At 70.5% G+C, this 54,107-nt stretch carries 50 protein-coding genes and 1 riboswitch (1 of these 51 only partly in view); of the genes, 31 read left to right on the forward strand and 19 right to left on the reverse strand.

Features of this window, described 5'->3' with window-relative positions; translation table 11 throughout:
* The 7 genes from ACFWBT_RS00440 to ACFWBT_RS00470 form a co-directional block, all read right to left on the reverse strand.
* Positions 1-127, reverse strand: the start of a protein-coding gene (locus ACFWBT_RS00440; protein ID WP_385693959.1) for an NtaA/DmoA family FMN-dependent monooxygenase. The gene continues 1,250 nt to the left of window position 1, outside the view; only the first 127 of its 1,377 coding nucleotides appear in the window; its start codon is at positions 125-127; the stop codon falls past the left edge of the window.
* Positions 128-146: 19 nt separating this feature from the next.
* Positions 147-1,388 carry an LLM class flavin-dependent oxidoreductase gene (locus ACFWBT_RS00445; RefSeq protein WP_385693962.1) on the reverse strand — a complete coding sequence of 414 codons (1,242 nt, stop codon included), beginning with the start codon at positions 1,386-1,388 and terminating at the stop codon, positions 147-149.
* Positions 1,389-1,460: 72 nt separating this feature from the next.
* Positions 1,461-1,577: a putative leader peptide gene (locus tag ACFWBT_RS00450; RefSeq protein ID WP_323180603.1), complete on the reverse strand. Its 117-nt coding sequence runs from the start codon at positions 1,575-1,577 to the stop codon at positions 1,461-1,463.
* A gap of 110 nt (positions 1,578-1,687) precedes the next feature.
* Complete coding sequence (locus ACFWBT_RS00455; RefSeq protein WP_385693965.1) at positions 1,688-2,461, reverse strand: GNAT family N-acetyltransferase; 774 nt, start codon at positions 2,459-2,461, stop codon at positions 1,688-1,690.
* An 89-nt stretch (positions 2,462-2,550) separates the two neighbouring features.
* Complete coding sequence (locus ACFWBT_RS00460) at positions 2,551-3,576, reverse strand: ABC transporter substrate-binding protein (RefSeq protein ID WP_385693968.1); 1,026 nt, start codon at positions 3,574-3,576, stop codon at positions 2,551-2,553.
* Positions 3,577-3,778: 202 nt separating this feature from the next.
* On the reverse strand, positions 3,779-4,645 hold the full coding sequence (locus ACFWBT_RS00465) for an amino acid ABC transporter ATP-binding protein (protein ID WP_385693971.1): 867 nt from the start codon (positions 4,643-4,645) through the stop codon (positions 3,779-3,781).
* Positions 4,642-5,646 carry an amino acid ABC transporter permease gene (locus ACFWBT_RS00470; RefSeq protein WP_385693974.1) on the reverse strand — a complete coding sequence of 335 codons (1,005 nt, stop codon included), beginning with the start codon at positions 5,644-5,646 and terminating at the stop codon, positions 4,642-4,644. The genes ACFWBT_RS00465 and ACFWBT_RS00470 overlap by 4 nt, the downstream gene beginning before the upstream one ends.
* A gap of 461 nt (positions 5,647-6,107) precedes the next feature.
* A riboswitch (SAM riboswitch) is annotated at positions 6,108-6,253 on the forward strand.
* Between the two features lie 299 nt (positions 6,254-6,552).
* On the opposite strand from ACFWBT_RS00470, the gene ACFWBT_RS00475 reads away from it, so the two are divergent.
* From ACFWBT_RS00475 to ACFWBT_RS00500, 6 genes are all read left to right on the forward strand, one after another.
* Entirely contained in the window at positions 6,553-7,242 is a 690-nt protein-coding gene (locus tag ACFWBT_RS00475) for a cell envelope biogenesis protein OmpA (RefSeq protein ID WP_385693977.1), read from the forward strand.
* Between the two features lie 338 nt (positions 7,243-7,580).
* Positions 7,581-8,987 carry an MFS transporter gene (locus tag ACFWBT_RS00480; protein WP_385693980.1) on the forward strand — a complete coding sequence of 469 codons (1,407 nt, stop codon included), beginning with the start codon at positions 7,581-7,583 and terminating at the stop codon, positions 8,985-8,987.
* An 88-nt stretch (positions 8,988-9,075) separates the two neighbouring features.
* Positions 9,076-9,738, forward strand: a complete 663-nt coding sequence (locus ACFWBT_RS00485; RefSeq protein ID WP_385693982.1) for an RNA polymerase sigma factor — start codon at positions 9,076-9,078, stop codon at positions 9,736-9,738.
* Between the two features lie 175 nt (positions 9,739-9,913).
* Positions 9,914-10,390, forward strand: coding sequence for a hypothetical protein (locus ACFWBT_RS00490; protein ID WP_385693985.1), 477 nt, complete (start codon positions 9,914-9,916; stop codon positions 10,388-10,390).
* A gap of 523 nt (positions 10,391-10,913) precedes the next feature.
* On the forward strand, positions 10,914-12,074 hold the full coding sequence (locus tag ACFWBT_RS00495) for an acyltransferase family protein (RefSeq protein WP_385694082.1): 1,161 nt from the start codon (positions 10,914-10,916) through the stop codon (positions 12,072-12,074).
* A 186-nt stretch (positions 12,075-12,260) separates the two neighbouring features.
* Complete coding sequence (locus tag ACFWBT_RS00500) at positions 12,261-13,217, forward strand: expansin EXLX1 family cellulose-binding protein (RefSeq protein ID WP_385693987.1); 957 nt, start codon at positions 12,261-12,263, stop codon at positions 13,215-13,217.
* Between the two features lie 15 nt (positions 13,218-13,232).
* Here ACFWBT_RS00500 and ACFWBT_RS00505 read toward each other — a convergent pair whose 3' ends face one another.
* The 5 genes from ACFWBT_RS00505 to ACFWBT_RS00525 form a co-directional block, all read right to left on the reverse strand.
* Positions 13,233-14,480: a PP2C family protein-serine/threonine phosphatase gene (locus ACFWBT_RS00505; protein ID WP_385693990.1), complete on the reverse strand. Its 1,248-nt coding sequence runs from the start codon at positions 14,478-14,480 to the stop codon at positions 13,233-13,235.
* Between the two features lie 91 nt (positions 14,481-14,571).
* Positions 14,572-15,330: an IclR family transcriptional regulator gene (locus tag ACFWBT_RS00510; protein ID WP_385693993.1), complete on the reverse strand. Its 759-nt coding sequence runs from the start codon at positions 15,328-15,330 to the stop codon at positions 14,572-14,574.
* 118 nt (positions 15,331-15,448) lie between these two features.
* Complete coding sequence (locus tag ACFWBT_RS00515) at positions 15,449-15,907, reverse strand: MarR family winged helix-turn-helix transcriptional regulator (protein WP_385693996.1); 459 nt, start codon at positions 15,905-15,907, stop codon at positions 15,449-15,451.
* 61 nt (positions 15,908-15,968) lie between these two features.
* Positions 15,969-16,337: a DUF6204 family protein gene (locus ACFWBT_RS00520; RefSeq protein WP_385693999.1), complete on the reverse strand. Its 369-nt coding sequence runs from the start codon at positions 16,335-16,337 to the stop codon at positions 15,969-15,971.
* Between the two features lie 135 nt (positions 16,338-16,472).
* Complete coding sequence (locus ACFWBT_RS00525; RefSeq protein ID WP_385694001.1) at positions 16,473-16,823, reverse strand: hypothetical protein; 351 nt, start codon at positions 16,821-16,823, stop codon at positions 16,473-16,475.
* Between the two features lie 464 nt (positions 16,824-17,287).
* Here ACFWBT_RS00525 and sigK point away from each other — a divergent pair, with 464 nt between their 5' ends.
* The 6 genes from sigK to ACFWBT_RS00555 all read left to right on the forward strand — a co-directional run bounded on the left by sigK (position 17,288) and on the right by ACFWBT_RS00555 (position 23,224).
* Complete coding sequence (gene sigK, locus ACFWBT_RS00530; protein WP_385694004.1) at positions 17,288-17,884, forward strand: ECF RNA polymerase sigma factor SigK; 597 nt, start codon at positions 17,288-17,290, stop codon at positions 17,882-17,884.
* The gene (locus ACFWBT_RS00535) at positions 17,881-18,615 is read left to right on the forward strand and encodes an anti-sigma factor domain-containing protein (protein WP_385694006.1); all 735 of its coding nucleotides are present in this window, start codon (positions 17,881-17,883) and stop codon (positions 18,613-18,615) included. The genes sigK and ACFWBT_RS00535 overlap by 4 nt, the downstream gene beginning before the upstream one ends.
* A 178-nt stretch (positions 18,616-18,793) precedes the next feature.
* Positions 18,794-19,636: an MIP/aquaporin family protein gene (locus ACFWBT_RS00540; RefSeq protein WP_385694009.1), complete on the forward strand. Its 843-nt coding sequence runs from the start codon at positions 18,794-18,796 to the stop codon at positions 19,634-19,636.
* Positions 19,637-19,669: 33 nt separating this feature from the next.
* Positions 19,670-21,187, forward strand: coding sequence for a glycerol kinase GlpK (glpK, locus tag ACFWBT_RS00545; RefSeq protein WP_385694012.1), 1,518 nt, complete (start codon positions 19,670-19,672; stop codon positions 21,185-21,187).
* Positions 21,188-21,581: 394 nt separating this feature from the next.
* Complete coding sequence (locus ACFWBT_RS00550) at positions 21,582-22,073, forward strand: peptidylprolyl isomerase (protein ID WP_385694015.1); 492 nt, start codon at positions 21,582-21,584, stop codon at positions 22,071-22,073.
* Positions 22,074-22,576: 503 nt separating this feature from the next.
* Entirely contained in the window at positions 22,577-23,224 is a 648-nt protein-coding gene (locus ACFWBT_RS00555) for a hypothetical protein (protein ID WP_385694016.1), read from the forward strand.
* A 186-nt stretch (positions 23,225-23,410) separates the two neighbouring features.
* On the opposite strand, the gene ACFWBT_RS00560 is transcribed toward ACFWBT_RS00555, so the two are convergent.
* Positions 23,411-24,805 (reverse strand): hypothetical protein, encoded by a 1,395-nt coding sequence (locus tag ACFWBT_RS00560; RefSeq protein ID WP_385694019.1) that lies wholly within the window; start codon positions 24,803-24,805, stop codon positions 23,411-23,413.
* A 362-nt stretch (positions 24,806-25,167) separates the two neighbouring features.
* Between ACFWBT_RS00560 and ACFWBT_RS00565 the strand changes: the two genes are divergently transcribed.
* Both ACFWBT_RS00565 and ACFWBT_RS00570 read left to right on the forward strand, forming a co-directional pair.
* Positions 25,168-25,599, forward strand: a complete 432-nt coding sequence (locus ACFWBT_RS00565; RefSeq protein WP_385694022.1) for a DUF485 domain-containing protein — start codon at positions 25,168-25,170, stop codon at positions 25,597-25,599.
* A complete protein-coding gene (locus tag ACFWBT_RS00570; protein WP_385694023.1) occupies positions 25,596-27,206 on the forward strand; it encodes a cation acetate symporter in 1,611 nt (536 codons plus the stop codon). Before ACFWBT_RS00565 ends, ACFWBT_RS00570 begins: the two co-directional genes overlap by 4 nt.
* A 41-nt stretch (positions 27,207-27,247) precedes the next feature.
* Here ACFWBT_RS00570 and ACFWBT_RS00575 read toward each other — a convergent pair whose 3' ends face one another.
* The gene (locus tag ACFWBT_RS00575; RefSeq protein ID WP_385694024.1) at positions 27,248-28,741 is read right to left on the reverse strand and encodes a long-chain fatty acid--CoA ligase; all 1,494 of its coding nucleotides are present in this window, start codon (positions 28,739-28,741) and stop codon (positions 27,248-27,250) included.
* The gene (locus ACFWBT_RS00580; protein ID WP_385694025.1) at positions 28,738-29,811 is read right to left on the reverse strand and encodes a TauD/TfdA family dioxygenase; all 1,074 of its coding nucleotides are present in this window, start codon (positions 29,809-29,811) and stop codon (positions 28,738-28,740) included. Before ACFWBT_RS00580 ends, ACFWBT_RS00575 begins: the two co-directional genes overlap by 4 nt.
* Positions 29,812-29,969: 158 nt before the next feature.
* On the opposite strand from ACFWBT_RS00580, the gene ACFWBT_RS00585 reads away from it, so the two are divergent.
* The 9 genes from ACFWBT_RS00585 to ACFWBT_RS00625 all read left to right on the forward strand — a co-directional run bounded on the left by ACFWBT_RS00585 (position 29,970) and on the right by ACFWBT_RS00625 (position 39,692).
* Positions 29,970-30,971, forward strand: a complete 1,002-nt coding sequence (locus ACFWBT_RS00585) for an AraC family transcriptional regulator (protein WP_385694028.1) — start codon at positions 29,970-29,972, stop codon at positions 30,969-30,971.
* A gap of 352 nt (positions 30,972-31,323) precedes the next feature.
* Positions 31,324-32,376: a 3-keto-5-aminohexanoate cleavage protein gene (locus ACFWBT_RS00590; protein ID WP_385694030.1), complete on the forward strand. Its 1,053-nt coding sequence runs from the start codon at positions 31,324-31,326 to the stop codon at positions 32,374-32,376.
* Positions 32,377-32,529: 153 nt separating this feature from the next.
* Positions 32,530-33,504: a quinone oxidoreductase family protein gene (locus ACFWBT_RS00595; protein ID WP_385694031.1), complete on the forward strand. Its 975-nt coding sequence runs from the start codon at positions 32,530-32,532 to the stop codon at positions 33,502-33,504.
* Positions 33,505-33,569: 65 nt separating this feature from the next.
* Entirely contained in the window at positions 33,570-34,478 is a 909-nt protein-coding gene (locus ACFWBT_RS00600; protein ID WP_385694034.1) for a TauD/TfdA dioxygenase family protein, read from the forward strand.
* A 100-nt stretch (positions 34,479-34,578) separates the two neighbouring features.
* A complete protein-coding gene (locus ACFWBT_RS00605) occupies positions 34,579-35,865 on the forward strand; it encodes an MFS transporter (protein ID WP_385694036.1) in 1,287 nt (428 codons plus the stop codon).
* Positions 35,862-36,440 (forward strand): RBBP9/YdeN family alpha/beta hydrolase, encoded by a 579-nt coding sequence (locus tag ACFWBT_RS00610; RefSeq protein ID WP_385694039.1) that lies wholly within the window; start codon positions 35,862-35,864, stop codon positions 36,438-36,440. Before ACFWBT_RS00605 ends, ACFWBT_RS00610 begins: the two co-directional genes overlap by 4 nt.
* Before the next feature lie 29 nt (positions 36,441-36,469).
* A complete protein-coding gene (locus ACFWBT_RS00615) occupies positions 36,470-38,473 on the forward strand; it encodes an acetoacetate--CoA ligase (RefSeq protein ID WP_385694041.1) in 2,004 nt (667 codons plus the stop codon).
* A gap of 221 nt (positions 38,474-38,694) precedes the next feature.
* Complete coding sequence (locus tag ACFWBT_RS00620; protein WP_385694043.1) at positions 38,695-39,069, forward strand: hypothetical protein; 375 nt, start codon at positions 38,695-38,697, stop codon at positions 39,067-39,069.
* 248 nt (positions 39,070-39,317) lie between these two features.
* The gene (locus ACFWBT_RS00625; protein WP_385694084.1) at positions 39,318-39,692 is read left to right on the forward strand and encodes an ArsR/SmtB family transcription factor; all 375 of its coding nucleotides are present in this window, start codon (positions 39,318-39,320) and stop codon (positions 39,690-39,692) included.
* 83 nt (positions 39,693-39,775) lie between these two features.
* Here the strand turns inward: ACFWBT_RS00625 and ACFWBT_RS00630 are convergent, their stop codons facing one another.
* On the reverse strand, positions 39,776-40,348 hold the full coding sequence (locus ACFWBT_RS00630; protein ID WP_385694046.1) for a helix-turn-helix domain-containing protein: 573 nt from the start codon (positions 40,346-40,348) through the stop codon (positions 39,776-39,778).
* Positions 40,348-40,551: a helix-turn-helix domain-containing protein gene (locus ACFWBT_RS00635; RefSeq protein WP_385694049.1), complete on the reverse strand. Its 204-nt coding sequence runs from the start codon at positions 40,549-40,551 to the stop codon at positions 40,348-40,350. Before ACFWBT_RS00635 ends, ACFWBT_RS00630 begins: the two co-directional genes overlap by 1 nt.
* 286 nt (positions 40,552-40,837) lie before the next feature.
* Here ACFWBT_RS00635 and ligA point away from each other — a divergent pair, with 286 nt between their 5' ends.
* Positions 40,838-42,922 (forward strand): NAD-dependent DNA ligase LigA, encoded by a 2,085-nt coding sequence (gene ligA / locus ACFWBT_RS00640; protein WP_385694051.1) that lies wholly within the window; start codon positions 40,838-40,840, stop codon positions 42,920-42,922.
* Between the two features lie 127 nt (positions 42,923-43,049).
* Here the strand turns inward: ligA and ACFWBT_RS00645 are convergent, their stop codons facing one another.
* Positions 43,050-43,592, reverse strand: a complete 543-nt coding sequence (locus ACFWBT_RS00645) for a GNAT family N-acetyltransferase (protein ID WP_385694054.1) — start codon at positions 43,590-43,592, stop codon at positions 43,050-43,052.
* Between the two features lie 112 nt (positions 43,593-43,704).
* The gene (locus ACFWBT_RS00650; RefSeq protein WP_266754880.1) at positions 43,705-44,115 is read right to left on the reverse strand and encodes a Fur family transcriptional regulator; all 411 of its coding nucleotides are present in this window, start codon (positions 44,113-44,115) and stop codon (positions 43,705-43,707) included.
* A gap of 591 nt (positions 44,116-44,706) precedes the next feature.
* On the opposite strand from ACFWBT_RS00650, the gene katG reads away from it, so the two are divergent.
* From katG to ACFWBT_RS00685, 7 genes are all read left to right on the forward strand, one after another.
* Positions 44,707-46,929, forward strand: a complete 2,223-nt coding sequence (gene katG, locus ACFWBT_RS00655) for a catalase/peroxidase HPI (RefSeq protein ID WP_385694057.1) — start codon at positions 44,707-44,709, stop codon at positions 46,927-46,929.
* Positions 46,930-47,073: 144 nt separating this feature from the next.
* Positions 47,074-48,474 carry a dihydrolipoyl dehydrogenase gene (gene lpdA / locus ACFWBT_RS00660; protein ID WP_385694059.1) on the forward strand — a complete coding sequence of 467 codons (1,401 nt, stop codon included), beginning with the start codon at positions 47,074-47,076 and terminating at the stop codon, positions 48,472-48,474.
* Positions 48,475-48,813: 339 nt separating this feature from the next.
* Positions 48,814-50,517, forward strand: a complete 1,704-nt coding sequence (locus ACFWBT_RS00665; RefSeq protein ID WP_385694061.1) for a TROVE domain-containing protein — start codon at positions 48,814-48,816, stop codon at positions 50,515-50,517.
* Positions 50,518-50,725: 208 nt separating this feature from the next.
* Positions 50,726-51,178: a hypothetical protein gene (locus ACFWBT_RS00670; protein ID WP_385694064.1), complete on the forward strand. Its 453-nt coding sequence runs from the start codon at positions 50,726-50,728 to the stop codon at positions 51,176-51,178.
* Positions 51,179-51,352: 174 nt separating this feature from the next.
* Complete coding sequence (locus ACFWBT_RS00675; RefSeq protein WP_385694066.1) at positions 51,353-52,078, forward strand: hypothetical protein; 726 nt, start codon at positions 51,353-51,355, stop codon at positions 52,076-52,078.
* 159 nt (positions 52,079-52,237) lie between these two features.
* A complete protein-coding gene (locus tag ACFWBT_RS00680; RefSeq protein ID WP_385694069.1) occupies positions 52,238-53,071 on the forward strand; it encodes an ABC transporter ATP-binding protein in 834 nt (277 codons plus the stop codon).
* Positions 53,072-53,357: 286 nt separating this feature from the next.
* Positions 53,358-54,080, forward strand: coding sequence for an FAD binding domain-containing protein (locus tag ACFWBT_RS00685; RefSeq protein ID WP_385694086.1), 723 nt, complete (start codon positions 53,358-53,360; stop codon positions 54,078-54,080).
* Positions 54,081-54,107: the final 27 nt, after the last annotated feature.

Here is a 54,107-nt window from a genome sequence, read left to right on the forward strand (position 1 = left end):
TCCGCGCGAAGTGCGCGAAGGAGCTGAACTCGATGTGGCTGCCGGCGTCGGGGTCGCTCCACACGGTGGTGTTGTTGACACCGGGGAAGTGCGCCGCGAGGTGGATCTGCTTGAGCGGTTTGCTCATGGTCGGGGGTCCTTCCGGCTCAGGCGGTCGTGGCAGAGGGTGCCCCCTGCTCGGAGAGCTTGGGGGAGTAGCGGTTCGCGGGGCGGGCGAGCCCGAGCAGCCCGCGCAGGGTGTCGGCCTCGTAGGCGTGCCGGAAGACGCCCCGGCGCTGAAGTTCGGGCACGAGGCCGCGGGTGATCGCGGGGAGGTCGTGTCCCACGACGGCGGGTCGCAGGCGGAAGCCGGAGAGCCCCTCGGCTGCCAGCTCCTGGAGGAGGTCGGCGAGCTGGGAGGGTGTCCCGGCGAAGATGCGGGCGTCGCTGGTGTACGGCTCGCCCGCCAGTGCGTCCAGTCGCTCCCGGCGGGCCTCGGCGGCTCCGGGCTCGTCGTCCAGGAAGACCACGAGGTCGCCGAAGACATGCACGGTGTCGTCCGCCCGGCCGGCCCCGCTCTGCTCGGCGCGGATCTCGTCGACGATGGCACGGGCCTGGCGTGCGTCGTGCGGAGTGACGTAGCCGATGTCGGCGGACCTGGCCACCAGCCGGTACGGGACCGTCGCGTGAGCCAGGGCGGTGACGACCGGCTGGCCCTGGGGCGGCCGGGGGGTGATCGAGGGGCCCTTGACGCTGAAGTGCCTGCCCTCGAAGTCGATGTAGTGCAGCTTCTCGCGGTCGACGAAGCGGCCGGTGGCGATGTCCCGGATCTCCGCGTCGTCCTCCCAGCTGTCCCAGAGCCGGCGCACGACCTCGACGTAGTCGGCGGCTTCGTCGAAGACGTCGGTCACGACTTCTTGTACCGCGGGAGTGTCGTAGTCCTCGAAGCGGAACGGCGGGAACGTGCGGCGTCCGAAGTGCGCGGCCTCGTTCTGGCGTGCCGTGATCTGTACGCGCAGGCCCGCGCGGCCGGTGCTCACATAGTCGAGGGTGGCGATCGCCTTGGACAGGTGGAACGGCTCCGTGTGTGTGGCCACCACGGTCGGTACCACGCCTATGTGACGGGTCCGTGGCGCGATGCGCGCGGCGATGAGGACGGCGTCGAGGCGGCCGCGGACCTGGTCGGTACGGCCGTCCGGTTCGGTGGGCGACGAGGACTGGAGGCCGAGCGCGTCCTCGATGGTGACGAAGTCGAGCAGTCCGTGCTCGGCCTCGGTGACCAGGTCGGTCCAGTAGGCCGCGGTCAGCAGTTCGCGGGGGCGGGACACCGGCTCGCGCCAGGCGGCCGGGTGCCATCCGGCGCCGTCCAGGGCGACGGCGAGGTGCAGAGGTGTGGGTGACGAGGACACGGAGGTGCCTTCCTGATCGACCGTACGAGAAAGCCCGCCCCGGCGAGCGGGCGCGGCTGCGAGGGCAACAGGTCAGGAGCGACAGAGCGCGCCGGCGACCCGCAGCAGATCGATGTGCGGCCGGGTGTACAGGTAAAGGCGGCGGGGCGAGGCGGGCTTCGGCACGCGGCGGCGGGACACGCGACGCATGCGCCTCACCTCCGCTCCTTCGGTCCGGCGCTCCGGGGTCCGTCGTCCGCCCGGCCTTCGTGGCTCCCCGACGGGGCGCCACGCGGTCCTGAACAGAGACAACCGCACGGCTATGCCTTTTCTTCCTGCGGCCCGGCTCCTTCTTGCCCGGCTCGCGCGGCCTGTTGTCCGCCAGGGGTGCGGACGAGCACGAACCTCGTGCGGCGGCGCAGGGTGAATCCGATCGACTCGTAGAGCCGGATCGCGTTCGTGTTGTCGGCGGCGGCGTGGAGGAAGGGGATGTCCCCGCGTTCCCTTATGCCCGCCGCGACCGCGCGGACCAGGCGTGTGGCCAGGCCTCGGCCTCGGTGGTCGGGGTGGGTGCACACCGCGCTGATCTCGGTCCAGCCCGGCGGGCGGAGCCGTTCACCGGCCAGCGCGATCAGCCGGCCGCCCTCCCGGATGCCCAGGTAGGTACCGAGTTCGACGGTGCGGGGCAGGAAGGGGCCCGGCCGGGTGAGGGCGATCAGGTCGAGGATCTCGGGCACGTCGGCGAGACCGAGCCGCACCGCTTCGGGCGCGGGCTCGGTGTCCAGCGCGGTGGCGATCAACTGGACGCCGTAGCCGCTCTGTTCGGTCGTCCAGCCGTCGGGGATGGTCTGGACCGCGGTGACCGGTGTGACCGCGCCCGGACCGACGAGTTCGGCCAGGTCGTCCCATGAACGGGGGTCGGCGGGGTCGTCGAGAGCCGCGAACGGGGACACGTCCACGGGATAGCGGGCGGCCCGGCCGACGCGCTCGGCGAGGTGGGCGTGCGGACCGGTCAGCGCGGCCCAGGCCGCGTTGTCCAGGATGTGGGGTGCGGTCGGGATCGGAGAGGGGGCGGGGTGGACGCTGGTGGACATGGCAGTGCGGTTCTCCGTATCTGGAACGCGGCCGGCCGCGCCCGGGGCTCCGCCGCGGCGCGGCGGAGCCCCTTGAGGTGGACGGTGGTTCAGGAGTTGTCGAGCGGCAGGCCGGGCGGGTTGACCTGGGAGGTGTCGACGGCCTCGTTGGAGAGGTTCCAGGCGGCCAGCCACTTGCCGTACTGACCGTTCTTGATCAGGTAGTTGATCGCGTCGGCGAGCGGCTCGGCGAGCCTGCTGTCCTTCTTCGCGGTGGCCGCGATCAGACCCTGGAGCGTCTCACCCGCCCCGGAGAACGTGCCCGCGTTGCGCGTCGGGTTCGGGGTCTTGGCGGTCTGGGTGACGTGATAGGCGATACCGGGGTTCGGGCCGAAGGAGACGTCGATCTTTCCACTGGACAGCGCCAGGGCGGTGGCGTTGTTGTCCTGGTAGTACTTGACGTTGAGCTTCTCGCCCTCCTTGGCGAGCTTGGACTTCCACTCCAGGAGGATCTTCTCCTGGTTGGTGCCGGCGCTCACCGCGACGGTCTTGCCGGCCAGGTTCCGGTAGTCGTCGTCGAAGTTCCAGGTGCTCTTCTTGCGCACCTCGAAGCCGAGGTTGTCCTGGCGGTAGGACGCGAACTCGTACTTCTTCTTGCGCTCCTCGGTGTCGGTGACGTTGGAGAAGGCGACGTCGACCTTGCCGCTGTCGATGCCGACGAACAGGTTCTCCCAGGTCGAGTTCTTCACCTCCGGCTTCAGCCCGAGGACCGCGGCCACCAGCCGGCCGAGGTCGGGTTCGGCGCCGGTGAGTGTCTTCTGGTCCCCGCCCACGTACGCCAGCGGCGCGAATCCCGCGGGCAGGGCGCCGACGCCGATCCGCAGCGTGCCGCTCTTGGCGACGGACTTGGGCAGCTCGGCGCTGATCGACTTCACCTCGGACACCTTCAACTCGGTCTTCTGGGCAGCGCCGTTGGAGAGCGCGCCGACCGTGACCGATCCGGCCGAGGCGCCCTCGGTCCGGGTGGCGGCGTCGCTGTCACCCCCGCATGCGGCGAGCCCGGCGGCGAGGGAGGCGACGGCCGCGGTGGCGGTGACGCCGCGAAGAATTCTGCTGTTCAGGGGGAGGGTGCGCATGGCTGTCCTTGTCGGGTGTGTGCGGTGAGGGTGTGGGGGCGCGGTCCCGGCGGGCCGCGAAATCGGTTGGCCGTGCGTCAAGGCGCACGGTGGCCGGCGAGTTCGGAGGTCCGTGCTGAGCGATGCGTCCTCGTTCGCCGCCGGCGGCTTCCTTCGGAGGCTGGTGCTGACGGGCCTCGCTGTCCGCCCTTCGGCGCGTGGGTCAGAGGACCTTGCTCAGGAAGTCCCTGGTGCGCTCCTGCTGCGGGTGGTCCAACACCTGTGCGGGTGGGCCCTGTTCGACGATGCGGCCGCCGTCCATGAAGACGACCCGGTCGGCGATCTCGCGGGCGAAGCCGATCTCGTGGGTGACGATGACGAGGGTGGTGCCGCTTCTGGCCAGGTCCTTGATGACGGCGAGCACCTCGCCGACCAGTTCGGGGTCCAGCGCCGAGGTCGGTTCGTCGAAGAGGATGACCCCCGGCCGCAGGGCGAGGGCGCGGGCGATGGCCACGCGCTGCTGCTGTCCGCCCGACAACTGCCGTGGGTAGGAACTGGTCTTGTCCGCCAGCCCCACGCGGGCCAGCAGATCGCGGGCCAGTTCCTGGGCCTCGGGCTTGGACAGTTTCCCGGTGGCCACCGGAGCCGCGGCCACGTTGTCCAGCACGGTGAGGTGCGGGAAGAGGTTGAAGTTCTGGAAGACGAAGCCGATGCGACTGCGCTGCCCCAGGATGACCCGCTCGCTCAGTTCCCTCAGTCGCTCACCGTGCCTGCGGACGCCGATGAGCTCGCCGTTCAGGCTGACATGGCCGATCTCAGGCTTCTCCAGATGGTTGATCACCCTCAGGAGAGTGGACTTGCCGGATCCGGACGGCCCGAGGATGACCGTGACCTCTCCGGGCCGGACGGTCAACTCCACACCGTCCAGGACCTGGTGGGTGCCGTACCACTTGTGCACGTCGTGCACCTCCACCGCGGCCGGCTGGATCTCGAGCGCTCCGATGATCTCGGCCGACGGAGCCGTCTCCGGTGCCTGGTCCTCCGGAGCCGTCCTGGTCTTGACTGTCGTCTGACGCGCTTCGTCGGTCATATCGCCGTCTCCCTCCGGATCCGGGCCCGCACGTCGCGCAGACCGTTCCGTACCTTCTGCAACGGGGTCGGCGGCAGGGTGCGCAACGCGCCCCGCGAGTAGTGCCGCTCGACGTAGAACTGGATGACGGACACGACGCTCGTCAGGATCAGGTACCAGGCGGTGGCGACCAGGAGCAGCGGCACGATGTCGCCGGGGTAGGTGCTGCCCATGCTCTGCACGGAGCCGAACAGGTCCAGCAGGGAGACGTAGAAGACCAGCGAGGTGCCCTTGATCAGGCCGATCAACTGGTTGACGTAGTTAGGGGTGATGGAGCGCAGCGCCTGCGGGAAGACGATCTTCGCGAACTGGTACCGCTTCGGCAGTCCCAGGGCGGAGGCCGCCTCGTGCTGGCCCTGGTCGACGGAGAGGATGCCTCCGCGCACCACTTCGGAGGCGTACGCCGCTTCGTTCAGGCTCAGTCCGACGACGGCGACGGCCATGTCGGTGGCCAGACGGGACTCGTCGAAGGTGAAGAAGGCCGGACCGAACGGCACCCCGACGCTCAACGTCTGGTACAGCGCGCTGAAGTTGTAGAGGAACAGCAGGACGACGATGAGCGGTACCGAGCGGAACAGCCAGGTGTAGACCCAGCTCACCGCGCGCAGCACCGGGCTCGGGGAGAGCCGGGCCAACGCGAGCAGGATCCCGCCGAGCAATCCCAACACCGCGCTGTAGACGGCGACTTCGAGGGTGATGAGCAGACCGTCGAGGATCGTCGGGCGCAGGAACCAGTACTGGAAACGGTCCCACTGGTAGAAGGGGTTGGTCACCAGGCCGTGGGTGATCTGGGCGACCAGCACGAGCACGACGGCCGTGATGATCCAGCGGCCGGGACGCCGGAGGGGCAGGACCCGTTGAGCGGCCGGGGTCTTGGGCGCGGCGGGGACGTCGGGACGGGGGATGGCCTGGGCGGGCGGCGCTGATCCGGAGGACACAGCAAGGCCCGGAGATTCACTCATGGAGAGCTCCAGCGGATTCGGACACCCCGGACCACGGCGAGCGGCAGCGTGACGCGGAGCCGTAACGGCTCGGCACGAAACGAGGGCACGGGCGCACATGGCACGGGGGCTGGACGGAGAAGGGGCACACCGCTACAGCGGTGGTCGTCAGCGATTCGGAAGAGGGGCCGTCAGCCTTGGCAGAGGGTGCGACACGTGTCCGTACACAGCGCGCTGTTGACGCGAAGCAGGTCGACGGAGCGGTCGGCGCACAGCACGACGCGACCGAGGCGCCGCCATGCGGCCGTCCCGTCAGCTGCGTTCATCGCCGTCACCATCGTCTCTCCGGCCCTGGGGCATCCCGTTGTGGGCCGCACGTTAGGCCCGCCCCGAAAAGAATGTCAATGCGGGTGACCACCAGGTGAGACCGCGTGCCCGGCGTTCTTGACGGCGCCACAGGGCGCACCGAGACTGGCATGGACGGTCACGATTGTCAGCGCCCACGGTGCGGGTTCGTCCCGCACCTGTGGTCATCGGCCCCGGCTCGCTGACAGGCAACCCTTCCACCGCGACGGGGTGCCCCGGGTGACGACCGGGTCCCGCCGGTGCGGCGGGGCAAGCGTGGTCTCGCGTCTCGCGAGCCCTGGAGTGGGACCGGTGAGAATGCCCAGGAACGGCTTGACGAGGCGCCTGCACATCGATCTGTTGCGTGTCTCCAGCGCTTACTGATCCGCAGCCGGTCCGTTCGATCCGGACCGGTGCGACGAGCGCAGTCGTTCCGCATTCGGCCGCTGGTGCCCACAAGGCGGCGGTGGCTTCCTCGTTCCCCAAGGGAGAGTCATGCCTGAGACAGCTTCGCGCACTTCCAGCACGGCCAACTCACGTCCCTGTGACCAGGTTTCGTTCCCCTCTGAGCTTCGTCTCAAGGTGGCGACGCCCTCTGCCCTCCCCCACCGCGTCGACAGCCGGATCGGTGTCGGCCTGGCCGGCGGCTTCTACCCGGCACCGCACCGCTACGAGCTGTATCTGTCGGAGAGTTGTCCGCTCTCGCTGCGCATCGCGATCACCCTCGACCTGCTGGGCCTGAAGGACTCCGTCGCCACGACGGTCCTGACGCATCCCGCCGGGACACCTGACGCCTTCGCCTCGCTGCGCCGCGCCTACGAGTCCACCGAGCACCACTACGACGGACCGCTGACGGCGCCCGCGCTGTGCGACCGGTGGAGCGGACGCATCGTCAGCAACCACACCCCCGACATCCTCCGCGATCTCGCGGGGCTGCTCTCCGGTCACGGCGCGGGGTGCCCCTCGACGCTGCGTCCCCCGGCCCTCGCCGCGGACATCGAGGCGCTCCGCGACCTGCTGGACCGCGATGTCACGCCTACCGCCCAGCCCTCGGAGCTCTCCGCGGCGCTGGAGTTGTTGGACTGTCAACTCGCCGTACGGCCCTATGTCCTGGGCGAGACGCTGACGGCGGGGGACGTGGACGTGTGGGTGGCCCTCACCCGACTGGGCCCGGACGGCGCCCTGCGCTCATTCCCCCAGCTCCAGGACTACGTACGCCGCCTCGGCGACCACCCCGCCTTCCGGAGCGGAGGTACCGCCGGGCGGCGGTGAGGAGCCCGTAGCGCCCACCCGAACGGGTGAGCGGGGTGCTCACACAGACGGCTGCTCGGAGAACCGGACGCCGGCCCGGCGTCCGGTCCGTTCAGCCGCCTGGGATCAGTACGATGCGCACGCCCTTCAGGGCCGAGGTCCGCTCCCGGCCCTGGTCAAGGGTGTCCAGCCCCGCGCCCAGGACAGGTCCTGAAGTCCCGGAGGCGGCCGGGACGGTCCACCGGGATTTCACCGGTCTGCCGCGCCCGCGCACATGCGGTCCGTCGACGTTCGGCGCAGTCTATGAGCGTAGGAGAGCGACACCCAGACCACACGTCCGGCGGTCATAAGGAATGGCGATGGCTGACACAGGCGCGTCGACACCGCCGTCGGGGGCGCAGCGCAGGATTCTCGCCCCGCTCGCCCTCGCCCAGTTCATCTGCAGCTTCGCCGGTTCCAACATGAACGTGATGATCAACGACATCAGCGAGGACCTCGACACCACCGTGCAGGGCGTGCAGATCGCGATCACGATCTTCCTGCTCGTCATGGCCGCGCTGATGATCCCCGGCGGCAAGCTGACGGACCGCTACGGCCGCAAGCGCTGCTTCCTCGCCGGCCTGACGGTGTACGGGATCGGCGCGCTGCTGAGTGCCGCCTCCCCCGGCCTGGGCGTTCTCATCCTCGGCAACTCGATTCTCGAAGGCGTCGGAACCGCGCTGCTCATCCCGCCCGTCTACATCCTCACGACGCTCCTCTTCCACGACATGACCTCCCGCGCCCGCGCCTTCGGAGTCGTCATGGCGCTGGGCGGCATCGGCGCGGCGGCGGGCCCGCTCATCGGCGGGCTCATCACCTCGTGGATCAGCTGGCGGGCCGCCTTCGTGTTCCAGGCCCTGATCATCGCCCTGATCATCGTGCTGAGCCGCCACATCGAGGACCCGCTGCCACCGGATCCGAGACGCTCCTTCGACACGGTCGGAGCCGTCCTGTCGGCCACGGGCCTGGTCCTCATCGTCATGGGCATCCTGGCCGCCGACAACAACCTCTGGCTGATGACCGGCCTGCTCGTCCTCGGCGCGCTGACGCTGCTGTGGTTCTTCCGCTCCGTGCGTGCCCGTGAGTCGGCCGGTAAGGAACCGCTGCTGTCCACCAGCCTGTTCCGCGACCGCACCTCCAACCTCGGTCTCATCACCCAGAACATCCAATGGCTGTTGCTCATGGGTTCGTCGTTCACCGTGGCCGCCTATCTCCAAGTGGTGCGCGGCTACGACGCCATCGCGACCGGCGTCATCTTCACGGCCGCCACGCTCGGTCTGCTCGCCACCTCCCTGGCCGCCGAACGACTCGCCCGGCGGCGCCCCCAACGCACCCTGATCATCGCGGGCTTCGCCGTCGCGATCGCGGGTGTCGTCGTCCTGATCGCCATGGTCAACAGCTTTTCCAGCCCCTGGGCCTTCGCTCCCGGTCTCCTCCTGCTCGGACTGGGCCTCGGCCTGATGCTGACCCCGTCGGTCAACATCGTCCAGTCGAGCTTCCCCGAGGACCGGCAGGGCGAGATCTCCGGTCTGTCCCGCAGTGTGTCGAACCTCGGCTCCTCGCTGGGCACCGCGGTCGCCGGCACGATCCTCGTGGCCGGATTCACCACGCGCTCCTACGCCGCGGCCATGGTCACCCTCGCCGTCCTCGGGGTCATCGGACTCATCGCGGCGGCGCTCCTTCCCGGAACCGGCCTTCGCCCTGGATCACCTGGGGCTGATCTGTAAAGCTTTTCGCGCCGCGGCCCAAGAACAGGTGAAGCGACTTTGAAGCACTCCGGGAACCTCCGCCGAGGAGGGTCGAGGAGCCTGCGACATGAAGGAGACGCCTGTGGACGGCGCGGATCGGATACGGGGTGGGCCCGCCGCCGCGGCACGCGACCCCCAGCTCTTCGAAGCGTTCTACCGGCGCCATGTCGACGCCGTGACGCGTTTCGTGGCCCGGCGCGTCGACGACCCGCACACCGCCGCCGATCTGACGGCCGAGATCTTCCTCGCCGTCCTCGACTCGGCCCACACCTACCGGCCGCGTCTCGGCAGCGAGACGGCCTGGCTGTACGGCATCGCGCGCAACGTCGTGTCCTCGGAGCGCCGTCGGGTCGCCCGGGAGGCCGAACGCGATCTGCGCTTCTCCGGACGCCGATTGCTGGAGGCCGACGACATCGCCCGTCTGGAGGACAATCTCGACGCCGAGAGCCCCGGCCGACGTGTCCTGGCCGCGCTCGCCCGACTGCCAGAGGGCGAGCGGGCGGTCATGGAGCTCATCGCCGTGGACCAGCTCACGGTCACGGAGGCGGCGGCCGTGCTGGGGATCCGCCAGGTCACCGCCCGGGTCCGACTGCACCGGGCACGCAAGGCACTGCGGGATGAAGCGGACTCCCAGGTCGCGGAGACGGACGCCAGGGCCGTGTCCTCCGGAGTCCCGGGCGCGCGAACGCCTAACGCGTCACCGCTGTACGCGAAAAGGGGAGAGGCATGAGCTCGAGGCCGAGGTTCGAGGACCGCGGCTGCTCGATGAGCTGAAGCGGGAGATCGAGCTGCGCGGGACCGCGTCGGCCGCTTCCCTCGATCCGCGAGCAACCGCGGGACACGGGACCGCGTCGACCGGCGCCGGAGCCCGGGCACACGAGCGCGAGGGCGAGACACGCGCCCCGGTGCGCGGTCTGCCCACTCTGCGCCGGATCGCCGTCGTCGCGGTCGGCTGTGCGGTGGCCGGTCTCGCCGCGGTGGTCGCGCCCTGTTCCCCGGCCGCCCCGGCTGCGTACGCGGTGGAGCGCCACGACGACGGCAGCGTCACCCTCACCGTCAAGGACCAGGACATCGGCATCGCGGCCCAGCGCGAGCTGGCACGGGCACTGCGCCCGAGCGACATCGATGTGACCGTGACCGTCCTCGCTCCCGGCTACGTCTGCGAGCACGACACAGTGGTCTGGGAGGTCGACAGGCAGGGCGACCGTGTCCCCATCCTCACCCTTCAATGGAACCGGGAGATGACCCTGCACCCGGGCAACGCGCTGGTCTTCGTGAACCTCAGCGGCTCGGCCCGGCCGCACAGGGTCAAGGTGTACACGACCAAGGGCGAGATCAGGCCCTGCGTCCCGGTGAAGCCCTCCGCGCCGCGCGGCGACTAACCGTCCCAGCCGCGGTCGGGCTTCGCCGCCCGATCGAGAGAAGTGCACCGGGAGCCACCCGGAAGGCGGCAGACGATCGCGTCGGGAGCGTCGCGGTCGTCTTCGCCATGCCGAGGACGACCGCGGGCCGCCCCTACGCACAACCGCTGATCAACGCGTAGTCAATCCCGGCGAAAGCCGCCTCATCAGGGCGTGTCCCTTGTTCCGCCCTCCCGTGGCCGCACTTCGATGGGCACAGCGAGGCCTCGCGAACCCGGACAGACCGCCGGACCGACCGCCTCTTCCTTCCCCATGTCCCCAGCATGCCTTTCGCATGCGCCTGTCCCCTGCGTGCCCCTTCGCATGCCCGCCTCACGGCCGTCCCCACGAACCCCTCACCCCACAGGACTCGGTCCAGGTATGGAACCCCATGGAACCCGCGATTCCCGTCCCCCCGCCGCTGGAGCCGCGTCCCTCCGCTCCGTCGCATCCCCTCGTGTCCGACGGGTCCGCCGCACCGCCGCGGTCGGGCTGGCTGGACGCGTTGCGCGGCATCGCCGCACTGCTCGTCGCGTTCGACCACTCGTCGTACGCCTTCATGGCCGAACTCCGCGGGCAGTTGATGCCCGAGGTGAACATCGGCCGGTACGGCGTCATGGTGTTCTTCCTCGTGAGCGGGTACGTCATCCCCGCCTCGCTCGAACGCCGGGGCTGCGTCCGGACCTTCTGGGCCGGACGGTTCTTCCGGATCTACCCGCTGTGGTCCGCCGTCGTCGGCTCGGTCGTCGTCCTCGGTCTGCTGGGCATCGCGGACCCGCACGCTCGTTTCGCCGGGCGTGGTCCCGCGACCGTGGCCTTCGCCCATGTGACCCTGCTGCAGGAGCTGCTGGGAACGCCCAGTGTCGTTCTCGTCCTGTGGACGCTCTCGTACGAGATGGCTTTCTATCTGCTGGTCGTCGCCCTCTTCACGGTCCGTCTGCACCGGCGTTCGGCCACCGCCGCCGTCGTCCTGGGCGTGCTGGCCGCCGTGAGTGTGACGGCAGGGGTCGTGCCACCGTCCTCGGCGCTGTCCGGCGCGGTAGGCGCCGGCCCGCTGGTCGCACTCGCCTCGACCGTTCTGGTGATCGCCATCTGCTGCGCGAGTTCCGGGTCGTCCGCGCTTCGCGTGTTCGGAGGTCTGGTGGGGGGCGTGCTGGCGCTGGTCCTGGTTCCGTTCAACGGCACGGTGCCCCTCTGGGAGGGCCTGGTGATCCTCGCGGTGATGTTCCTCGGCACCGCCGTCCATCGGGCGGAACGGGGTGAGAGCACCTGGCCGGGCGCGGCCCGCACGGCCGCCGTCGTGCTGATCTGCGCTGTGGGGAGCGCGTACGTGCACGGCGACGGGGCTCGTTTCGCGCGGCGCGGCTGGATCGCGGCCTTCCTGCTGGCCGTGCTCACTTTCGGTGCCGCGCTGGCGTTGCGCCGCCTCCGGTTCCCGCGCTGGCTGACGGGACTGGGAACGATCAGCTACTCGGTCTATCTGGTGCATCCGGTGCTGCTGGCGGTGAGCGACAGCACGATCGGCCGGTGGCGGCGGGACAATCCGGTACTCGAAGCGGCGTTCTTCGCCGTGCTGTTGCCGCTGTCCGTGGTGACCTACCGCTGGATCGAAGCGCCGGGCCGGGCCCTGGGCCGAAAGGCGTGCCACCGGATACGGCGGACGTGACCTCATCGGCACGCCTTCCGTAGTAGACATGACGCGCCGCAAGGCGGACACGGACGGTCGGCGCACCGGACCGTGCGCGTTCTCCGGCGGCACTCCCCGGCACCGACGGGAGGCGCGCGGCAACCTTTTCGCTTCCCGCGGCCACTGATGGACACACCATCGGCTCGATCCTCCGAACGGACACGCATGAAGGAAACGAGGCAGGCCGCGCGGCGCCGCAGGCACCGGCTCAGGCTGTTGGCAGGCACCCCGGTGGCACTGATCACGGCGGCCGCTCTCGTCTGCCTGGTCGTGGCGTTCCGCCCCGGCCACCAGGCGGACGCTGGGCACGCCGCGGACGCGACCCCCACGGGTTCCCGCGGGACCGCCACGTCCGAGCGGGCGGCACCGGCCCGGTCGGCGTCCCCGACGGCGACCCGGACGCCGGGTACGACGGCTTCCCCGTCCGCGGCGGCCGGTGCCGGCACCGCACCGGCGCGGCCGTCGGCCTCGGCCACCTCCCGCACCGCGGCCACGGGAGCATCGCAGGCGGGACGGATTCGCCCCGGGGTCGGCTACCGGGGAGTGGCCACCACGTACGACGCCGGGACCGGCGACGGCGCCTGCTCGTTCGGCCCGAGCGACGACGTCATGACCGCGGCGATGAACCACACCGACTACGAGACGTCCAAGGCGTGCGGAGCGTACGTCCTTGTCCGCGCGGCCGACGGCGCGTCCGTCACGGTCCGGATCACCAACGAATGCCCACTGCCCTGCGCCCCCGGGCAGCTCGACCTCAGCGCCCAGGCCTTCGCCGAGCTCGCCAGTCCTTCGGCCGGCCGGATCCCGATCACGTGGAAGCTGCTGAGCCCCGGCGTCTCCGACACGATCGCGGTCCGGTACAAGACCGGGTCCAGCCGCTGGTGGTGCGCGATCCAGGTGATCGGCCACCGGAATCCGGTGGCCCGGCTCGAACTCCGCACCGCTGACGGATGGCGACGGCTGCCCCGTACCGAATACAACTACTTCCTCGCCGAGGACGGAGCCGGCTGCGGGGGCACGATCAGGATCACCGACATCTACGGTGAACGCCTGACCGTCGGCGGGATCGCGGTGCGACCCGACACCGTCCAGCCGACCCGGCTCCAGTTCGCCCGGCACTGAACCGTTCCGGACGGGCTACTCCGCGTTCTGGCCGCAGCCCACACCCGCGCCGGCCGCGGGCGGTCGCGGCGGGGAGGGGAGGGTGACGGAGCCACCGCCGGTTGCGACCTCGGGCGCCCGGTCGGGAGCCGGGGGCATGCGGAGCAGGAGCAGAGCCGCGTCGTCGTGCAGGCGGCCGCCGACGTGGCTCTGGAGTTCGGCTTCGAGCGCGGCGAGGGTGGACGCCGGCTCGTCGCACACATGCCGGGCCAGCCCTTCGGCGAGGCCGTAGAACTCGCGGCCGTGGTCGCGGGCCTCGGTGACCCCGTCGGTGTACAGCAGGAGCTGATCACCGTCGGACAGGGGCAGCACCTGGAGACTCGGGGTCTCACCCGTGAGGGCCCGCAGCCCGAGAGGCGGGGCGGGGTTGACGGGGTCGACCGAGGAGACGCTTCCGGACGCGCGCACATGCAGCGGCGGTGCGTGTCCGCAGTTGACGACCTCCAGCCGGCCCGGCTCCGGGTACCCGGCGACCACGGCGGTGACGAAGTCGTCGTACCCCAGGTTGCGCGCCAGACTCCGCTCGATCCTGGCGACGACGGTGAGGAGATCGGGCTCGTCGTAGGCGGCCTCCCGGAAGACGCCGAGCACGAGCGCGGCCGTGCCCACGGCGGGCAGCCCCTTCCCGCGGACATCGCCGATGATCATTCGGACTCCGTAGGGCGTGGGCACCAGCGCGTAGAGATCCCCGCCGATCCGTGCCTCCGCCTCGGCGGCGCTGTAGCGGACGGCCACCTGGAACGGTCCGACACTCGACGGTATGGGTGCGAGGAGCGCGTGCTGGGCCGCCTCGGCGACCGAGCGGACCGCGGCGAGGACCCGCTCCCGACGCCAGCGCAGCGCGCTGGCCAGGGCACTCGCCAGAGTGACGGCCGCCAGCGCGGACAGCACGGCGGCGAGCTCGTCACCCGGGACGCCGTCCCGGATTCCGAGCACCACGCTCAGCGCCGCGGCCAGGAGGCCGACGCAGAGAACTCCGAACGGCCGACTGGTGGTGGCCGCCAGCGCGGGGCCGGCGGCGAGCAGCGGCAGCCAGACCACGCCCGCTCCGCCGGCCAGGTCGACCAGCACGATGGCGCCGACGATCAGTAAGGGCAGTACGGGAGTGCCGAAGGCCAGGTGGGCGGCGGCGCGCTTGCGACCCCCCGCCCCGGAACCGGCGCTCCGGTTCCTGAACGTCCGTTTCCGCCAGTGCTCGCTGCCGTGCTCTCGGGCCTGACTCATGTTCGTCCGCAGTCCTCACCTGGATTCATCCCTGAAATGTCCGATTTACCCAGGAAAGACGTTCGCGGCGGTCGCCACAAGGACGGGGATTTCAGATAGTGAGCGACAGGCCCCTCGTCACGCGATTCGCGGTGGGGATCAGCCGGGTCAGGACCGCCTCGAGCCGGGGCAGCCGTTCGGCGGGGAGCGAGACACCGAGTGAGCCGAGCGTGTCGCCGCTGTAGACGGGAACGGCGACGCAGACCGTGCCCAGAGCGTACTCCTCCAGGTCCGTGACGGCCGGGGCCACGGGCGAGGAGGCCAGCCGCCGCAGCAGTTCCGGCCGACTGGTGATGGTGCGCGGCGTGAGGTCGGCCAGGGCGTGCCGGGCGAGGTAGTCGTTGCGGGACTCCTCGTCCATCTCTCGCAGGACGGACTTGCCCAGCGCGGTGGCGTGGCCCGCGTCCTCGAATCCGACCCAGAGGTCGACCCGGGGTGCCCGGGGGCCGTCGACGATCTCGGCGACCCTGATCTCGCCCTCCTCGTAGAAGGTGAGATAGGTGGCGGACGCGAGCTCGTCCCGCAGGGCCGCGAGAGTGGGGCGGACGCGGCTGAGCAGCGCCTGCCCGCGACCCTGGGTGTGCAGTGTCTGCATCTTGTCGCCCAGGATGAAGCCGCCGTCGTCGAGCTTGCGGATGTATCCGTCGTGGACCAGGGTCCGCAGCAGGTGATAGGCGGTGGCCAGGGGCAGGTCCGTCTCCCGTGCCAGCTGCTTGGCGGGCGCGCCGTTCTCGTGCGCGCTCACCGCCTCCAGCAGGCGGAAGGCCCGCTGAACGGATGTGATGAGCGTCGGGCCGTCGCGAGCTCCCATGCCACCAGCGTGCGCCGAGGTCACGAGACAGGCAAGGCGCCAAACGATGCACCGCCCCTCCGGCGGCCCTCGTCGCGCGACCGCGGGCCGCCGGTCGAGACCGGCGGCGGCAAGAAATTCAGGAGCCGCCGGTCTCGTGGCGGGCGAGGCCGGTGCCGCCGAGGCGGCCGAGGAGCCCGGCGAGCTGAGCCGCCTCCTCCTCGGTCCACGACGGCTCGGCGAAGATCTCCTCGGCGACGTGCTCGGCGGTGACGAGCATCTCCGCCAGCCGCTCCCGGCCGGTCTCCGTCAGCGCCGCGTAGGCCACCCTGGCGTCACGGGCGTCGGCGTCCCGCCTGACGAGCCCGATGCGTTCGAGGGGTACGAGCCCTCGGGTGACACCGGAGGCCGTCAGCCCCAGCGCCTCGGCCAGGTCCACCCGGCGCATGCGGTCACCCGGGGCCTGGGACAGACGCAGCAGCATCGTGAAGTCGGCCAGGCTCACCCCGTGCAGCCCGCCGAGGCTCGCGTCGAACCGCTTCACCAGGGTGGCCTGCGCCCTGACCAGGCGCAGTGCCGCGTCCAGCCCTCTACTCATTGACACCTCCTTGACTACTCAAGCATATCGGGAGCATGAGTCGCCGTCGAGGTACGAGGGGTCAGGGGGTGTTCTGGATGTTCTGGGCGATGGCACGCCGCTGGCGTTTGCCGAGGGGTGCCTGGGAGAGGTCCTCACCCTGGGACCTGAGCCTCTTGAAGCCGTAGCCCCGCTCGGTCAGCCAGGCGGTGGCGGCGGTTTCGGCGCGTTCGACCGCCTCCAGGATGTCCTCCTCCTCTTCTCCCGAGTCCAGGAAGCGGAAGGTGAAGGCCGGGCGGGCGGCCAGGTCGTAGCTGAGGTGCCCCGCGGGAGTGAAGGACGCCTGGAGGACGTCATGCTCGGACGCGCGGGCCAGCAGGTCCGCGCGCTGGTCGGCGTCGAGCCCGTCGAAGACTCCGCGAACGGTGATACGGAAAGTGCGTGTGGTCATCGGGCGAGCCTAACCAGCGGGGACGCCGGGTTCCACCTCGTTTCCGGCGGGGCCGCCGTCCAAGGAGACCGGCACGGTACGGACCGGGAGCGGAGTGCTCGCGCCCGGTCCGTCCTCACTCCCCGTGCGGAGCGCTCAGCGGTGGTGGCAGTCCCAGTGGCCCTTGACCCACACGTGGTCCCAGTGGGCGGGAACGTAGACCCACTTGGCCTTCCACTCGTGGCTGTGATGGCCGTGGCGCCAGGTGTCGTGGTGGACCCACTTCTTCTCCCAGTGCCCCGGAACCCACTTCTTCTCCCAGTGGCCCTTCTTCCACTCGCAGCGGTTGTGGTGATCATGGTGGTCACCGGTCACCACTGAAGCCGCGGACGCCGGTGCCGGAGCCGCGGCGGCGGTACCGGACATGCCCAGTGCGGCCCCGCCGGCCAGCAGACCCGTCGCGGCCGCACCGGCCAGCAGGCGCCGGGCGCTGATGCGTGTGGTCATCGGACTCACCTCCCTCGAAACGTGATGGACGTGCACAACAGGAGCCGGTGTCACAGAAGTTCGCGCCGAAACAGTCGGCACGTTCCGAGGCTCACGATGCGCGGAACACAAGGTATTCGGAGCCATGAAAGGTATGTATGAGGATAGACCCGCATAAGTTTCTGATACGAGTTTTCGCGAGGGGTGGGACCGTGGCCGGCTCCCCCGCAACGGGTCGCGTGGCCGGGTACGGCGACATCGCGGCGCCCCCTGCTCATACGCGGGGCCGGGTGGCTACGAATACATGGTGACGGCGTGCGCTCCGTGCGCGACGGCGGGCGGTGACGGCACCGTTCGGCACCGCCTTCCCGGCGCGGCGGACGGCGTGCGCCCCGTCGGCGAACGGCCCTGTCGTGCTGCGAGGGTGGCCGCGGGGACGGAGAGTCGAGCCAGACGAAGAAGGCGACGGACGGATTCCCCCAGCGATGTCCAAGACCGGCCAGGACGGACCCGGCTCCCGACGGCACTCCCCGGCGGAGGAGTGGCTGGACGCCCGGCTCAAGCGTGCGGCTGAGGGCGACCAGGACGCGTTCGCCGACGTCTACGACACCCTCGCGCGGCCGGTCAAGGGCCTGATCTGCCGTGTGCTGCGGGACGATGCGCAGGCGGAGGAGGTGACGCAGGACGTGATGGTGGAGATCTGGCGGACCGCGGACCGCTTCCGCCCCGAACTCGGAGGCGCCCGGGCATGGGTACTCGCCCTCGCGCACCGACGGGCCGTCGACCGGGTCCGGCACGTCCAGGCCAGCACCGCACGCGAGCGGCGCAGCGCGCTGCTCGCGGAGGACCGCCCCTTCGACGAGGTGGCCGAGGCCGTGGAGCGGCACGAGGATCACCATCGCGTCCGCCGCTGTCTCGCCGCCCTGGAGCGGCATCAGCGCGTGCCGCTGGTGCTCGCCTACTACCAGGGCATGACCTATCTGGAGGTGGCCGCCTGTCTGGCCACTCCCGCGGGGACCGTGAAGTCCAGGATGCGCTCCGGACTGCGCCGGCTCCGTACCTGTCTGGAGGCCAGGTCATGAACGCCGCCGAAGACCCGCACCAGTCCGTGGGCGCGTATGTGCTGCACGCCCTCCCGGCGGCGGAGGAGGCCTCCTTCGAGAACCACCTGGCCGGGTGCGCGGCGTGCCGGGAGGAGGTGGCCGAGCTGTCCGCGGTCACCCTGCGACTCGCCTCGGACCAGGACGCGACCCCCTCGCCCGAACTGCGCCGACACGTCCTCGACCGGGTCGCCCAGACACGTCAGGAGCATCTCCCCGGGAGGATTCCGGTCCGTCAGCGGGCCCTGCGCCTGGCCCTGGCCGCGTGCCTCGTCCTCGCGGCCGCGCTCGGTGGCCTGGCCGCGTGGCAGCACACCCAGGCGGACGACGCGCGCACGGAAACCGCTCACGCCCAGGCGCAGGCTTCCGCTCTCACCGACATCCTCACGGCCCGGGACGCCACGATCAGCACGCGGAAGCTGAGCGACGGAGCCGACATCAGCGTGGTCGCCTCCCGCACCCAGGGCCGGGCGGCCTTCATCGCGTCGGACCTGCCGCCCCTCGGCGACGACCAGGTCTACGAACTCTGGTACGCCGCGAAGACCGGCGACCTTCGCCCGGCGGGCCTGCTCCCCGGCTCCGGCGGCGGGCACGCCCAAGTGCTCCAGGGTTCGCTGGACGACGTCACTGCCGTAGGAATCACGGCCGAGCCCGCGGGTGGATCGCGGCAGCCCACCAGCGAGCCGCTCGGCATCGTCACGGTTCCGGCCTGACACGTCCCGTGTCCGTCCCGGCGCAACCGATGCAACCGATCCAGAGCACCTGATAGCAGGACAGAAGATAATATTTCACTTTTGATGCGGATATCCCTTGATCATCCTATGCTTATGTAAGGAAAGGCTCAGGTGGCATGTAGACGGCCGGTTCTGAACCGGCGGGAAGCGGGCTTCCATGGTTGAGCGGCTCAAGTCGGGGCTGATCGGCGAAATGTCCGCCGAATTCCTCGGCACGATGATTCTCATCCTCTTCGGGTGCGGCGTGGTGGCCCAGGTGGTCGCCGGCGGAGCACTCACCACACCACCGGGCGGTCTGGGAAACCACGACAGCATCGCGTGGGCATGGGGCATCGGCGTCACCATGGGTGTCTACGTCGCCGCACGCCTGAGCGGCGCGCACCTCAACCCCGCGGTGACCCTCGCCCTGGCCACGTTCAGGGGATTCCCCTGGCGCAAGGTGGCCCCCTATGTGGTGGCCCAGACGGTCGGTGCCTTCGTGGCAGCGCTCATCGTGCGCTGGAACTACACGGACGCGCTCGCGAAGGCCGACCCCGGCCACACCATCAAGACCCAGGGCGTGTTCTCCACACTGCCCGCCAACGGCAACCCGAACCTGCCGGTCCACGAGTGGGGCGCGTTCCGCGACCAGATCATCGGCACAGCCATTCTGCTGCTGGTCATCATGGCCGTCACGGATCTGCTCAACACCCCTCCCGGCTCGAACATGGGCCCGTTCATCATCGGACTGCTCGTCGTCGGCATCGGCATGGCGTGGGGCACCCTCGCGGGCTACGCGATCAACCCGGCACGTGACTTCGGTCCCCGGCTGGCGAGCTTCTTCACGGGATACGGAGGGGCCTGGCGAGATCAATACGGCAACATCTACTTCTGGGTGCCGATCATCGGTCCGCTGATCGGTGGCGTGCTCGGCGCCGGCGTGTACAAGCTCTTCGTCGGCCGGTTCCTGCCGACGGCGGAGCCCGAACCCCCGGGACGCATCCCGCCCTCCAAGTCCTGACGCCCACAACCCTCACAGCAGAGGCGGTAACCCATGGCTGACTTCGTGGGCGCGGTGGACCAAGGGACCACCAGCACCCGATTCATGATCTTCGACCACGCCGGCAACGAGGTGGCGAAGCATCAGATGGAACACGCCCAGATCCTTCCGCGCTCCGGATGGGTCGAGCACGACCCGGTGGAGATCTGGGAACGCACCAACTCGGTGATCCAGAACGCCCTGCGGCACAAGAACCTGACCGCGGAGGACCTGGCGGCGATCGGCATCACCAACCAGCGGGAGACCACCGTCGTGTGGGACCCGCGCAACGGCCGTCCGTACTACAACGCCATCGTCTGGCAGGACACCCGAACCGATTCCATCGCCGCGGCCCTGGAACGCTCCGGCCAGGGCGACGTCATCCGCCGCAAGGCGGGGCTGCCGCCGGCGACGTACTTCTCCGGCGGCAAGATCCAGTGGATCCTGGAGAACGTCGACGGCGTCCGCGAAGCGGCGGAACAAGGACACGCCCTGTTCGGCAACACGGACGCCTGGGTCCTGTGGAACCTGACCGGCGGCCCCGACGGCGGCATCCACGCCACCGACGTGACCAACGCCAGCCGCACCATGCTGATGGACCTGGAGACCCTGGACTGGGACGACGAGCTCCTGGGCTTCTTCGGTGTGCCCCGGGCCATGCTGCCCAGTATCAACCCCTCGTCCCATCCCGAGGCGTACGGTACGACGCGCACCTCCCGGCCCCTGCGCGCCTCCATCCCCATCACCGGGGTGCTCGGCGACCAGCAGGCGGCCACCGTCGGACAGGTCTGCTACGCGCCCGGCGAAGCCAAGAACACCTACGGCACCGGCAACTTCCTGGTGCTCAACACCGGTACGGAGCTGGTCCGTTCGCAGCACGGCCTGCTGACCACCGTGGCCTACCAGTTCGGCGACAGCCCCGCTGTCTACGCGCTGGAGGGCTCCATCGCGGTCACCGGATCCGCCGTACAGTGGCTGCGTGACCAGATGAAGATCATCAGTGACGCGGCCGAGAGCGAGACGCTGGCCCGCACCGTCGAGGACAACGGCGGGATGTACTTCGTCCCGGCGTTCTCGGGCCTGTTCGCCCCGTACTGGCGCTCCGACGCCCGCGGCGCGATCGTCGGCCTCGCCCGGTACAACAGCAACGCCCACCTGGCGCGGGCGACCCTGGAGGCCATCTGCTACCAGAGCCGCGATGTCGTCGAGGCCATGGAGCAGGACTCCGGAGTCCATCTCGACGTGCTCAAGGTCGACGGCGGCGTGACCGCCAACGATCTGTGCATGCAGATCCAGGCCGATGTGCTCGGCGTGCCGGTCAGCCGCCCCGTCGTCGCCGAGACCACCGCGCTCGGCGCCTCGTACGCGGCGGGCCTTGCCACCGGCTTCTGGCAGAACACCGACGAACTGCGCACCCACTGGCAGGAGTCCAAGCGCTGGGAGCCCGAGTGGTCCGAGGACCGGCGGCAACAGGGCTACGCGGACTGGAAGAGGGCGGTGGAACGCACACTCGACTGGGCGAAGGTCGAGTAGACCGGCCGGTCGGTCACACTGATGACCGAGGCAGCTCCGTCCGGCCCCTGGCTCGTAACACGTCAGGGGCTGGACGCGTGCCCGCTCTCATGTGCGGTCGCGAACCGGGCCTGTCTCGCCGTAGATCGCGGTGTCCTTCATGAATCCCGGTTGTCCGTCGTCGGCCTTGGTCATGAGCCGGCGGGTCGGGTGCGGCCCGCCGGCCCAGGCCTGACCGTCCTCCTTGCAGGAGAAATCCGGGTGATGTCCGGGTGATGTCCGGGGCGCGGTTCACCCGCTGCTCATCGCTCGATGACGCCGGGCCACACGCCGAATGATCACCCCCGGTCACGCGACCACCCCCTCAGCCTCTCTATGCTCGGGGTCGACCATTCGCATAAAAAGGAGCAGAGCAATGAGCGAGAACGTCTACTTCGAGGTCACCGCCAACGGCGAGCCGCTGGGCCGCATCGAGTTCAAGCTGTTCGACGACGTCGTCCCGAAGACCGCGCAGAACTTCCGTGAGCTCGCCACCGGCGCGCACGGTTTCGGCTACAAGGGCTCGCCGTTCCATCGGGTCATCCCGGACTTCATGCTCCAGGGCGGCGACTTCACGAACCAGAACGGCACGGGCGGCAAGAGCATCTACGGCGAGAAGTTCGCCGACGAGAACTTCACGCTCAAGCACACCAAGCCGGGTCAGCTGTCCATGGCCAACGCGGGCCCGAACACCAACGGCTCGCAGTTCTTCATCACCACCATCGTCACCGACTGGCTGGACAACAAGCACGTCGTCTTCGGCGAGGTCGTCGAGGGCATGGACGTCGTGAAGGCGATCGAGGCGCTCGGCAGCCGTTCCGGCACCCCCTCGAAGAAGATCGTCATCTCCGACTCCGGCACTGTCTGAGCGGTCCGACGGCCTGGGTCCACCCCACGGACGAGTGCTGACGGAGGCGGCGGCGCACCACCCGCCGCCTCCGTCGGGCGGCCGGCCCGGACGTCAGCGCGGCCTCGGCCGGGTCGGTGATGAACTCCCAGAGGGCGCGCAGCCGTTGCGGAGAAGAGCCCCACGGCCTGCTGCTCGCCCTCTCCGAACACCCGGAACTTCAGGCACGGTTGTGCCATCCGCGTCGCCGAGGAATGAGTCCGCCGCCACCGACCCGGCGGCGGCACCGACTCCCCTGCCGGGCTCACCGCGCGACCTGCTGCGCAGGACTCCGCAGCCACCGGAACCGATCGTGTCCCACCCGTCGCGGGGCCAGGAAAGAGTTCAGCCGGATTCGTGGCCGGAACCCGACTCCATGGGACCGGCGCGCCTCCGAGGGGTAGCCCCTACCCGCACACGCCGAGGCGCGCGGGGTTGGGGGGCTGGCCCGAGTGACACGGAGGGGGCGGACGCCCGGAACACGCTTGTCAGGACGCGCGCAGCGGCGGCGAGCGATCCGTCGGCTGCGCGCGGAGGGGCTCTACGGGCCCGCGCTTCGTGAGGTGCTGCCCGCCCTCGCCGCGGTCGTCGTCGCCCTGTGCGCGGTCGTCGCCGGCTTGGCCGTCGGCTACCGCGAGGCCGGCATCGGCGTACCCCTGGGCGCGCTGGTCCTCCTGGCCGTCGCCGCGCCGACCGCGGTACGCCGTCACCGGCCGCTGGCCCGGCGCCGCCACGGCTTCTACACACCCGAGGAACTCGCGGAGCTGGACACGGAGGGCCTGGCCCTGGCCGTGTCCCGGATGCTGCGCCGTGACGGCTGGCGCGTGCTCCCTCCACAGCGGACCGCGGACCGCGTCCGGGTGCGCTTACGGGCACGGGACGGTCGCGGGCAGCGCCTGGAGGTCGCCTTCCGGCCCGTTGCCGAGCCGCTGCCCGACGAGGAGGCGCCCTCTCGGGCGGGACGTCCGGGCGGCTCGGGCCCCCCGCTTCGTCTCGTGGTCCACCGAGGGGCCTTCAGCCGGCGTGACGTCCAGTGGGCACGGCGGCAGGGCGGGGTTCGCCTGATCGACGGTTCGTGCCTCAGACGATGGGCGCACGGGACACCGCTGAACGAACTGAGCGACTCCCGCTGACTCCCCCTGACCCCCGCCGACTCCCGCCGACTCCCGCGCGATCGTGACCGCCGACCGCCGGTCGTCGACCCCTCGGCCCCTCGACGACCACGATCGGGCCCTCGGACACCACCGCCTCGGCCTGTGGGAGCCCCGCCGCCGAGGGGGCCAAGGCGCAACACACCGGGTTCAGGGCGGGCGTTCGCGTCAGCGAGGGATTCCCGCGTCGTCCAGGTAGCGGTGCATGACGTCCGCGGGAAGGCTCGGGTTGCCGAGGGCTCGGGAGGAGGTCGCCGGATCTCCGCAGCTTCGGACGATGAGGTCGACCGGCAGGGCCGGGTGGCCGGCCGCCACGGCACGCACACGATCGTCGGGGTCGGCGAGCAACCGGACCAAGACGTCGACGGACGCCTCGGAGTCGAGCCCCACCAGCTGCCGTTTCTCCGGATCCGGGTCGTCGGCGAAGCGTTCTCCGTTGCCCGCGCGCGGGAAGTTCGGGTGGCTCACCAGGGCGCCCTTCGTGATGACCTTGCAGTCGAGATAGGTCCGCAGCACCACCTCCCCGTCGACGGTCGGCTGGTTCTCGCACAACAGGAGCCGCACCGGGTGGTCGTCGTCCTGCGAGAGCAGCTCGACGGCGTCGGCGGGCAGGTGCGGGCTGTGGGCGGCGCTGCGCCGCAGCAGGGTGTTGGACGATCTGGCGCATTGCCGCAGAGTGTCGGGATCGGCGCACAGGCGAACCCATTCGACGGGATCGAGCCGGTCGGACGGACCGATCGTGACGTCGACGGCGGTGCGTTCCGTCTCCGTCAGCTCGGGTCGGACCGACACCGCCAGCCGGACGCTGTGCGCGTCGTCGTTCGCCAGCGTCCTGACGATGTCGATGGGAACCCTGAGGTTGTCCGCCAGCGCGCGCCGGTCCTCCGTTTCGGTACCTGCCGCGAGACGTTCGGCGGTCGCCGTGCTCATGGCGCCGTACCGGATCACATCCCGCCTGCGGACGCCGTCGATTCCCGCGTCGAGGAGCAGGTCGGTGCAGCCCGCGTCCTCGCGGCAGGCCTTCACCATGGCCGCCCGACGTACGTCGTCATCGGCGTCGCGCAGCAGCCGGCTCCGGGAGTCCTCGGACAGCGCGCTCCACTCCCGGCAGGCCGCCTGCCGAAGGTCCGCGTCCTGGTGGTCGGCGAGCCCGCCGACCAGGCTCGGAGCCGTGTTGCGGGAGAAGGCCGCGGCTCGGCGGACCCGCGGTTCCGGATCGGCGAGCAGCCGCTGCTGAGTGGACAGGGGCAACGGCCGCGCGGAGACGCGGAACCCTTCGGGTCCGTCGGCGAGGGCGTGGCGCACGCGTGGATCGGGATCGTCCACGAGCCGGGCGCGTTGTTCCGGCGTCACCGACGGGTTGTCGGCCAACGCCGACCGCGGCAGGCGGTCGGGATGCGTGACGATGGCGTCGACCACCTCGTCCGGCAGCGGACGCCAGGCGATCGCGCTCCTGGCCGCCTTGGCTTCCTCGCACAGCAGCCTGATCAGTACCGCGGCCGGCGCCGCGGGATTTCCGGCGATCGCGGCAATGGTCCCGCGGTGAGCGCAGGCTCCGCACATGGTTCCCCTCCCTGATCGCCGGCGGGCTGCGCGCGGCCCGCAGATTGTGCGCAGGTCGCGTTCGCGGGGTCAACGTCGACGATCATGCTCTGCCGCCTGTCCGGAGACCGCCGACCGGCAGTCCGGGGCGGCCCGGGATCCGCGGCCGGATGCGAGCCACATCCCCCACTCGGAGCCCGGAGGCCACAGCGGTTTCACCGGCAACAGACGAGGTCAGGGGCGTGGACACGCTCCCACCAGGTACTTGAAGGAAACCGCTTCGCATGGGCCGAAGGGCCGAATAGCGTGCGAGGACCCGAGCCTCTCCCCCACCGACCGACGGTCCATGTACGCCGGGCCCGCACCCCCACCAGGAGACCGGCATGTCGTACGACAGTTCCGCCCCGCATCCCGGACCACTCGACGGGCAGCACGGTTCCCGCTCCCGCCATGCCCCGGACCCCAGCGGGGAATCCTTACGCGGCGGGGCATCACCCCGCACCTGGACCGGGCACCATCGCGATCTGCGCATCCTGCGCCGCGCCTACCGCCGGCAGCGGCGTGTGACCACGTTCGTGGTGCTCGGCTGCTTCACCCTCTTCCTCGGCCTCTCGGCCGGCTGCCCCAATTTCATGGCCCGCCCTCTCACCGGGGGCCTGTCGACGGGCCTGGTGTTCGCCCTCGCCCAGATCCCCGCCACCTGGCTCGCCGTGCTCCTCTACGAGGGCACCGCCCGCCGCTACGTCGACCCCCTCGCCCGGCGCGTGAACCGGAGTACCCCCTGGGCTCGCGGCGAGCAGGAGCGGAAGCGGTGAGCGTCTTCGGCGGCACCGCACAGACCTGGTCGCTCGTCGCCTTCTCCGTCGCGGTCACCGTGACCCTGCTGCTGTGCGTGGTGACCGGCCCCGACAGCGACGATCTCGCCGAGTTCTACACCGGCTACCGCTCGCTCTCCCCGCTGCGCAACGGACTGGCCATCGCGGGCGACTACATCTCCGCCGCGACCGTGCTGACCATCGGCGGTGTGATCGCCCTGTGCGGTTACGACGGTGTCGTGCTGGCTCTCAGTACCCTGCTGTCCCTGCTGGTGCTGATGTTCCTGCTGGCCGAACCCCTGCGGAACACGGGCAAGTTCACGATGGGCGACGTGCTGGCCCGCAGGATGCCCGGACGGGCCGTACGGATCACCGCGTGCGGTGTCACGATCGCCGCACTCGTGCCGATGATGCTGGTCCAACTCGCCAGCACCGGGCAGCTGCTGGCCTTCATCCTCGGCTTCTCCGACGACTCCATGAAGACCGGCTGCATCGTGGGCGTCGGCGCCCTGATGATCACCTACGCGGCCATCGGCGGCATGCGGGGCACCGCGCTGATCCAGATCCTGAAGATGGTGGTGCTCCTCGGCTCCGGAATCGTCGTCGCCGTACTGATCCTGAGCCGGTTCCACTGGAATCCCGGGGCCCTGTTCACCGTGGCCGCCAGGCGCAGTGGAGCACCGGACGACTTCCTGCACGGCGGGCTTCAGTTCGCCGGTGGCCCGCACCCCCGGCTCGACATGATCAGTACGCAGTTCGCCATCGTGCTGGGCGGTGCCTGCCTGCCGCATGTGACGATGCGTATGTTCACCGCGAACAGCGCCCGCCAGGTGCGGCGTTCGATGTCCTGGGCGGTGTCCTCGGTGGCGCTGTTCATGATGGTGGCGGGCGTCATCGGCATCGGCGCGACGGCGATGGTCGGCCGGGCCGGCATCGCCGCCGCCGACCCCCGCGGGCACACGGCCTATCTGCTGGGCTCACGAGCCGCGTTCGGCCCGGTGGTGTCGCGGGCGGAGACCCTCGTGTTCACCACGATCACCACGGCGATCTTCCTCACGCTGCTCGCCTCGGTCGCCGGTATGACCCTCGCCTGCGCCAACTCGCTGGCCCACGACGTCTTCGCGGGCCGGAACAGCGCCATGTCACCGCGGCGCGAGACGGCCCTGGCCCGCGGCTCGGCCCTGGTCGTCGGCGCCCCGGTGATCGCGCTCGCGGTCCTCGTCCAGCACCGCAGTCTGCAGCCGCTCGCCACCCTGTCCTTCTGCGTGGGCGCCTCGGCGATCGCCCCCGCTCTCGTCTACAGCCTCTTCTGGCGCCGCTACACACGCACCGGCCTGATGAGCACGCTCATCGGCGGCACCCTCGCCGTGCTGATCCTGATGCCGGGCACCAGGCTGGTGTCCGGCTCCCCGACGTCCGCCTTTCCCGCCGCCGACTTCAACTGGTTCCCGTTCACCACCACGGGACTGGTGTCCATCCCGCTGGGCTTCGTCTTCGGCTGGCTCGGCAGCCTGCTGTCGGGACGCCGCGCGGCGGACCGGGAACGGGGACGGTACGAGGGTGTGGAGAGCCTGATCCTCGCCGGGCCGCGGCAGAGGGAGCGGTGACGGTGGCCGGTTCCCCGCCACCGTCGCCCTCCCTCAGTCGTTCACGGGCCGCTGACCACGATCTCGCGCTTGAGGATCTTGCCCGTGGGCCCCTTGGGCAGTTCGGCCGCGATCGTGACGACGCGCGGGTACTTGTACGCCGCGACCCGCTCCTTGGCGTGGGCGATGATCTCCTCGGCCGTGGCCTTCGCGCCGGGCCGGAGCGTGACCACCGCCGCGATCTCCTCACCGTGCAGGGGGTGCGGCATGCCCACGACGGCGGCCTCGGCGACGGCGGGGTGCTCGTACAGCACCTCCTCGATCTCGCGCGGGTAGACGTTGTAGCCGCCGCGGATGATCATGTCCTTCTTGCGGTCGACGATGAAGTAGAAGCCGTCCTCGTCCACCCGGGCCAGGTCGCCGCTGTGGAACCACCCGTCGCGGATCGCCTCCGCAGTGGCGTCCGGGCGGTTCCAGTAGCCGGTCATGATGTTCTCGCCGCGGATGGCGATCTCGCCGATCCCGCCCGGCGCGACGGCGGCGCCGTCCTCGCCGACGAGCCGCATCTCGACCCCGCGGATGGGCAGCCCGATCGACCCCGCCTTGCGTGGACGGTCGGGGTGGTTGAACGCGGCGACCGGTGACGTCTCGGAGAGTCCGTACCCCTCCAGCACGGGGGCGCCGAAGCGCCGCTCGAAACCGTGCAGCACCTCGACCGGGAGCGCGGACCCGCCGGAGACGGCCAGGCGTAGCCGGGCGGCGTCGAAGCCGTCGGGAAGCTCGGCGTGGAGCAGCGCGGCGTACATCGTCGGCACGCCGAGGAACACGGTGACCGCGTCCCTGGCCATGATCTCCAGGGCGCGCTGCGGGTCGAACCGGGGCAGCAGGGTCAGCGTGGCGCCGGCGGCCACGGCCGTGTTGAGCGCGCAGGTCTGGCCGAAGGCGTGGAAGAGGGGAAGGCCGCCGAAGAGTACGTCGTCCGGTCCGACCTGGAGGAGCGTCTCGGACGTGGTGAGGGTGTTCGTGGCCAGGTTCCGGTGGGAGAGTTCGGCCCCCTTCGGTGTTCCGGTGGTGCCCGAGGTGTAGAGGATCAGGGCGGCGTCGTCCTCGGTCCGGTCGACGGTGTCACGCAGCGGCTGGTGGCCCCGCAGCAGGGCGTCGAAGGCCTCGGGCTCGGTCACCAGGCATGCGGTTCCGGTCTCGGCGGCGGCCTTGGTCACCTCTTCGGCAAAGAGCGGGAAGACCAGCGCGATGCGCGCCCCGCAGTCGCGCAGGGTGAAAGCCACCTCGCGGGCCTTGAGCAGCGGATTCATCGGGACGACGACGCCGCCGGCCCGCAGGATGCCGTAGTAGACGACCGGGAACAGCGGGAGATTGGGCATCGTCATCGCGACGCGGTCGCCCGGCAGGAGGCCGCGGTCCCGCAGGAGCGCGGCGACCCGGGCGCTGGCGTCGTCCAGCTCCGCGTAGGTGAGCGTGCTGTCGTCATGGCGGACGGCCACGCGGTCGCCGTGGGCCGCGGCGGAGGCGGCCAGGAGGGTGACGAGGTTGGTCATGCCGGGAATCTCCTAGGGTTCGTGCCGCCGGGCGAGGCGGTGTGGCGCGGTCGGATCACATCGCGAAGCGTGACCCAGTGCTGTGCGCCCTGGCTACGGGGCCCCCGCGGGAAGGCCAGCCACAGGCGCAGCACGTGGCGTCTGTGGTCGGGCGATTCATGGTCCTCGAACGCCGATCGGGCATGCATCACGTGGTGGGTGTTGACCACAAGCAGGTCTCCGACCTCGAGGTCGAGGTCGAGCCGGTACTCCGGGGAGGCCGCGACGCGGTCGATGAGATCGAAGAGCTCGTGGTCCGCCGGTTCCAGGCGGGGTACCTCGGGGAAGCGCTGGGCGGATTCGATGGAGCGCCGGTTGTAGCGCGTGCTCAGTGCGCGGGCGGGACCGTCGGGGCGGGAGACCAGCGGGGCGGCCGTGTAGGGCGGCTCTCCTGGAGCGTGGTCCTCACGGCGGTCGAAGCAGTACGTGCGGTACAGGCGCTCGGCGAGATCGGGGCGCAGCTCCAGCACCGCGTCGTGGACCGCGGCCGAGCTGACCAGGGAGATCCGTCCGCCGGTGCGAGGCGTACTGAGCGGCATCAGGGCGAGGAGGTCGGCACCGTCGGTGTGGAACGGCAGCGCCTCCCGGGTCTGGTAACCGCGGGTGGCGGGGTCGCTCAGGCTGCGTCCGGTGTCCCGGACATGGCCGAGGACGAGTCCGTCGGCGTTCTGCGGGACGGGGTGGCCCAGGTGCCGGCCGAGGCCCCAGAAGACGGTGCTCGCGGCCGCCTCGCCGAGCCGCTCGACGGGGATGCCCCGGACGATCGCGAACCCCCGTCCGTGGTCGAGGACCCCGGCGAGGCGGGCCAGCTCGCCGGCGAGCGTGGGCAGCGGGAAGCCGGCGGCCGTCAGCCTCAGCAGGGTGAGATCCCGTCTGCGTGCCTCGTGCAGGGCGGAGTCGATCTCGGCGAGCCGGGGCGCCGAGAGGCGCAGCTGCCACTCCTCGGGGTGTGTCAGGTCCTGGCCCTTCCACACCCAGGGGCCCGAGCGGGGCACGGGCGGCGCCTGGTCGGCGTCCCTGGTTCCGGTCATCTTCGCCTCCGATCCGTCGCGTGTTCACCGGCCGGTGAGCGGCCGCCATCAGCAGGCCCGGCCGGTGAACGGCGTCATGCTAGGTTCCTCGACCACCACCATGCTTGTCATGGCGGGACAGGAGACTTGGCTTTTCGGGACATTGCTGGAGCACGCCCATGAGACCTCTGGTCCGCACCGCCGCACTGAGCGGCTATGTCGAGCTGTGCCGCTCCCTCGGCATCGATCCGCAGGCGCTCCTGAAGCGGGTGGGCCTGGACACCGCGGCCCTCACCGTCCAGGACCGGTGGATCTCGGGGACGGCCGCCGTCCAGGTGATGGAACTGTCGGCGGCCGAGTCCGGTCACGAGGACTTCGGGGTGCTGCTGGCGGAGTTCCGCCGCTTCTCCAATCTCGGCCCGATCAGTCTGGTCGTCCGCGAGGAGCCCGACGTACGCAGCGCGCTGGAACTGCTGATCCGCCATCAGTACATGTACAACGAGGTGCTGCACACCCGGCTGTCCGAGGGGGACGGCCTGGCCACACTGAAGGTGGATCTGCGGCTCGGCGAGCCGATGGAGTCCCGGCAGGCGACGGAACTGGCCGTCGCCGCCTACCACCGCATCCTGAGCGACTTCCTGCACACCCGCTGGCAGCCGCTCTCCGTGTGGTTCCGGCATTCCGCGCCGTCGGACACCGCGGCGCACCGGCGCGCGTTCGGGCCCATCGTGGAGTTCGACCGCGAGATCGACGGCATCGTCTTCTACGCCGATGACCTGGACGCGCCCAACGCCATGGCCGACCCGCTGCTGCGCGAGTACGCCCGCCAGTACTTCGACGCGATCGCCGTCCCCAAGGACACCACCGCCGCGGACCAGGTGCGCGAGCTGATCGAGGTCCTGCTGCCGACCGGGCGCTGTTCGATCGAGCAGGTCGCGCGCAGTCTCGGCGTCGACCGGCGCACCGTCCACCGGCATCTCGCCGCCTCGGGCGAGACGTTCTCCTCGCTCCTCAACGCCACACGCCGCCATCTCGCGGAGCAGTTCGTCGCGAACCCGCGGCGCTCGCTGACGGAGATCTCCGACCTGCTGGGGTTCTCGTCGCTGAGCGGGTTCTCACGCTGGTTCCGCGAGCAGTTCGGCTGCAGTCCGAAGGCGTGGCGCGGCAGCAAATCCCCGTAGCAACTCCCCTAAAGGGACTGCCGAGACGGACGGGACGGGTAATCGGGCCGAGCACCAGCCCGTTCGGTGCGCCACCCGACCGATGTCCCCAAATGACAAATCATCTGTCCCTTGACGGCAAGCACACCCCCTGAGCCCGGCCCTACCTTTGCACCACCGCACAGAAGACGCGGTCGGCCGCCGGAGGGCCCGCACACTCCCCCGCGCTTCCTCCGGAAGGCCGACCGCAGCGGGCCACCTGCGCCCGCTGTCACCGGTGACCCGCATCGATCCCCGCCGGACATCCCAGGCCCGCGCAGCGCGCGGCGATGCCCCCGGCGAGTGATCACCGATCCGACGAAGGAGACGGACCGTGCACTTCCACGACGACTCGCTCTTCCCCGAGAACCAGGAAAAACTGGTCATCCAGGCCGCTCCGTACGGGCCGGAATGGCTTCCCGGAGATGCCGACGACCTTCCTCTGACGATGGACGAGCACGTGCAGGCGGCCGTCGACTGCTACAACGCCGGCGCCACCGTGCTCCACATCCACGTACGCGAGCTCGACGGCAAGGGCTCCAAGCGGATGTCCAAGTTCAACGAGCTCATGGGCCGGCTGCGTGAGGCCGTGCCGGACATGGTGCTGCAGGTGGGCGGCTCGATCTCCTTCGCCCCGGAGGGTGAGGGCGGTGAGGCGAAGTGGCTGAGCTACGACACCCGCCACATGCTGGCCGACCTGGACCCCGCGCCGGACCAGGTGACGATCGCGATCAACACCAGCCAGATGAACATCGTCGAGATCATGAACGACGACGATCTGGAGGGCACGTCGATCGCGAAGCCCGATTACTACAAGGCGTACCGCGACATGGTCGTCGAGGCGGGCCCCGACTTCTACCTGGAGCACCTCAAGCGTCTGGCCGCGAGCGGCATCCAGCCGCACTTCCAGCTCGCCACCCTGGCCCAGCTCGAGACCGTCGAACGGCTCATCCGGGCCGGTATCCACACGGGCCCGCTGGTCCTCAACTACGTGGCGATCGGCGGCGGTTTCGCGGGCCGCCACCCGGCCGACCTCATCGAGTTCGTCCGTCGCGCCCCCGACGGCGCCGTCCTGACCATCGAGAGCTCCATGCGCGCCGTGGCACCCATGAACGCGATCGGCATCGCGCTCGGCGTGCACGTCCGGGTGGGCAACGAGGACAACCTGTGGCGGCGCAAGGGCGAGCGCATGTCCAGCGTCGAGCAGGTCGAGCAGATGGTGCAGATCTCCGAGGCGCTCGGCCGTGACATCGCGACCGGCGCGGAGGCCCGGAAGATCTACAAGCTCGGCGAGACCTACTCGGGTGCCGACGAGACGCTGGCCCACCTCGGCATGGTGCCGAACCGCCGTCCCGGTCAGCGCGGCTTCATGCTGCGCGACGCCTGACCGAGCAGCGGACAGCCACGCCGACCCTCCGGTCGCTGTCCGACCAGGTGCCGCCGCCGCGCTCGTCGCGCCACGAGGCCGCCGGGGCCATACCCCCCGGCTCCGGCGGCCCTTCCTCCCCCCTTCATCTGACACCAACAACGGAGCACTCCTGTGGCTCACGCCATTCGATTCAAGGAGACCGGCGGTCCCGAGGTCCTGCGCTGGGAGGAGGTCGTCGTCGGCGACCCCGGCCCCGGTGAGGTCCGGATCCGCCACCACGCCGTCGGACTCAACTTCGCCGACACCTACTTCCGCACCGGGCTCTACCCCGCGGCGCTGCCCGCCGGACTGGGTGTCGAGGCCGCGGGCGTGGTCGAGGCGGTGGGCGAGGGCGTCACCCAGGTCACCGAGGGGGACCGGGTCACGTACACCGGAAGTCCGCTCGGGGCCTACAGCACCGAGCGGGTCATGCCGGCCGACTCCCTGATCCGGCTGCCGGACGGCATCGGTTTCGAGACGGCGGCCGCGATGACCATGCGCGGTCTGACCTCCGCGTACCTGCTCCGCAGGATTCACCCCCTCAAGGCGGGTGACACGATCCTGCTGACCGCGGCGGCGGGCGGCGTCGGACTCATCGTCAGCCAGTGGGCCAAGCTGCTCGGACTGAACGTCATCGGCACCGTCTCCACCGAGGAGAAGGCCGAACTGGCCCGCGCCCACGGCTGCGACCACGTCATCCACTACCGGTCCGAGAACGTGGCCGAGCGGGTACGCGAACTCACCGACGGTGCCGGGGTCCCGGTGGCCTTCGACAGCATCGGCAAGACCACCTACGCCGCCTCGCTCGCCTCGCTGCGGCGCCGCGGCCTGCTGGTCTGCTTCGGCACGGCCTCCGGCCCCGTCCCGCCCATCGACGCCATGCAACTCGCCGTCGGGGGCTCGCTGTTCGTCACCCGGCCCGCGCTCGCCGACTACATCGCGGACCCCGTGGAACGGGCGGAGCTCGCGGGCGAACTCTTCGACCACGTCACCTCCGGCCGCATCACCATCGAGGTCAACCAGCGGTACGCGCTCGAGGACGCCGCCCGGGCGCACCGCGAACTGGAGGCGGGACAGACCACCGGATCGTCCGTCTTCGTCCTCTGAGCCCACCCCTCCCCCGAGCCCAGCCCTCCCCGCGGTCAACTCCACTCTCTCCAGGAGGAAGCACCATGGAACACACGCTCGCTCCCCCCGAGGGCGCGCCGGTCCGCGCCCACACCCGTGGCTCGATCAGGGTCGAACCCCTGACCTGCAGCATCGGCGCGGAACTCTCCGGCGTGAACCTCGGCGACGCCTCACGCGACGACGACCTGTTCGACGAGATCCGGGCGCTGCTGCTCCAGTACAAGGTGCTGTTCCTGCGGGACCAGGACATCACGCGTGCCGAACACGTCGCCTTCGCCGAACGCTTCGGAGCGCTGGAGGACCACCCGGTGGCCGGCAGCGACCCCGACCACCCCGGCCTGGTGCGGATCTACAAGGACCTGGACAGCCCGGCGGAGCACTACGAGAACGCCCTGCACACCGACGGCACCTGGCGCGAGAACCCGTCCATGGGCGCCGTACTGCGGTGTGTCGAAGGTCCCCCGGTCGGCGGGGACACGATCTGGGTCAACATGGCCGAGGCCTACCGTCGGCTGCCGGAGAACATCCGGACCGCCGTACGGGGACTGCGGGCCCGGCACAGCATCGAGGCCACGTTCGGCGCGGTCATGCCGCAGGAGAAGCGGCACGCCCTCAAGGCGCAGTTCCCGGACGCCGAGCACCCGGTGGTCCGCGTCCACCCGGAGACGGGCGAGGAGATCCTCTTCGTCAACGCGTTCACCACCCACTTCGTGAACTACCACACGCCCGAGAACGTGCGGTTCGGGCAGGACTTCGCCCCCGGCGCGAGCCTCCTGCTCAACTACCTGATCGGTCAGGCCGCGATCCCGGAGTACCAGGTGCGCTGGCGCTGGACCCCGAACAGTGTCGCCATCTGGGACAACCGCTCCACCCAGCACTACGCCGTGCAGGACTACGGGCCCGCCGTCCGCCGGATGGAGCGCGCCGGGATCGTCGGCGACAGACCGTTCTAGAACCCTTCCCCCAACAGCGCGTGAGGTGATGACAATGGAGTTGCACACCACTGCTGGATCCATCCCCGAGACGGACACGACCGCCTCGTCCGGATGGCCTGTGACCCGACGTTATGCCTGGGTGGTCTTCGCCCTCAGTTTCGGCCTGCTGCTGTCCGACTACATGTCCCGGCAGGTGCTCAACGCCGTCTTCCCCATGCTCAAGAGCGAGTGGCTGCTCACGGACGCCAAGCTCGGCTCGCTCAGCGGCGTCGTCGCCCTCATGGTCGGCCTGCTCACCTTCCCGATGTCGCTGATGGCCGACCGCTGGGGCCGGGTGAAGAGCCTGCTGCTCGCCGCGTCGATGTGGAGCGTGGCGACCCTCGGCTGCGCGGTGTCCGCGAGCTACGACCAGATGTTCGTCGGCCGCCTGTTCGTCGGTATCGGTGAGGCGGCGTACGGAAGCGTCGGTATCGCCGTCGTCCTGAGCATCTTCCCGATCGGCCTGCGCGCCACCCTCTCCGGCGCCTTCATCGCGGGCGGCGCCTTCGGATCGGTCCTGGGTGTGTCGATCGGCGGCGCCGTCGCCGAACACCTCGGCTGGCGCTGGGCGTTCGGCGTCATGGGGATCTTCGGACTGGTACTGGCCGGGGTCTACGGACTCGTCGTCACCGACAAGAAGCTGACACCGAAGGCCGGCTCCACCGACACCGAGACCGATCCCGGGCCACCCGGCCGGCTGCGCGCCCTGCTGCCCCGGCTGTTCTCCTCCGTCTCGGTGATCAGCGCCTACGTCGGCAGCGGTCTCCAGCTCTTCATCGCCGCCTCCCTGATGGCCTGGCTGCCCAGCTACTTCAACCGCTACTACGACATGCCCACCGCCAAGGCGGGCGCGACCGCCGGAGTCTTCATCCTCGTCATCGGCATCGGCATGATCGTCGGCGGCATCGCCTCGGACCGCATCAGCCGGGCCTTCCCCATCCGGAAGTGGGCGGTGGCCATCGCGTGCAGCATCGGCTCCCTCGTCCTGCTCCTGGCCGCCTTCCAGCTGCCGACCGGACCGCTCCAGCTCGCGGCGCTGGCGGCCGGGGCCCTGCTGTCGGCCGGAACGGCCGGTCCCGCGAGCGCCATGGTGGCCAACCTGACCCCCGCGTCCATCTCCGCCACGGCCTTCGCCACCCTGACGCTGGCCAACAGCCTGCTCGGGCTGGCTCCCGGACCGGCCCTGACCGGCACCCTCGCCGACAACATGGGTCTGCTCGGCGCCCTGCGGGTCATCCCGTTCACGGCGCTCGCCGCCACCGTCGCCTTCCTGATCGGCCGCCACTTCTACGAGCGTGATCTGCGCCGTCTGACGAGCGGACCCGTGCCGGCCGCAGAGCCGGAGGACGCGGTGGTGTCCGCGTGAGCGCCACCACCGACCCGGTGATCGTGATCGTCCCCGGACTGCGCGATCACGTCGCGGACCACTGGCAGACCCGCCTGGCGGAACGGCTGGCCGAGGCCGGGCGCACCGTCCGCACCGTCCCACCGCTCACCCAGGACGCCCTGAGCCGCGAGGCCCGTGTGGCGGCGCTCGACAAGGTGGTCTCGGAGATCGAGGGACCCGTCGTCCTCGTCGCGCACAGCGCCGGTGTGATCACCACCGTCCACTGGGCCCACGGGAGTACGGCACAGGTGCGGGGAGCGCTGCTCGTGACTCCGCCGGACTTCGACACGCCGTTGCCCGAGGGGTACCCGACCCCCGAGGTGCTCGGCGAGAACGGCTGGACCCCGGTGCCCCGGACACCACTGCCCTTCCCCAGCATCGTCGCGGCCAGCACGAACGACCCCCTCGGCACGGTCGAGCGGGTCACCGCGCTGGCCCGCGACTGGGGCGGCCGGCTCGTGGACCTCGGCGAGGTCGGCCATCTCAACCCCGCTTCCGGATACGGCCCGTGGCCGCGCGCGGAAGAGCTGCTCCGCGAAGTAGAAACCGGCTGAACGCCGCGTCCAGCCCAGGAAGGCAACCGATGAACACCGACACCGACCTGCTGTGGTCCCCCGGTCGCCGTGAGTTGGAGGACTCCAACGTCGCCTGCTTCATGGAGTGGGTGAGCGAGGAACGGGGGCTCCACTTCTCCGGCTACGACGAGCTGTGGCGGTGGAGCTCCACCGACCTGGCGGGATTCTGGTCCGCGGTGTGGGAGTTCTACGGGCTGGACGCGGTCACCGACTACGACGAGGTGCTGGGCGGGGCGTCGATGCCAGGCGCCGTATGGTTTCCCGGAGCCCGGCTGAACTTCGCCGAACGCTGCTTCGCGCAGGCCACGGACGCCCGCCCCGCGCTCGTCGCCCTGACCGAGGGCGGCACCCCCGAGGACATCTCCTGGCACGAGCTGCGCCGCCGGGTCGCGGACGTCGCGGCGGCCCTGCGCCGCATGGGCGTGGAGCCCGGCGACTGTGTGGCGGGATACCTCCCCAACCTCCCGCAGACCGTGGTGGCACTGCTGGCCACGGCCGCCGTCGGGGCCGTGTGGACGGCCTGCTCCCCCGACTTCGGCACGCCCAGCGTGCTCGCCCGGCTCCGCCAGGCACGGCCGACGGTCCTCGTGGCCGCGGACGGATACCGCTACGGCGGCAAGACCTACGACAAGCGCCCGGAGGTCGCCGAACTCGCCGACGGCCTGCCCACCGTCCGCCACATCCTCGCCGTCGACAGCCTCTTCGCGGCCCCGACCGAGCCGTGGTCGGGGCGGCCCGACGTCGAACAGCACGCCTGGTCCGCGCTGCCGGCGGCCGGGGAGCCGCTGGAGTTCGCCGACGTGCCCTTCGACCACCCGTTGTGGATCCTGTGGTCGTCGGGGACCACGGGGATACCGAAGGGGATCGTCCAGGGGCACGGCGGCATCGTGGTCGAGCTGCTCAAGGCACTGGGACTGGGCGTCGACCTGCGCGCCGACGACCGCTATCTCTTCCTCACGTCCACCAGCTGGATGGTGTGGAACTTCCTGGTCGGCGGGCTGCTGCACGGCAGCACGGTCATCCTGTACGACGGCAGCCCGACCTTTCCCGACATCGACGGCGCATGGCGGATCGCCGAGTGGACCGGCGCGACCGTGGTCGGCCTGGGCGCCGCGTATCTCACCGCCGGGGAGAAGGCGGACTCGCGTCCCGCGGACATGTTCGGACTCGACAGGCTGCGCACCGTCCTGCAGACCGGGTCGACGCTGCCGCCCAGCACCTGGCGCTGGGTCCACGACCGGCTGGCGCCCGGAGTGCGGCTCCAGTCCATCTGCGGTGGTACGGACGTCTGCTCGGTCCTCGCGGGGAGCACCCCGCTGCTGCCCGTCCGCGTGGGCCGCATCCAGGCCCCCGCACTCGGCGTCGCCCTGGCCTCCTGGGATGCTCAGGGACACCCCCTGACGGGCGAGCAGGGCGAGTTGGTGGTGACCGCGCCGCTGCCGTCCATGCCGCTGCGCTTCGTCGGCGACGCCGACGGCGCCCGCTACCGGGCCAGCTACTTCGAGACCTATCCCGGGGTCTGGCGGCACGGGGACTGGGTCACGATCGACACCGACCTGTCGGTCGTCGTCGCGGGCCGCTCCGACTCCACCCTGAACCGGTCGGGCGTCCGCATGGGATCCGCCGACATCTACGCGGTCGTCGACCAGCTCCCCGAGGTCGCCGACAGCCTCGTCATCGGCGTGGAACAGTCGGACGGCGGCTACTTCATGCCGCTGTTCGTCGTCCCCGCCCAGGGCACTTCGCTCGACGACGGCCTGCGCCGACGGATCACCACGGCCATCAGGAGCCGGCTGTCCCCACGCCATGTCCCCGACCTGATCGTGCCCATCCCCGCCGTCCCGCGCACCCTCACCGGCAAGAAGCTCGAGGTGCCGGTCAAGCGCATCCTCCAGGGCGCCCGCAGCTCCGACGTCAGCAGCGAAGGGTCCATCACCCATCCGGAGATGCTGACGTGGTTCGCGAACTTCGCCGCGGGCAAGGCGAGTTCGGGGCCTTCGGCCGTCGGGTGAGCCACCACCCTCACGGAATCGGGCCCTTCGCCTCAGGGTGACATCTGTGATCATCGGCCGGACAACGGCGATCAATTCAGCGTCCGCAGAAGGCATTTCGACGCTCCTTCCGCCAGTCCCGAAACAACTCGGCCGCCCGCCCTGGACGGTCCGTAGGGTCCGGATCACCGACCGGGCTGGAGACCCTCAGCCCGCGCGGTGACCAGGAGGAGACAATCGGTATGGCAAATGTGGAGATCTCCCTCAAGGAGACGATGACGTCCATCGAGGGCGCGATGGGCGCCGCCCTCGTCGACTACACGAGCGGCATGGCGCTGGGCACGCTGGGGGGCGGCAAAGACCTCGACCTGAATGTCGCCGCGGCGGGCAACACCGACGTGATCCGGGCCAAGGTGCGCACCATGGAGCACCTCGGGCTCAAGAGCAAGATCGAGGACGTACTGATCACGCTCGAAAGCCAGTACCACGTCATCCGGCCGCTCAAAAGCCGTAACGGCAACGGGTTGTTCTTGTACCTCGTGCTCAACAAGGCGACGTCCAACCTGGCCATGGCCCGCCATCAGCTCGGACGCATCGAAGCCGAACTAGAGGTGTAGACAGCCGGCTTCTCCGCGCCTTCGCATGCCCACGACTTGAAGACTTCTTCAATTGGGTACATCCAGATCAAGTCAATCCCGTGGGCGTGCGGAGGTGGAGCGGCGAGGATCGGTCCCAGGGCACCGCTCGCGGCTGCGGGCAGACGGCCACCCGCACCAGCTGGAGCAACAGCCCGTCCCATGCGGCAGGGAGCGAACGATTGACCAGGCAGGTTCCCCTCTACCAGGCCAAGGCCGAGTTCTTCCGCATGCTCGGACACCCCGTCCGCATCCGGGTCCTGGAACTGCTGCAGAGCGGACCCGTCTCCGTGCGCGACCTGCTGAGCGAGATCGAGATCGAACCCTCCAACCTCTCCCAGCAACTGGCCGTACTCCGCCGCTCGGGGATCGTGGTGTCCATCCGCGAGGGCTCCACCGTCAGCTACGCGCTGGCCGGCGGCGATGTCGCCGAACTGCTGCGCGCCGCCCGCCGCATCCTCACCGAACTGCTCTCCGGCCAGACCGAGTTGCTGGCCGAACTGCGTCAGGCCGACATCGGCCCCGGCCTGCCTCCCGGTCCGCGCGAACCGGACCTCGTCGTCACGCGGTCCGCGCGCCCCTCACCCGCCGTCCGGGGCCACTGACACCCGCCCGGCACGCGGCCCCGCAGCCCGCTCCTGGCCCTGCGACCCGGGCATCCCGCCGCGGGCGCTCACGCGGCGACCCGTCAGGCCCAGCCCTTTCGCGCGGCGTGCCAGCCGAGCTGGATGCGGCTCTCCGCGCCGGCCCGCGCCATGAGTTCACCGATGCGCCGCTGCACGGTGCGGCGGGAGACGCCGAGGCGGGCACCGACCGCCTGGTCGGTGAGTCCCGCGAGGACAAGGCCGAGCATCCGGGCGTCGAACTCGTCCATGGCGTCCGGGCGTTCCTCGACGAGGCGGTCGCCCGTCGTACGGGGCGACAACGGATAAGCCTGCTCCCAGGCCAGCTCGAAGTAGGCGACCAGCGCCTCCAGCAGCCCTCCGGCGTGCACCAGCACCGAGGCCGCCGCGGTGTTGCCGCCTCGGAACAAGGGCAGCATCGCCAGCTCACGGTCCGCGATGATGAGTTTGACCGGAACGGCGTCGGCGATCCCGATCCGCTGTCCGGCCGCCAGGTCCGCGAGGACCTGGGCCACCATGCCGGGCTCGGTCAGCGCCTCCCGGTGCAGGATCGTCCGGTAGAGCACGCCACGGCGGACTCCGGCCCGCTCCGCGGCGTTGGCGCTGCGCGGGACGACGGAGAGTTCGGGCACCATCATCAACCGCACCTCGTGCCGGGCGGACCGTCGATCGCCTCGGTGACGACGATGCCGCGCCCGGACAGAGCGGTGAGGACCTCACGCACCTCGGGCTCGGGGCGGCCACCGTCGGCGGCCAGTTCATGGACGGTGACCCGTCCACGAGCCACGAGGAGGCGGTAGATCTCCTCCTCGGCCGGACCGAGACCGAGCGCGGCGAGCATGGGCCACTCCCTTGAAGTCGGCGGGTGACGCCGGACGGCCCCGGGCTGCGAAAGCCCGGGGCCTGCCCGAATTCAGGTTCCGCCAAGGTCTACTTCAAGCCGTGGGCCCGTGTCACCTCCAGGTTGACGCTGTTGCCCGCATCGTCCCAAGTACGGGTCTTAAGAGACACGAATCCGCTGTGCGGGGCGTCGAACCGGGCGTGCCGGCGGTGGCCGCTCCGGGGCGCCGCGGGTCCCGCCACGTGGCGGGAGGGCGTTGTCAGTGGTGCCAGGCAGGATGGCGGGTATGACAACACCAGTTGCAGTGATCGTGGATGCCGTCGCCTACGCGCAGGCGGTCGAGGACGCTTTGAAGGCATCGACCGCCTATTACGAGGGCGGCACATCGGTGCTGGACGACGACGCCTACGACCGGCTGGTGCGCGGCATCGCCGCATGGGAGGCCGAGCATCCCGATCAGGTGCTGCCGGACTCGCCGACCGGGAAGGTCGCGGGCGGCGCCGTCGAGGGGGACGTCCCGCACACGGTGGCGATGCTGAGCCTGGACAATGTCTTCTCGCCGGAGGAGTTCACCGCCTGGACGGCGTCGGTGGCCCGGCGGATCGGCCACGAGGTGGAGCGGTTCAGCGTCGAGCCGAAACTCGACGGCCTGGCCATCGCCGCTCGCTACAGCCAGGGGCGGCTCACGCAGCTGGTCACCCGCGGGGACGGGACGGCCGGTGAGGACGTCTCGCACGCGATCGGCACGATCGAGGGCCTTCCCCGCGAGCTCGCCGAGCCGGTCACCCTGGAGGTGCGCGGCGAAGTCCTCATGACGACCGCCCAGTTCGAGCACGCCAACGAGGTGCGCACCGCTCACGGCGGGCAGCCCTTCGCGAACCCGCGCAACGCTGCGGCGGGCACCCTGCGCGCCAAGGACCGTGCCTACACCGTTCCGATGACCTTCTTCGCCTACGGCCTCCTGTCGGTGCCCGGTACGGAGGCCGATTCGGCGGCCCTGCTGGGCGAGCTCGCGCACAGCGATCTCATGGCGCGGGCCGCCGAGCTGGGCGTGCACACCACCGCCACCACCGCCGTGCCCGGCATCACCGCGGCGACCGCCGAGCAGGTTCTGGTGCGTGTCCAGGAGATCGCGGCGCTGCGCCCCGAGCTGCCGTTCGGGATCGACGGAATCGTCGTCAAGGCCGACCTGGCCGCCGACCAGCGGGCCGCCGGGTCCGGTTCACGCGCGCCGCGCTGGGCGATCGCCTACAAGCTCCCGGCCGTCGAGAAGATCACCCGGCTGCTGGAGGTCGAGTGGAACGTGGGCCGTACGGGCATCATCGCCCCGCGCGCCGTGCTGGAGCCGGTCGAGATCGACGGCTCGACCATCACGTACGCCACCCTGCACAACCCGGCGGACATCACGCGTCGCGATCTGCGGCTGGGCGACCATGTGATGGTCCACCGCGCCGGCGACGTCATCCCCCGTATCGAAGCGCCCGTCGCCCATCTGCGCACCGGCGAGGAGCGGCCCATCGTCTTCCCCGAGGCGTGCCCGAACTGCGGATCCGCCATCGACACCAGCGAGCAGCGCTGGCGCTGTGAGCAGGGCCGCAACTGCCACCTGGTCGCCGCGCTCTCGTACGCCGCCGGCCGCGACCAGCTCGACATCGAGGGCCTCGGTCACACACGGGTCGTGCAACTCGTCGAGGCCGGTCTGGTCGCCGATCTCGCCGACCTGTTCACCCTGACCCGCGAGCAGCTCCTCGGTCTGGAGCGCATGGGCGCGACCAGCACCGACAACCTCCTCGCGGCGATCGAGGCGGCCAAGGGTCAGCCGCTGTCGCGGGTGCTGTGCGCGCTCGGTGTCCGAGGCACCGGCCGTTCCATGTCCCGGCGCATCGCCCGGTACTTCGCCACCATGGATCAGGTGCGCGCGGCGGATGCCGAAACGATGCAGCAGGTCGACGGCATCGGCACGGAGAAGGCCCCGTCGATCGTCGCCGAGCTGGCCGAACTCGCCCCGCTCATCGACAGACTCGCCGCCGCCGGGGTCAACATGACCGAGCCCGGTGCCACTCCGCCCGCCCCGGCCGGTGAGGCCGACCCGGAGGCGGAGGGCGACGAGACGGTCGGCGGACCGCTGTCCGGGATGACGGTGGTGGTCACCGGCGCGATGACCGGCGCACTGGAGCGGCTCAGCCGCAACCAGATGAACGAACTCATCGAACGCGCCGGTGGGCGTTCCTCCTCCAGCGTGTCGAAGAAGACCACCCTGGTCGTCGCCGGAGAAGGTGCGGGGTCCAAGCGCGCCAAGGCGGAGACCCTCGGGATCAGACTCGCCGCACCGGAGGAGTTCGCCACGCTGGTCGCCGACTACCTCACCTGAGGCGAGACCCCGGCCGGCGTCTCGTAAGAGGGTCGGACGAGAAGGTCGTCCGGCCGATATCGCAATGGAGCCGTGCCCGGGAGGGCACGGCGCCCGGCCGGAGCCCGAGAGGCCTCCGCGGACCGGCCTAGCCCCGCGGTGGGCCGACCCTTCGGGCCAGTACCTGTCCCGGCCAGGTCCCGGACAGGAATCGGTCGGTGGGAGTGAAGCCGTTGCGCTCGTAGTACGCGACCAGTTCGCCCCCGCCGCCCGCCCAGCAGTCGACCCGCAGCAGTGCGACGCCCGCGCGCCGGGTCTCCTCGGCGGCATGCTCCAGCAGCGCCGCCCCGATGCCCCGACCGGCCTGTCGTCGGTCCGACACCAGCAGCCGGACGTACCGCTCGGGTTCCCCGGCGGGCTTGATCGGCACGTGCGGGCTGGGGCCCGAGTCCAGCACCAGGGCTCCGACGGGTGTTCCGTCCGACTCCGCGATGTAGGGGGCGTTCTCGGTCGTGTACCGATGGACCCGCTCCACCCCGCCCGACGTCCGCGAATACGGGGTCGTGCCCCACTGCTCGGTGTTGCCGCGGTCGTTCATCCAGACCACCGCGGCGTCGAGCATGTCCAGAATCGCCGGTGCGTCGGCCAGGCTTCCGGGCCTGATGCGTATGCCCTGTGTGGTGTAGTTCACGGCGGAAGCTTAGGCACGACCGGGCGCGCCGCCGCCACGGGGCCGCGCACCACCGGACGGATCACGGACGAGTCCGGTGGGCCTGTGGGCCGCCGGGCAGGTCCGGACCGCCCTAGGCGCACGAAGGGCACAGGCCCCGGTAGGTGACCTCGACGGCGGCCACCGTGAAACCGAATCGTTCCGTCGCCGGAAGGTCGGCCAGCGGGTTGCCGGTGGGGTGGACGTCCCGGACGGTGCCGCAGCGGGAGCACACCAGATGCTGGTGAGGGTGGTGGGCATTGGGGTCGTAGCGCTTGGCGCGGCCGTCGGTGGAGACCTCGATGACCTCGCCGAGGGAGACCAGCTCCCCCAGGGCGTTGTAGACGGTCGCCCGGGAGATCTCGGGCAGCCGCTCGGCCGCGCGGGCGTGCACCTCGTCGGCCGTGAGATGCACATGGTCGCCGTCGAGGACCTCCGCAACGACACGCCGCTGGGAGGTCATCCGCCAGCCACGTCCTCGCAGTCGCTCCAGCAGGTCACTCATATGGGTTCACCTTTTCAGGTTCGGTGGGAGCCCGCAGTTTATCGGTGCGCATCCGGGTCCGATCGGATATGGGTTTGGCGTCCTTCTTGACTTGGACTCTGTCCATCGTAGGATCGGTTTTGGCACTAGCCAAGGGACAGGAAGACTCCAGTACGGGCAGGAGACACAGACATGTCGGGACCACCGCCGTGGAACTGCGCGGCGCCGGCCTGCGCGTGACGGCCGCCCGTGACACGCTGCTCGGGGCCCTCGCGGGACCCGGGGCCGCCTCGGCGACGAGGCGAGCGCATCCGGGGTACGCCGGCCCGGCGCCGCATCTCCCTTCACGTCGCATACGGCCCTCCGTCCGCTCAGCGTGGCGAGACTCGTACCCCGCATCGGACCGGTCCAGCCGGTCCGGTGCGAGCGGTGTACAGCGTCCTCGCCCCGGGTGTGCGGCCGGAGACGCCCCCTGTCCGTTCCCGTCCGAACACCACGGCCTCCCCGTCGACTCCGTCGACGGTCCGGGGGCCGGCCACCGGGGCCCCGCCCCGGCTGTTCCACCACCCGCAGTCTCTGAGCACCGAGATCCGCCCGTCCGGAAGGATTCCCATGTCTGAGAACCATGATGCGATCGTCACAGACTCAAAAACGGAGGCCGGAGGTGGTTGCCCGGTAGCGCACGATCGCGCCCCGCACCCGACCCAGGGCGGCGGAAACCGCCAGTGGTGGCCGGAGCGGCTCAATCTGAAGATCCTTGCCAAGAATCCCGCCGTGGCCAACCCGCTCGGTGAGGACTTCGACTACGCCGAGGCCTTCAAGTCCCTCGACCTCCCGGCCGTGAAGCGGGACATCGCCGAGGTGCTCACTACCTCGCAGGACTGGTGGCCGGCCGACTTCGGCAACTACGGCCCCTTCATGATCCGCATGGCGTGGCACAGCGCGGGCACCTACCGCATCAGCGACGGCCGCGGCGGCGCCGGTGCCGGGCAGCAGCGCTTCGCCCCCCTCAACAGCTGGCCGGACAACGGCAACCTCGACAAGGCCCGCCGTCTGCTGTGGCCCGTCAAGAAGAAGTACGGCCAGAGCCTTTCCTGGGCCGACCTCATGATCCTCACCGGCAACGTCGCCCTGGAGCAGATGGGCTTCGACACCTTCGGCTTCGCCGGCGGCCGTGCGGACGTCTGGGAGTCCGAGGAGGACGTCTACTGGGGTCCCGAGACCACCTGGCTCGACGACCAGCGCTACACCGGCGACCGTGAGCTGGAGAACCCGCTCGGCGCCGTGCAGATGGGTCTCATCTACGTGAACCCGGAGGGCCCGAACGGCAACCCGGACCCGATCGCCGCGGCCCGCGACATCCGTGAGACGTTCCGCCGGATGGCGATGAACGACGAGGAGACGGTCGCCCTGATCGCGGGCGGTCACACCTTCGGCAAGACCCACGGCGCGGGCCCGGCGGAGAGCGTCGGCGACGACCCCGAGGCCGCCCCGATCGAGGCGCAGGGCCTGGGCTGGAAGAACACGTACGGCACGGGCAAGGGCGCGGACGCCATCACCTCCGGCCTGGAGGTCACCTGGACCACCTCGCCCACCCAGTGGAGCAACGGCTTCTTCGACAACCTCTTCGGTTACGAGTGGGAGCTGACCCAGAGCCCCGCGGGCGCCAACCAGTGGAAGCCGAAGGACGGCGCGGGCGAGGGCACCGTCCCGCACGCCCACGACGCCTCGAAGAAGATCGCTCCCTCGATGCTCACGACGGACCTGTCGCTGCGCTTCGACCCGATCTACGAGCCGATCTCCCGCCGCTTCCACGAGAACCCCGCGGAGTTCGCGGACGCCTTCGCCCGCGCCTGGTACAAGCTGACCCACCGCGACATGGGCCCGAAGTCGCTCTACCTCGGGCCGGAGGTCCCGGAGGAGACCCTGGTGTGGCAGGACCCGCTGCCGGAGGCGGAGGGCGAGGTCATCGGAGCCGAGGACGTCACCGCCCTCAAGGCGAAGATCCTGGACTCGGACCTGACCGTCTCGCAGCTGGCCTTCACCGCGTGGGCGTCGGCCTCGACGTTCCGCGGCAGCGACAAGCGCGGCGGTGCCAACGGCGCCCGCATCCGTCTGGAGCCGCAGCGCGGCTGGGAGGCCAACGACCCCGACCAGCTCGCGGCGGTGCTGCGCACCCTGGAGGGCATCCAGCGCGAGTTCAACGCCGGCGCCAAGAACGTCTCGCTGGCCGACCTGATCGTCCTCGGCGGCGTCGCCGCCGTCGAGAAGGCCGCCAAGGACGCCGGTCACGACGTCCAGGTGCCCTTCACCCCGGGCCGCGTCGACGCGACGGACGAGCAGACCGACGCGGAGTCCTTCGCCGCGCTGGAGCCGAGGGCGGACGGCTTCCGCAACTACCTGGGCAAGGGCAACCGGCTGCCGGCCGAGTACCTGCTGCTCGACCGGGCGAACCTGCTGACCCTGAGCGCCCCGGAGCTGACGGTCCTCGTCGGCGGTCTGCGTGCCCTGGGCGCGAACCACCAGCAGTCCTCGCACGGTGTCCTCACCGGGACCCCCGGCAGGTTGACGAACGACTTCTTCGTCAACCTGCTCGACCTGGGCACGACGTGGAAGGCGACGTCCGAGGACGCGACCACCTTCGAGGGCCGCGACGACGCCACCGGCGAGGTCAAGTGGACCGGCACGCGTGCCGACCTCGTCTTCGGCTCGAACTCCGAGCTGCGCGCGCTCGCCGAGGTCTACGCGAGCGACGACGCGCAGGCGAAGTTCGTGAAGGACTTCGTCGCCGCCTGGGACAAGGTCATGAACCTCGACCGGTTCGACCTCGTCTGACATCCGGCGCCAGGCGTCCGGGCCGGTCCCCCAGCGGGACAGACCCGGACGCCTTCGGCGAGAACGGGCCCTCGCCTCCGGGCCACGGCCCGGCCGACCTGCGGGATCAGTGCTGCGGCGGCGTGGCGTTCTAGGCTGGCCGCCATGAGCGCACACTTTGACGTGGTGGTCCTGGGCGCCGGCCCGGGTGGATATGTCGCGGCCATCAGAGCCGCCCAACTCGGACTCAGCACGGCGATCGTCGAGGAGAAGTACTGGGGCGGTGTGTGCCTGAACGTCGGGTGCATCCCGTCGAAGGCGCTGCTGCGCAACGCGGAGCTCGCGCACATCTTCACCCAGGAGGCCAAGACCTTCGGCATCCGGGTGGACGGTGAGGTGACCTTCGACTACGACGCGGCCTTCACCCGCAGTCGCAAGGTGGCGGACGGACGGGTCAAGGGCGTCCACTACCTGATGAAGAAGAACAAGATCACCCAGTACACCGGCCGCGGAACCTTCGGCGACGACCACACACTCCAGGTCGCCCTGTCCGACGGCGGCACGGAAACGGTGACGTTCGACCACTGCGTCATCGCCGCCGGCGCCACCACCAAGCTGCTCCCCGGAACCTCACTGAGCGAGCGCGTGGTGACGTACGAGGAGCAGATCCTGTCGGACACGCTTCCGGACAGCATCATCATCGCGGGCGCGGGTGCCATCGGTGTCGAGTTCGCCTACGTGCTCCACAACTACGGAGTCGACGTCACCCTCGTCGAATTCCTCGACCGGATCGTGCCGTTGGAGGACGAGGAGGTCTCCGCGGAGCTGGCCCGCCGCTACAAGCGGCTCGGCATCAATGTGCTGACGTCCACCCGCGTCGAGGCGATCGACGACTCCGGGGACGCGGTCAAGGTCATGGTGACCACGGGCGGCCAGCGCCAGACGCTGGAGGCCGGCAAGGTGTTGCAGGCGATCGGGTTCCAGCCGCGCGTGCAGGGCTACGGCCTGGAGAACACCGGTGTGAAGCTCACCGACCGCGGGGCGATCGACATCGACGCCCGCTGCCGTACGAGCGTGCCGCACATCTACGCCATCGGCGACGTGACGGCGAAGCTGATGCTCGCCCACGCGGCCGAGTCGATGGGCATCGTGGCGGCCGAGACGATCGCCGACGCGGAGACGATGGAACTCGACTACGTCATGATCCCGCGGGCGACCTACTGCCAGCCGCAGATCGCCAGCTTCGGCTGGACCGAGGCGCAGGCCCGCGAGAAGGGCTTCGACGTCCAGGTGGCGAAGTTCCCGTTCACCGCAAACGGCAAGGCCCACGGCCTGGGCGAGACCGCGGGTTTCGTCAAGATCCTCAGCGACGCGCGGCACGGCGAACTCCTCGGCGCCCACTTGATCGGCCCCGAAGTGACCGAGCTGCTCCCGGAGTTGACGCTCGCCCAGCAGTGGGACCTGACGGTCCACGAGGTGGCGCGCAATGTACACGGACACCCGACGCTCGGCGAGGCGGTCAAGGAGGCCATCCACGGACTGGCCGGCCACATGATCAACATGTGACGAACGAATGCCGCCGCGCCCCTTCCGACCTGCAGCGTAGCGAGCCAGGAGGGGGTGCGGCGGCGAAGTGCTGCTGGAGTAATAAATCGCTGGTGTGCGACCCGATGGCGCTTGTACGTTGGGATCGCGACCGCGCCTCCGATGCGCTCGGCTGCGGCTACTTCCTTCCGAAAACCAAGTAACGCCGCCGCCACCTTTGATCTCGGCAGGCGCGGCCGCGTTCGCCCCGTCGGGGCGTCTTCGCCCCGTCGACGTTTTGGCCGGGGCCGTCCAGTCCTTTGAATCCGGGGGGATTCGCTGCCTCGTCACACCCCGCGCGTCTCCAAGATCTGGTCCGCGATGCTCGTGGCCCCGCACATCTCGGCCACCGCCCGCACCCTGTCCCCACCACGGCTCGGCCACGAGTGCACGCCGGACTTCCGCACCTACGAGGGCGGCCAGGCCTTCGTCCGGGAACCCCGCGAGGAACTCTTCCTGCTCGCGGTCGGCAACTTCGTCTCCCAGCGCACCTTTTACGAGAGCGGTGCGGAGCGGGACGACCGGTACGCCCGCCTGGTCGGTGAACTCGCTCTCCAGGACCCCGAGTGGACGGCCGGACTGCTGCGCTGGCTTCGCGGCGAGGGCAACATGCGCACGGCGTCCCTGGTGGGCGCCGCCGCGTACGTGCGGGCCCGGCTCGGGGCCGGGGAGTCCGGGGGCCCGTCCAACCGGTCCGTGATCGCCTCGGTGCTCCAGCGCGCCGACGAGCCCGGCGAACTGCTCGCCCACTGGATCTCGGCGTACGGGCGGAACGTGCCGCAGCCGGTGAAGCGGGGCATCGCCGACGGCGTACGCCGTCTGTACTCGTCTCGGTCCCTGCTCAAGTACGACACCGCGTCCAAGGGTCTGCGCTTCGGCGACGTGCTCAACCTGGTGCACGCCTCCCCCGACCCGGACAAGCCCTGGCAGGGTGCGCTCTTCCGGTACGCCCTGGACCGCCGCCACCACCCGGAACAGGCGGTTCCGCCGTTCTCCGACCGGCTGCTGACCGCCCACCGGACCTTGATGGAAGCGCCCGCGGACGAGCGGCGCGCCTTGGTGACCGGGCCGGGCGGCTCCGAGCGGCTGGCCGCGGCGGGCATGACGTGGGAGGCGCTGGCGGGTTGGCTCCACGGACCGATGGACGCCGCTGTCTGGGAAGCCATGATCCCCACGATGGCGCCGATGGCGCTCCTGCGGAACCTGCGGAACTTCGACGAGGCGGGAGTCTCGGACGACGTCGCGGCCCAGGTCGCCGCCCGGCTCTCGGATGCCTCCGAGGTGGCCCGGTCCCGGCAGTTCCCCTTCCGCTACCTGGCCGCCCACCAGCACGCACCGTCGCAGCGCTGGGCTGCCGCACTGGAACAGGCACTGGCCCACTCCCTGGCCAACGTACCGCCGCTGCCCGGCCGGACCCTGATTCTGGTGGACCGGTCCGGCTCGATGTTCTACGACACCGTCTCCGAGCGTTCCAAGCTGACCCGGGCGGACGCGGCGGCCGTGTTCGGCACCGCGCTGGCCATGCGCGCCGAGCAGGCGGATCTGGTGGAGTTCGGATCGAGCAGCGCGCAGGTGCCGTGGGAGGCGGGCGAGCCGGTGGTCGAGGTGCTGAAACGGTTCCACGATCTGGGCGGCACCCACACCGCGGAGGCGGTGCGGACCCATTACCGGGGGCACGACCGGGTCCTGATCGTCACCGACGAGCAGGCCGCCCCCTGCCGCTGCGCCGGGGGCCCGGCCCAGCCGGTCCCGCTCGACATCCCGGTCTACACCTGGAACCTCGCGGGATACCGGCCCGCCCACGGCCCGACGGGCCCCCACCGGCACACCTTCGGCGGCCTCACGGACGCCGCGTTCCGGATGGTCGGCCTCATCGAAGCCGGCCGCGAGGCCGCGTGGCCGTGGACGGCCGAACCGGCAGGGGTCGTAGTGCCTCCGTCCGACACCGTGCCGATGCCCGGTGCGGCGCCGACGACCACGACGCCTCCCACGCACCGATCGCCGGGGTTTGCCATCGACGGCTGACTGCGATGGTGCGGTCATGAGTAGAAGTACTCATGACGCCCGCCGAGCTGCGGGAAAGGATCAGGGAATGACGACGCCAAGGAAGATGAGAGTCCGGCTCGGGATGCTGACATCAGCGGTGTTGGTCCTGTCGGCGACAGGGTGCGGAACGCAGCGGGCGGGGGATGCCGCCGACGCATACCGGAGTTCGTATCCAACGCCGACCGGCATGGCGACGCCGAGCACACCCGTGGACTTCACCTGTCCGGGCGAGAGTCCCGAGCCGACGGGGTCCACGGCCGCCGCCACACCCGGCTCAACCGAGTCGCCGGCCGACCACTACGCCGAGAACCACGGCTTCAGGGTTCCCCTTCCGCTCCACGGCCAGAACCGCTGCGACGGGCTGACCGTCGTCGGACGCGTCAAGGATGCACTCGAACCGCTGCGCCGACGTGGCGACTTCGCCCCGGACAGCGTCCGCGACGCGCTCACCGGTCTCGGCTACTCCGCCGAGAAGGTACAGGCCTACCAGAACGGGTCCGCCGGGGTCGGCTTCCTCATCGACATCGGCGTCTCTCCCTGGTGTGTGGAGGGCACGATGAGCAGCGGCTCCACCACGGCGGATGCCTTCGGCGGCTACCCCGACGGCAGCAACTGCGAGCCCCCGAGCGGCGGCCACTGACCAGAGCCTGCGATGCAGGTGGTCGGGGCCGACCCGTCCTGCATGCCACCGACCCCGACTACCCTCAGTACTGGAGCGTGATCCTGGTCCGGGGGCGGAGTGTGACCAGCGGCTCCGTCTCGACGCTCCGTAAAGTCGGGGCGGCCGCTGCGTCGGGGTACGTACGGTGGCGGCGTGTCCTTCTTCGCCCTGTACGACGCCGAACATTTTTACGGCGAGCCGGAGCCTGTGCCCGGGGCGCGCGTGTCCTTCGTCCCCGACAAGCTGTTCGCTGCTCGTGAGCGCCGTACCGTGCGACCGGCGGACCGACAACCGGTCGGCGACGAAGGACTGATGGTGAACGAGATCGCCACCGATGTCACGCTGTGGCCGTCCAGCCTGTGGCGCGTGGCCGATCCCGAACCGATGCGGCCGCTACCGAGCCACAGGTGGTTGCGCTGCCGGGCCTTCACGGTCATGGAGCAGGTGCCCGCATGGCTGGTCGCCGGGCCTCACGGGGACGCCGTGGAATGGGTGATCGCCCAGACGCGAACGCTGACCGGCGCCCAGGTCGATGCCCTTGCCGCGCTGTCGGACGACGGCGAAGAGCCTCTGACACGAACACTGTGGGCTCGCTGGTCGCGGGACCACCACCACACCGGTTCCCCGGTCGGATGCGCCCTGACGACTCTCAACAAGGTAGTCACTGAGGCCGCTCACCGGGTGGGCCCGCAGTTGTTCGGTCGGGATGAGGAAGACGGGGTCGAGGTGCTCAGCGATCCGGCCTGGCTGCAGGCCGTTGGTGCGGCGTACGCAGCCGCGCTGGCGCTCGGAGCCCCCGAACTGCTCGCGCCCCGGGAGAACGCGGTGCTCGCCCGTCGCTGGACCACCGTGTTCGGCTCACCTGCCATCCTGCGGTGACCCTCGCGCAGCGGGGGCCGGTCTCGGGGCCACCCGGTCCAAGCGTCCCCTCGGTGCTCGAGCCCTCACCTCGCCGTCCATGACGCGGACACCCGGGCAACAAGATGCTCACCGCATCTAATGTGCCGGGTAAGCCGATCGATCGAGGGGAGCCCGGACATGGCCGAGGTGGCGACCGAGGGAACCGACCGTGACGGGGGCGCGGTGGTCGCGCTCCGCGATGTGAGCGTCCACCGTCGCACGAGCGGCCAGGCGATCCTCTCGGAGATCGACTGGACGGTGCGGGCCGGTGAGCACTGGGCCGTCCTGGGAGCCAACGGCGCGGGCAAGACAACCCTGTTGCGGCTGCTGGGCGCGCTGATGCATCCCACGACGGGGAGCGTCGAGGTGCTCGGTTTCCGGCTCGGCCGGGTCGACGTGCGCGAACTGCGCGCCCGGATCGGCCATGTGAGCACGGCCCAGCGCGTTCCGCAGGACATCGACGCGCACACCGTCGTCCTGACGGGTCACACCGGCACCGTGCAGCCACTGTGGCGGAAGTACGACGCCCAGGTGCGCCGGCGGGGCCACGAGCTGCTGGCCGAGCTGGACATCAAGGAGCTGGCCGACCGGCCGTACGGCGTCTGCTCGGGCGGGCAGCGGGCCCGCGTCCTGATCGCCAGGGCGCTCATGGCCGAGCCGGCCCTGTTGCTGCTCGACGAGCCGTTCAACGCCCTCGACCTGCCCTCCCGCGAGGATCTCGTCGAAGCCATGCAACAGCTGGCGGAGCGCCGCCCGGAGCTGGCCACCGTGACGGTCACCCACCACCTGGAGGAGCTGTCCCCGGCCGTCAGCCACACCCTGCTCCTGCGCGAGGGGCGCATCCTCGCGCGCGGTCCCGTCGACGCCACCCTGACCGATTCCTGGATGACCAGCTGCTTCGGGCGCCGCATCACCGTGGTCCGGAACCATGGCCGCTGGGCGGCCTACTCCGGTCGTCACAAAGCCAGTTGAGGGGCGTCGCGGACAAGATGACGTGACGCGGCGGGCAGCGGCGCGACCAGGCGGGCGGCGGCGCCGGGAAGGATCGCGCGGCTGCCGCTCGACGAGCCCGGACGATCGGTGCGGGCCCCAGGGGAAGGTCCCGTCGTGGACGGATCCACGTGCGGGGCGCACCGGTCGAAGGGATGCGCCCTGTACGCGCCCGCGTCTGTACGGCGAAAATGCGCCTGTCGACGGTCATGTGGCCGAGACACCGCGTACCCCCGCCGCCAAGTACCAGGAAAGCAGGTCGGCTGCCGTGCTGTTGCGTCTGCCCACGTCCGTGTCCGAAGCACAGGAGTGCATGGCCCAGGGAGCGGTTCCGATCGGTGGCGCCACGCTGGTGTGGGCCACCTGGCAACGTGACGGTTTCCCCGACCACGCGATGTCGCTGCGCGACCTCCCGGAAGCCAACGCGATCGGGCGCGAGGCCCTCGGCGCCGCGGTGGTGCTGAATCGCATAGACGACCGTGTGCCCGAGGTGATGCGCCGGGCGGCCGCCACCGTGGGGACCGGAGCCGTGCGCCGGACAGCCACGGTCGGGGGCAACATCGTCGGCAGCACGCTGCGTTGCCTGCTGCCCGCGGCGCTCGTCCTGGACGCCCGCGCGGTGATCCTGGAACCGGAGGGCGTGAACGAGACCGACCTGGCCGAGGTGCTGGCCAAGCGTCACCTGCTGCTGAGCCTGCGCTGGCGCGAACCGATCGCCAGCAGCTACCACAAGGCCGCGGGCGAGGCCGGCGGGCCGCCGCCGCTCGTGATCTCCGCCGCCGTGCACACCGCGGACGACGGACAGCGCCTCCTGCGCGTCGCCGTCCGCGAGGACGAAGAGGTGTTCAGCGACAGCACCGTGTGCCACACCGACGCCGAACAGGATCTCCGGGCGCTGCGCGACGGTTCCCTCGGCCGGCTTCCGGCCACGGCATGGGATGCGGTCGGCCGGCACGTCACGGATCTTCTGGCGCGCCCCGCCGACGACTAGGAGCTCCGTCTGTCTCTTATACACATC

Origin of the sequence: Streptomyces sp. NPDC060027 (genome assembly GCF_042737005.1) — a bacterium.
Classification (GTDB): Bacteria; Actinomycetota; Actinomycetes; order Streptomycetales; family Streptomycetaceae; genus Streptomyces.

Bases quoted from the DNA above. Each gene is read 5' to 3' on its own strand.
- ACFWBT_RS00450 (WP_323180603.1), bottom strand. From the start codon at position 1,577: ATGCGTCGCGTGTCCCGCCGCCGCGTGCCGAAGCCCGCCTCGCCCCGC.
- ACFWBT_RS00455 (WP_385693965.1), bottom strand. From the start codon at position 2,461: ATGTCCACCAGCGTCCACCCCGCCCCCTCTCCGATCCCGACCGCACCC.
- ACFWBT_RS00460 (WP_385693968.1), bottom strand. From the start codon at position 3,576: ATGCGCACCCTCCCCCTGAACAGCAGAATTCTTCGCGGCGTCACCGCC.
- ACFWBT_RS00465 (WP_385693971.1), bottom strand. From the start codon at position 4,645: ATGACCGACGAAGCGCGTCAGACGACAGTCAAGACCAGGACGGCTCCG.
- ACFWBT_RS00470 (WP_385693974.1), bottom strand. From the start codon at position 5,646: ATGAGTGAATCTCCGGGCCTTGCTGTGTCCTCCGGATCAGCGCCGCCC.
- ACFWBT_RS00480 (WP_385693980.1), top strand. From the start codon at position 7,581: ATGGCTGACACAGGCGCGTCGACACCGCCGTCGGGGGCGCAGCGCAGG.
- ACFWBT_RS00485 (WP_385693982.1), top strand. From the start codon at position 9,076: ATGAAGGAGACGCCTGTGGACGGCGCGGATCGGATACGGGGTGGGCCC.
- ACFWBT_RS00500 (WP_385693987.1), top strand. From the start codon at position 12,261: ATGAAGGAAACGAGGCAGGCCGCGCGGCGCCGCAGGCACCGGCTCAGG.
- ACFWBT_RS00505 (WP_385693990.1), bottom strand. From the start codon at position 14,480: ATGAGTCAGGCCCGAGAGCACGGCAGCGAGCACTGGCGGAAACGGACG.
- ACFWBT_RS00510 (WP_385693993.1), bottom strand. From the start codon at position 15,330: ATGGGAGCTCGCGACGGCCCGACGCTCATCACATCCGTTCAGCGGGCC.
- ACFWBT_RS00515 (WP_385693996.1), bottom strand. From the start codon at position 15,907: ATGAGTAGAGGGCTGGACGCGGCACTGCGCCTGGTCAGGGCGCAGGCC.
- ACFWBT_RS00520 (WP_385693999.1), bottom strand. From the start codon at position 16,337: ATGACCACACGCACTTTCCGTATCACCGTTCGCGGAGTCTTCGACGGG.
- ACFWBT_RS00525 (WP_385694001.1), bottom strand. From the start codon at position 16,823: ATGACCACACGCATCAGCGCCCGGCGCCTGCTGGCCGGTGCGGCCGCG.
- sigK (WP_385694004.1), top strand. From the start codon at position 17,288: ATGTCCAAGACCGGCCAGGACGGACCCGGCTCCCGACGGCACTCCCCG.
- ACFWBT_RS00535 (WP_385694006.1), top strand. From the start codon at position 17,881: ATGAACGCCGCCGAAGACCCGCACCAGTCCGTGGGCGCGTATGTGCTG.
- ACFWBT_RS00540 (WP_385694009.1), top strand. From the start codon at position 18,794: ATGGTTGAGCGGCTCAAGTCGGGGCTGATCGGCGAAATGTCCGCCGAA.
- glpK (WP_385694012.1), top strand. From the start codon at position 19,670: ATGGCTGACTTCGTGGGCGCGGTGGACCAAGGGACCACCAGCACCCGA.
- ACFWBT_RS00550 (WP_385694015.1), top strand. From the start codon at position 21,582: ATGAGCGAGAACGTCTACTTCGAGGTCACCGCCAACGGCGAGCCGCTG.
- ACFWBT_RS00560 (WP_385694019.1), bottom strand. From the start codon at position 24,805: ATGTGCGGAGCCTGCGCTCACCGCGGGACCATTGCCGCGATCGCCGGA.
- ACFWBT_RS00565 (WP_385694022.1), top strand. From the start codon at position 25,168: ATGTCGTACGACAGTTCCGCCCCGCATCCCGGACCACTCGACGGGCAG.
- ACFWBT_RS00575 (WP_385694024.1), bottom strand. From the start codon at position 28,741: ATGACCAACCTCGTCACCCTCCTGGCCGCCTCCGCCGCGGCCCACGGC.
- ACFWBT_RS00580 (WP_385694025.1), bottom strand. From the start codon at position 29,811: ATGACCGGAACCAGGGACGCCGACCAGGCGCCGCCCGTGCCCCGCTCG.
- ACFWBT_RS00585 (WP_385694028.1), top strand. From the start codon at position 29,970: ATGAGACCTCTGGTCCGCACCGCCGCACTGAGCGGCTATGTCGAGCTG.
- ACFWBT_RS00600 (WP_385694034.1), top strand. From the start codon at position 33,570: ATGGAACACACGCTCGCTCCCCCCGAGGGCGCGCCGGTCCGCGCCCAC.
- ACFWBT_RS00615 (WP_385694041.1), top strand. From the start codon at position 36,470: ATGAACACCGACACCGACCTGCTGTGGTCCCCCGGTCGCCGTGAGTTG.
- ACFWBT_RS00620 (WP_385694043.1), top strand. From the start codon at position 38,695: ATGGCAAATGTGGAGATCTCCCTCAAGGAGACGATGACGTCCATCGAG.
- ACFWBT_RS00625 (WP_385694084.1), top strand. From the start codon at position 39,318: ATGCTCGGACACCCCGTCCGCATCCGGGTCCTGGAACTGCTGCAGAGC.
- ACFWBT_RS00630 (WP_385694046.1), bottom strand. From the start codon at position 40,348: ATGATGGTGCCCGAACTCTCCGTCGTCCCGCGCAGCGCCAACGCCGCG.
- ACFWBT_RS00635 (WP_385694049.1), bottom strand. From the start codon at position 40,551: ATGCTCGCCGCGCTCGGTCTCGGTCCGGCCGAGGAGGAGATCTACCGC.
- ligA (WP_385694051.1), top strand. From the start codon at position 40,838: ATGACAACACCAGTTGCAGTGATCGTGGATGCCGTCGCCTACGCGCAG.
- ACFWBT_RS00650 (WP_266754880.1), bottom strand. From the start codon at position 44,115: ATGAGTGACCTGCTGGAGCGACTGCGAGGACGTGGCTGGCGGATGACC.
- katG (WP_385694057.1), top strand. From the start codon at position 44,707: ATGTCTGAGAACCATGATGCGATCGTCACAGACTCAAAAACGGAGGCC.
- lpdA (WP_385694059.1), top strand. From the start codon at position 47,074: ATGAGCGCACACTTTGACGTGGTGGTCCTGGGCGCCGGCCCGGGTGGA.
- ACFWBT_RS00665 (WP_385694061.1), top strand. From the start codon at position 48,814: ATGCTCGTGGCCCCGCACATCTCGGCCACCGCCCGCACCCTGTCCCCA.
- ACFWBT_RS00670 (WP_385694064.1), top strand. From the start codon at position 50,726: ATGGCGACGCCGAGCACACCCGTGGACTTCACCTGTCCGGGCGAGAGT.
- ACFWBT_RS00680 (WP_385694069.1), top strand. From the start codon at position 52,238: ATGGCCGAGGTGGCGACCGAGGGAACCGACCGTGACGGGGGCGCGGTG.